At 64.6% G+C, this 56778-nt stretch carries 56 protein-coding genes, 1 tRNA gene and 1 pseudogene (2 of these 58 cut by a window edge); 24 read left to right on the top strand and 34 right to left on the bottom strand.

Going from position 1 to position 56778, the window contains the following annotated elements:
- Positions 1 to 53: the 3' end of a hypothetical protein gene (locus tag QWU43_RS08565; protein ID WP_370917601.1), read on the top strand. Its footprint begins 721 nt before the window's first position; only the last 53 of its 774 coding nucleotides appear in the window; its start codon lies beyond the left edge, outside the window; the stop codon is at positions 51 to 53.
- Positions 54 to 126: 73 nt separating this feature from the next.
- The gene (locus QWU43_RS08560) at positions 127 to 900 is read left to right on the top strand and encodes a 2-phosphosulfolactate phosphatase (protein WP_370917600.1); all 774 of its coding nucleotides are present in this window, start codon (positions 127 to 129) and stop codon (positions 898 to 900) included.
- On the opposite strand, the gene QWU43_RS08555 is transcribed toward QWU43_RS08560, so the two are convergent.
- Both QWU43_RS08555 and QWU43_RS08550 read right to left on the bottom strand, forming a co-directional pair.
- The gene (locus QWU43_RS08555; protein ID WP_370917599.1) at positions 863 to 2152 is read right to left on the bottom strand and encodes an MFS transporter; all 1290 of its coding nucleotides are present in this window, start codon (positions 2150 to 2152) and stop codon (positions 863 to 865) included. The genes QWU43_RS08560 and QWU43_RS08555 overlap by 38 nt on opposite strands.
- Positions 2149 to 5790, bottom strand: a complete 3642-nt coding sequence (locus tag QWU43_RS08550; protein ID WP_370917598.1) for an ABC transporter ATP-binding protein — start codon at positions 5788 to 5790, stop codon at positions 2149 to 2151. Before QWU43_RS08550 ends, QWU43_RS08555 begins: the two co-directional genes overlap by 4 nt.
- A 105-nt stretch (positions 5791 to 5895) precedes the next feature.
- Between QWU43_RS08550 and QWU43_RS08545 the strand changes: the two genes are divergently transcribed.
- Together QWU43_RS08545 and QWU43_RS08540 are read left to right on the top strand one after the other, a co-directional pair.
- Positions 5896 to 6123 carry a hypothetical protein gene (locus tag QWU43_RS08545; protein ID WP_370917597.1) on the top strand — a complete coding sequence of 76 codons (228 nt, stop codon included), beginning with the start codon at positions 5896 to 5898 and terminating at the stop codon, positions 6121 to 6123.
- Complete coding sequence (locus QWU43_RS08540; protein ID WP_370917596.1) at positions 6120 to 6305, top strand: hypothetical protein; 186 nt, start codon at positions 6120 to 6122, stop codon at positions 6303 to 6305. The genes QWU43_RS08545 and QWU43_RS08540 overlap by 4 nt, the downstream gene beginning before the upstream one ends.
- Before the next feature lie 28 nt (positions 6306 to 6333).
- Here the strand turns inward: QWU43_RS08540 and QWU43_RS08535 are convergent, their stop codons facing one another.
- Together QWU43_RS08535 and QWU43_RS08530 are read right to left on the bottom strand one after the other, a co-directional pair.
- Positions 6334 to 6903: a hypothetical protein gene (locus tag QWU43_RS08535; RefSeq protein ID WP_370917595.1), complete on the bottom strand. Its 570-nt coding sequence runs from the start codon at positions 6901 to 6903 to the stop codon at positions 6334 to 6336.
- Positions 6904 to 7140: 237 nt separating this feature from the next.
- Positions 7141 to 7401, bottom strand: coding sequence for a hypothetical protein (locus QWU43_RS08530; protein ID WP_370917594.1), 261 nt, complete (start codon positions 7399 to 7401; stop codon positions 7141 to 7143).
- 43 nt (positions 7402 to 7444) lie between these two features.
- On the opposite strand from QWU43_RS08530, the gene mobF reads away from it, so the two are divergent.
- On the top strand, positions 7445 to 7897 hold the full coding sequence (gene mobF, locus QWU43_RS08525) for a MobF family relaxase (RefSeq protein ID WP_370917593.1): 453 nt from the start codon (positions 7445 to 7447) through the stop codon (positions 7895 to 7897).
- Between the two features lie 182 nt (positions 7898 to 8079).
- The gene (locus tag QWU43_RS08520) at positions 8080 to 9792 is read left to right on the top strand and encodes an AAA family ATPase (protein WP_370917592.1); all 1713 of its coding nucleotides are present in this window, start codon (positions 8080 to 8082) and stop codon (positions 9790 to 9792) included.
- A 109-nt stretch (positions 9793 to 9901) separates the two neighbouring features.
- Here QWU43_RS08520 and QWU43_RS08515 read toward each other — a convergent pair whose 3' ends face one another.
- The gene (locus tag QWU43_RS08515; RefSeq protein WP_370917591.1) at positions 9902 to 10261 is read right to left on the bottom strand and encodes a hypothetical protein; all 360 of its coding nucleotides are present in this window, start codon (positions 10259 to 10261) and stop codon (positions 9902 to 9904) included.
- Positions 10262 to 10359: 98 nt separating this feature from the next.
- Here QWU43_RS08515 and QWU43_RS08510 point away from each other — a divergent pair, with 98 nt between their 5' ends.
- The 3 genes from QWU43_RS08510 to QWU43_RS08500 all read left to right on the top strand — a co-directional run bounded on the left by QWU43_RS08510 (position 10360) and on the right by QWU43_RS08500 (position 12774).
- Positions 10360 to 10620 carry a hypothetical protein gene (locus QWU43_RS08510; protein ID WP_370917590.1) on the top strand — a complete coding sequence of 87 codons (261 nt, stop codon included), beginning with the start codon at positions 10360 to 10362 and terminating at the stop codon, positions 10618 to 10620.
- A gap of 134 nt (positions 10621 to 10754) precedes the next feature.
- Positions 10755 to 11849 (top strand): DNA methyltransferase, encoded by a 1095-nt coding sequence (locus tag QWU43_RS08505; RefSeq protein ID WP_370917589.1) that lies wholly within the window; start codon positions 10755 to 10757, stop codon positions 11847 to 11849.
- A gap of 100 nt (positions 11850 to 11949) precedes the next feature.
- The gene (locus QWU43_RS08500) at positions 11950 to 12774 is read left to right on the top strand and encodes a hypothetical protein (protein ID WP_370917588.1); all 825 of its coding nucleotides are present in this window, start codon (positions 11950 to 11952) and stop codon (positions 12772 to 12774) included.
- 141 nt (positions 12775 to 12915) lie between these two features.
- On the opposite strand, the gene QWU43_RS08495 is transcribed toward QWU43_RS08500, so the two are convergent.
- From QWU43_RS08495 to QWU43_RS08455, 9 genes are all read right to left on the bottom strand, one after another.
- Complete coding sequence (locus tag QWU43_RS08495; protein ID WP_370917587.1) at positions 12916 to 13653, bottom strand: hypothetical protein; 738 nt, start codon at positions 13651 to 13653, stop codon at positions 12916 to 12918.
- A 48-nt stretch (positions 13654 to 13701) separates the two neighbouring features.
- Positions 13702 to 13875: a hypothetical protein gene (locus tag QWU43_RS08490; RefSeq protein WP_370917586.1), complete on the bottom strand. Its 174-nt coding sequence runs from the start codon at positions 13873 to 13875 to the stop codon at positions 13702 to 13704.
- A 48-nt stretch (positions 13876 to 13923) separates the two neighbouring features.
- Positions 13924 to 14385 carry a hypothetical protein gene (locus QWU43_RS08485; protein ID WP_370917585.1) on the bottom strand — a complete coding sequence of 154 codons (462 nt, stop codon included), beginning with the start codon at positions 14383 to 14385 and terminating at the stop codon, positions 13924 to 13926.
- A 175-nt stretch (positions 14386 to 14560) separates the two neighbouring features.
- Positions 14561 to 15106 (bottom strand): cutinase family protein, encoded by a 546-nt coding sequence (locus QWU43_RS08480; RefSeq protein WP_370917584.1) that lies wholly within the window; start codon positions 15104 to 15106, stop codon positions 14561 to 14563.
- Between the two features lie 143 nt (positions 15107 to 15249).
- The gene (locus QWU43_RS08475) at positions 15250 to 15432 is read right to left on the bottom strand and encodes a hypothetical protein (RefSeq protein ID WP_370917583.1); all 183 of its coding nucleotides are present in this window, start codon (positions 15430 to 15432) and stop codon (positions 15250 to 15252) included.
- Between the two features lie 184 nt (positions 15433 to 15616).
- Positions 15617 to 16258 (bottom strand): hypothetical protein, encoded by a 642-nt coding sequence (locus tag QWU43_RS08470; RefSeq protein WP_370917582.1) that lies wholly within the window; start codon positions 16256 to 16258, stop codon positions 15617 to 15619.
- Entirely contained in the window at positions 16251 to 16547 is a 297-nt protein-coding gene (locus tag QWU43_RS08465) for a hypothetical protein (RefSeq protein WP_370917581.1), read from the bottom strand. Before QWU43_RS08465 ends, QWU43_RS08470 begins: the two co-directional genes overlap by 8 nt.
- 157 nt (positions 16548 to 16704) lie before the next feature.
- Positions 16705 to 17223 carry a hypothetical protein gene (locus tag QWU43_RS08460; protein ID WP_370917580.1) on the bottom strand — a complete coding sequence of 173 codons (519 nt, stop codon included), beginning with the start codon at positions 17221 to 17223 and terminating at the stop codon, positions 16705 to 16707.
- A 229-nt stretch (positions 17224 to 17452) separates the two neighbouring features.
- Positions 17453 to 17947 carry a hypothetical protein gene (locus QWU43_RS08455; RefSeq protein ID WP_370917579.1) on the bottom strand — a complete coding sequence of 165 codons (495 nt, stop codon included), beginning with the start codon at positions 17945 to 17947 and terminating at the stop codon, positions 17453 to 17455.
- A 424-nt stretch (positions 17948 to 18371) separates the two neighbouring features.
- On the opposite strand from QWU43_RS08455, the gene QWU43_RS08450 reads away from it, so the two are divergent.
- Positions 18372 to 18782 (top strand): helix-turn-helix domain-containing protein, encoded by a 411-nt coding sequence (locus tag QWU43_RS08450; RefSeq protein WP_370917636.1) that lies wholly within the window; start codon positions 18372 to 18374, stop codon positions 18780 to 18782.
- On the opposite strand, the gene QWU43_RS08445 is transcribed toward QWU43_RS08450, so the two are convergent.
- Both QWU43_RS08445 and QWU43_RS08440 read right to left on the bottom strand, forming a co-directional pair.
- A tRNA-Met gene (locus QWU43_RS08445) sits at positions 18739 to 18815 on the bottom strand. The genes QWU43_RS08450 and QWU43_RS08445 overlap by 44 nt on opposite strands.
- A 244-nt stretch (positions 18816 to 19059) precedes the next feature.
- Positions 19060 to 22062 (bottom strand): annotated as a pseudogene (locus QWU43_RS08440) (UPF0182 family protein); the annotation flags it as partial.
- A 91-nt stretch (positions 22063 to 22153) separates the two neighbouring features.
- Here QWU43_RS08440 and QWU43_RS08435 point away from each other — a divergent pair.
- Positions 22154 to 22726, top strand: coding sequence for a PPA1309 family protein (locus QWU43_RS08435; RefSeq protein ID WP_370914357.1), 573 nt, complete (start codon positions 22154 to 22156; stop codon positions 22724 to 22726).
- A 4-nt stretch (positions 22727 to 22730) separates the two neighbouring features.
- On the top strand, positions 22731 to 23513 hold the full coding sequence (locus QWU43_RS08430; protein WP_370917578.1) for a hypothetical protein: 783 nt from the start codon (positions 22731 to 22733) through the stop codon (positions 23511 to 23513).
- Here the strand turns inward: QWU43_RS08430 and QWU43_RS08425 are convergent.
- Entirely contained in the window at positions 23510 to 24577 is a 1068-nt protein-coding gene (locus QWU43_RS08425) for a PDZ domain-containing protein (RefSeq protein WP_370917577.1), read from the bottom strand. The two genes, QWU43_RS08430 and QWU43_RS08425, sit on opposite strands and share 4 nt — an antisense overlap.
- A 143-nt stretch (positions 24578 to 24720) precedes the next feature.
- On the opposite strand from QWU43_RS08425, the gene QWU43_RS08420 reads away from it, so the two are divergent.
- Complete coding sequence (locus QWU43_RS08420) at positions 24721 to 26142, top strand: zinc-dependent metalloprotease (RefSeq protein ID WP_370914360.1); 1422 nt, start codon at positions 24721 to 24723, stop codon at positions 26140 to 26142.
- A 68-nt stretch (positions 26143 to 26210) separates the two neighbouring features.
- Here the strand turns inward: QWU43_RS08420 and QWU43_RS08415 are convergent, their stop codons facing one another.
- Complete coding sequence (locus tag QWU43_RS08415; RefSeq protein WP_370914361.1) at positions 26211 to 26720, bottom strand: M48 family metallopeptidase; 510 nt, start codon at positions 26718 to 26720, stop codon at positions 26211 to 26213.
- Between the two features lie 80 nt (positions 26721 to 26800).
- On the opposite strand from QWU43_RS08415, the gene QWU43_RS08410 reads away from it, so the two are divergent.
- Positions 26801 to 27673, top strand: coding sequence for a TOMM precursor leader peptide-binding protein (locus QWU43_RS08410; protein ID WP_370917576.1), 873 nt, complete (start codon positions 26801 to 26803; stop codon positions 27671 to 27673).
- 13 nt (positions 27674 to 27686) lie between these two features.
- Here QWU43_RS08410 and QWU43_RS08405 read toward each other — a convergent pair whose 3' ends face one another.
- The 9 genes from QWU43_RS08405 to QWU43_RS08365 all read right to left on the bottom strand — a co-directional run bounded on the left by QWU43_RS08405 (position 27687) and on the right by QWU43_RS08365 (position 41752).
- A complete protein-coding gene (locus QWU43_RS08405; RefSeq protein WP_370914363.1) occupies positions 27687 to 29753 on the bottom strand; it encodes an ATP-dependent DNA helicase UvrD2 in 2067 nt (688 codons plus the stop codon).
- Positions 29754 to 29769: 16 nt separating this feature from the next.
- The gene (locus QWU43_RS08400) at positions 29770 to 30651 is read right to left on the bottom strand and encodes an NAD(+) diphosphatase (RefSeq protein WP_370917575.1); all 882 of its coding nucleotides are present in this window, start codon (positions 30649 to 30651) and stop codon (positions 29770 to 29772) included.
- Complete coding sequence (locus QWU43_RS08395; RefSeq protein WP_370914365.1) at positions 30648 to 31724, bottom strand: TrkA family potassium uptake protein; 1077 nt, start codon at positions 31722 to 31724, stop codon at positions 30648 to 30650. Before QWU43_RS08395 ends, QWU43_RS08400 begins: the two co-directional genes overlap by 4 nt.
- A gap of 76 nt (positions 31725 to 31800) precedes the next feature.
- Positions 31801 to 35196: a UvrD-helicase domain-containing protein gene (locus QWU43_RS08390; RefSeq protein WP_370917574.1), complete on the bottom strand. Its 3396-nt coding sequence runs from the start codon at positions 35194 to 35196 to the stop codon at positions 31801 to 31803.
- Positions 35186 to 38452 carry a PD-(D/E)XK nuclease family protein gene (locus tag QWU43_RS08385; RefSeq protein WP_370917573.1) on the bottom strand — a complete coding sequence of 1089 codons (3267 nt, stop codon included), beginning with the start codon at positions 38450 to 38452 and terminating at the stop codon, positions 35186 to 35188. Before QWU43_RS08385 ends, QWU43_RS08390 begins: the two co-directional genes overlap by 11 nt.
- A gap of 3 nt (positions 38453 to 38455) precedes the next feature.
- The gene (locus QWU43_RS08380) at positions 38456 to 39331 is read right to left on the bottom strand and encodes a TIGR02569 family protein (protein WP_370914368.1); all 876 of its coding nucleotides are present in this window, start codon (positions 39329 to 39331) and stop codon (positions 38456 to 38458) included.
- Between the two features lie 51 nt (positions 39332 to 39382).
- Positions 39383 to 40558, bottom strand: coding sequence for a ThiF family adenylyltransferase (locus QWU43_RS08375; protein ID WP_370914369.1), 1176 nt, complete (start codon positions 40556 to 40558; stop codon positions 39383 to 39385).
- Complete coding sequence (locus QWU43_RS08370) at positions 40551 to 41468, bottom strand: DUF3152 domain-containing protein (protein ID WP_370914370.1); 918 nt, start codon at positions 41466 to 41468, stop codon at positions 40551 to 40553. The genes QWU43_RS08375 and QWU43_RS08370 overlap by 8 nt, the downstream gene beginning before the upstream one ends.
- A gap of 59 nt (positions 41469 to 41527) precedes the next feature.
- Positions 41528 to 41752 (bottom strand): DUF3107 domain-containing protein, encoded by a 225-nt coding sequence (locus tag QWU43_RS08365; protein WP_370914371.1) that lies wholly within the window; start codon positions 41750 to 41752, stop codon positions 41528 to 41530.
- Positions 41753 to 42023: 271 nt separating this feature from the next.
- On the opposite strand from QWU43_RS08365, the gene QWU43_RS08360 reads away from it, so the two are divergent.
- Together QWU43_RS08360 and QWU43_RS08355 are read left to right on the top strand one after the other, a co-directional pair.
- Complete coding sequence (locus tag QWU43_RS08360) at positions 42024 to 43376, top strand: DEAD/DEAH box helicase (protein WP_370914372.1); 1353 nt, start codon at positions 42024 to 42026, stop codon at positions 43374 to 43376.
- A complete protein-coding gene (locus tag QWU43_RS08355) occupies positions 43373 to 44689 on the top strand; it encodes a PQQ-binding-like beta-propeller repeat protein (RefSeq protein ID WP_370914373.1) in 1317 nt (438 codons plus the stop codon). The genes QWU43_RS08360 and QWU43_RS08355 overlap by 4 nt, the downstream gene beginning before the upstream one ends.
- On the opposite strand, the gene QWU43_RS08350 is transcribed toward QWU43_RS08355, so the two are convergent.
- A complete protein-coding gene (locus QWU43_RS08350; protein ID WP_370914374.1) occupies positions 44661 to 45143 on the bottom strand; it encodes a hypothetical protein in 483 nt (160 codons plus the stop codon). The two genes, QWU43_RS08355 and QWU43_RS08350, sit on opposite strands and share 29 nt — an antisense overlap.
- A gap of 60 nt (positions 45144 to 45203) precedes the next feature.
- Here QWU43_RS08350 and QWU43_RS08345 point away from each other — a divergent pair, with 60 nt between their 5' ends.
- Complete coding sequence (locus QWU43_RS08345) at positions 45204 to 46184, top strand: diacylglycerol kinase family protein (protein WP_370914375.1); 981 nt, start codon at positions 45204 to 45206, stop codon at positions 46182 to 46184.
- 94 nt (positions 46185 to 46278) lie between these two features.
- Here QWU43_RS08345 and QWU43_RS08340 read toward each other — a convergent pair whose 3' ends face one another.
- Positions 46279 to 46437, bottom strand: coding sequence for a hypothetical protein (locus QWU43_RS08340; RefSeq protein ID WP_370914376.1), 159 nt, complete (start codon positions 46435 to 46437; stop codon positions 46279 to 46281).
- 25 nt (positions 46438 to 46462) lie between these two features.
- Between QWU43_RS08340 and QWU43_RS08335 the strand changes: the two genes are divergently transcribed.
- A complete protein-coding gene (locus QWU43_RS08335) occupies positions 46463 to 46726 on the top strand; it encodes a WhiB family transcriptional regulator (RefSeq protein WP_198737105.1) in 264 nt (87 codons plus the stop codon).
- Positions 46727 to 46961: 235 nt separating this feature from the next.
- The gene (locus tag QWU43_RS08330; protein ID WP_014300525.1) at positions 46962 to 47036 is read left to right on the top strand and encodes a 50S ribosomal protein bL37; all 75 of its coding nucleotides are present in this window, start codon (positions 46962 to 46964) and stop codon (positions 47034 to 47036) included.
- A 129-nt stretch (positions 47037 to 47165) separates the two neighbouring features.
- On the opposite strand, the gene rsrA is transcribed toward QWU43_RS08330, so the two are convergent.
- Positions 47166 to 47441, bottom strand: a complete 276-nt coding sequence (gene rsrA / locus QWU43_RS08325) for a mycothiol system anti-sigma-R factor (RefSeq protein WP_370914377.1) — start codon at positions 47439 to 47441, stop codon at positions 47166 to 47168.
- Positions 47438 to 48097 carry a sigma-70 family RNA polymerase sigma factor gene (locus QWU43_RS08320; protein WP_370917572.1) on the bottom strand — a complete coding sequence of 220 codons (660 nt, stop codon included), beginning with the start codon at positions 48095 to 48097 and terminating at the stop codon, positions 47438 to 47440. The genes rsrA and QWU43_RS08320 overlap by 4 nt, the downstream gene beginning before the upstream one ends.
- Positions 48098 to 48240: 143 nt before the next feature.
- Here QWU43_RS08320 and QWU43_RS08315 point away from each other — a divergent pair, with 143 nt between their 5' ends.
- Complete coding sequence (locus QWU43_RS08315) at positions 48241 to 48774, top strand: aminoacyl-tRNA deacylase (RefSeq protein ID WP_370914379.1); 534 nt, start codon at positions 48241 to 48243, stop codon at positions 48772 to 48774.
- A 65-nt stretch (positions 48775 to 48839) separates the two neighbouring features.
- Positions 48840 to 49928 (top strand): hypothetical protein, encoded by a 1089-nt coding sequence (locus tag QWU43_RS08310; protein WP_370917571.1) that lies wholly within the window; start codon positions 48840 to 48842, stop codon positions 49926 to 49928.
- 163 nt (positions 49929 to 50091) lie between these two features.
- Here QWU43_RS08310 and QWU43_RS08305 read toward each other — a convergent pair whose 3' ends face one another.
- On the bottom strand, positions 50092 to 50784 hold the full coding sequence (locus tag QWU43_RS08305; protein WP_370917570.1) for an SOS response-associated peptidase: 693 nt from the start codon (positions 50782 to 50784) through the stop codon (positions 50092 to 50094).
- 19 nt (positions 50785 to 50803) lie between these two features.
- Between QWU43_RS08305 and aroA the strand changes: the two genes are divergently transcribed.
- The 3 genes from aroA (at position 50804) to QWU43_RS08290 (ending at position 54584) form a co-directional block, all read left to right on the top strand.
- Entirely contained in the window at positions 50804 to 52144 is a 1341-nt protein-coding gene (gene aroA / locus QWU43_RS08300) for a 3-phosphoshikimate 1-carboxyvinyltransferase (RefSeq protein ID WP_370917569.1), read from the top strand.
- The gene (gene rsgA / locus QWU43_RS08295; RefSeq protein ID WP_370914383.1) at positions 52119 to 53153 is read left to right on the top strand and encodes a ribosome small subunit-dependent GTPase A; all 1035 of its coding nucleotides are present in this window, start codon (positions 52119 to 52121) and stop codon (positions 53151 to 53153) included. The genes aroA and rsgA overlap by 26 nt, the downstream gene beginning before the upstream one ends.
- 147 nt (positions 53154 to 53300) lie before the next feature.
- A complete protein-coding gene (locus QWU43_RS08290) occupies positions 53301 to 54584 on the top strand; it encodes a chloride channel protein (RefSeq protein WP_370914892.1) in 1284 nt (427 codons plus the stop codon).
- 69 nt (positions 54585 to 54653) lie between these two features.
- Here QWU43_RS08290 and QWU43_RS08285 read toward each other — a convergent pair whose 3' ends face one another.
- Both QWU43_RS08285 and QWU43_RS08280 read right to left on the bottom strand, forming a co-directional pair.
- Complete coding sequence (locus QWU43_RS08285; RefSeq protein ID WP_370914384.1) at positions 54654 to 55955, bottom strand: fatty acid desaturase; 1302 nt, start codon at positions 55953 to 55955, stop codon at positions 54654 to 54656.
- 75 nt (positions 55956 to 56030) lie between these two features.
- Positions 56031 to 56778 carry the 3' portion of a ferredoxin reductase gene (locus QWU43_RS08280; protein WP_370917568.1) on the bottom strand. It continues 356 nt past the right edge of the window, so only the last 748 of its 1104 coding nucleotides appear in the window; its start codon lies off the right edge, out of view — the gene reads right to left on this strand; its stop codon occupies positions 56031 to 56033.

Genomic DNA, 56778 nt, shown 5'->3' with positions numbered 1-56778 from the left:
TCGAGTACCTATTGTTCCAGGCGGATCGTTTTCCGTACGCGCCGAGCATCTGATCATGCCCAGCGGTACCCGCCGTCGGCTGGGCACCGGGGCAATCGGTCGAGCGGTGCCGATACGCTTGACCCCATGAGTGATTACTTCGGGCAGGCCGACTACGCGATCCGTATGGACTGGGGGCCGGAGGGCGCGCGGCGCTGTGCCGCGGACGTGAACATCATCGTGGATGTGCTGAGCTTCTCGACGTCCGTGACGGTTGCCACTGGTCGGGGTATGACGGTGTATCCCTACCGGTGGAAGGATGACCGGGCTGCGGACTTCGCGGCGGACCATGACGCGGTACTCGCCGTCGGCCGTCTTGAGGCCACCACTGTTCCGGGTGGCGCGGGTATCTCACTGTCACCAGCCGGGTTGCTCGCCGCCACCCGGGTCCCGCGGATCGTGCTCCCCTCCCCCAACGGGTCGACGATCTCCGCGATCCTCGCGGAGAACGGTGACACGGTTGCCGCCGGCTGCCTGCGCAATGCCACGGCGGTCGGCCGGTGGGCGGCGCAGCAGGTGGATGTGGGAAAGAGTGTGGCTGTCATCGCCGCCGGTGAACGGTGGCGGGAGGATGGATCGCTGCGCCCCGCGCTGGAGGATCATCTTGGTGCGGGGGCGATTCTCAGTGCGCTCATCGTGCCGCGCCACATCAGGGCGTGCAGCCCGGAGGCGCTGGCGGCGGCCGGGCTGTTCGCCGGGTCACAGGAGTACCTCTCCGCGCTCCTGGCTGATTGCGTGGGCGGGCGGGAACTCGCCGCCATGGGCTTCCATGAGGACGTCACTGTGGCGGTGGAGTTGGATGCCTCACCTGTTGTGCCGACACTCATCGACGGTGCGTTCCGTTCACTGCGGGTTGTCTAGCGGCAGCCGATTCCAGCACCGGACCGCAGCCCCGGATGACCACACCGACTCCGGTGAAGGCCAGGACCACGGCGACCACGGCGACGGGCAGGAAACCGATCACCCCGGAGAGCGCCATGCCGCCTCCGGCCGACAGGACCATCACGAGCGCCGCGAGGGTGCTGAATACGGTGAAGTCGGTCCCGGCTGATTCATAGCGGGTGAGGTCCATCGCCACGGTGTACACCACGGTCATCGTGGCGGCCACGCCTCCGTAGAGGGTACCGATGATGAGGGTCGCGGCCCACGTACCGGTCATGCCCAGCGTGAGAAGCACCACCCCGACGGTCGTCGTCGCCTGGATCAGCCCCAGGGTCCGTATTGCACGATGTCGTGACCATTTTCGGGCCAGGATTCCGGCGCCTATTCCGGCGACGATTCCGAACAGGCTCCCGCAAATCACGAAGAGGATCCCGATGCGGGTGGCCGACCAGTCAGCGGATACGAGGATGGGGCGCACCTGGTTGTACGCCACGGCGACTCCGGCGAAATAGAGCGGCATGTGGACCAGTGCCCACTGTCGCCGGGCCCGGTCCGCGAAGAAGGATCGGACCACGTTCCCGTTCACACCGGGTTCAGGGAGCTGGGCGGTGCTCTGCCGTTCCCGCCACAGGAGGACGAATGGCAGCGGGACTGCACTCCAGAAGGCGAGGCTGAGTGCGGCGGCCTGCCATCCGGCGGTGTCGTAGATGACGAGGACGAGCCCGCCACCGATGACCTGGGACACGGCACTGCCCGCCGACTGGAATCCGTTGCCCAGGCCCCGATCAGCCGTGGACAGAAGTCGGGTCGCCGTCGCGTCCGCCGCGATGTCCTGGGTGCCTGCCACGATGAACAGGAACCCGAACACCACCAGCGCCAGAGAGAACTGCCCGACGGGGTCGATGAAGCTCAGGATTACGCAACCTGTGACCAGGGTGATCTGCATGGCCATGAGCCAGCTCCGGTAGTGCCCGAACCTGCTGGACCCGAACCTGTCCACGACGGGTGCCCACAGGAACTTCAGGACGAGGAGGGTCGCCAGCCCGCTGGCCCCACCGATCCTGGTGAGAGGCACCCCACCGGCCTGGGCGATGGTCAGGAACGCGTAGGCGAACATGGCGAGGCTGAGGTTCTGGGTGCTGTACAGCGAGGCTATCAGCGCCATATGAAACTTCCGCCCACGCCCGGAACGACGTGTCTCATCCGGTGCAGTCGGTTCAGTGCCCGTCATTCCGTGCTACCTGCCGTGTTCGTCGGTTGTTCCGGGAGTCCGAGAAGTTCCCGGTAGACGGGACTCGTCTCAACGATCTCCTCGTGTGGTCCGGCACCGTCGACACGACCATCGGCGAGAACGACGATCTGGTCGACGGTGCGGATCGTGTTCAGCCGGTGGGCGATCACCAGTACGGTCCTGCCATTGATCAACCGGTTCACCGCCGCCTGGATACGACGCTCGGTACCCGGGTCAACGGCGGCGACCGCTTCGTCGAGAAGCAGCACCGGCGAATCCTTCAGTAGCGCCCGCGCGATAGAGAGTCGTTGCCGTTGCCCACCGGACAGGTTCGTGCCACCGTCGGTGAGAATGGTGTCCAGCCCATCCGGCAGCACGGCGACGAAATCAGACGCCTCCGCCCGGGCAAGTGCCTCCCACACCTCACCATCGGTGATTCCCGGGGAACCGATGGTGAGGTTATCTCGGATGGAGACCGGGAAGAGGTAGACATCCTGGTAGACGGTGGAGATGGTCTCCCGGCGCGTCGCGGCGTCCATGTCCCGCAGATCGACGCCGCCGATCCGGATGGATCCACTGCCCGGGTCGAAGAAGCGGGCGACGAGGTTCACCACCGTCGATTTGCCCGCTCCCGAAGGGCCGATGACGGCGGTGACTGTTCCCGGTTGCGCGGTGAACGAGACGTCGCGGAGGATGTCCCGGTCGTTGTACCCGAAGGTGACGCCGTCGACCTCGACGGTGGAGTCGACGGGTATCCGGGGATTCTCCGGCTCGGGTAGCTCCGGGGTGTCCCAGACCTCCGCGAGGCTCTGGGCGATGCGTTCTTGCTGGTGCCGGTAGGCGGAGAGTTCCAGCAGTTCCTGGAAGGGCCGGTACATGTTCAGTGCCAGGATGAGGAACAACAGCAGGGTCGTCGCACTCACCGTCCCTCCGATGAACAGGGTGGCACCGAGCCACAGCATCACAACGAACCCGGCCTCCAGTGCAATGGTGCCGAGGGTGGTCGTCGGGCTCGTGCGGACCGCCATGCGAACACTGGCCCTACGCAGGGCCTCCACGCGGCTGCGGTAGATCTGGGCCTGGGGTGCATCCGGGAAGGCCCTGAGCACCGCTGTCCCCCGGCAGAATTCGAGGAGCGCGGAATTGGCTTGCTGACGCGCGGCGGTGACATCGATGAAGGTGGCCTCGTGAGCCCGGTCAGTCACCTTCAGTGTGAGCAGGAAGAACGGGACCCCGATGAGCGCCGCGGCCGCGAGCCGCCAATCCAGGCTGAACAGGGCGATCGTGATGAGGACCGGTTGCACCACTGCGATGATGAGCTTCGCGGGAAGGTTGATGAAGTCGACGAGGGCGAGTTCGGAGACGATGAGTGTCGTTGTCCGGCCCGCGTCCATCCGGTCGAAGACCCCGAGCGGTGCCCGGGTCAACCGTCGGAGAACGGAGCGCCGCAGGTCCGCGATAGCCCGGAACGCTATCGGCCACCAGTGTTTCGCCACACCGATCCCGGTGGTCAGTCGGGCGAGGAAGATCAGGATGAGCCCACCTGTCAGAGCCAGGACATCACTGGTGGTGAGTGTCTGATCCAGAACCCTGAGCAGGCTGAAGAACACAACGATCATCGGCGCCGAGGTGAAGAACCCTTCCAGCAGCAGGCGCCAGAGTCCCGCCCGCCACAATTGTCCCCGGTGGGTGCCGAGCATCGCGAACCACTGGCCGACGGGGCTGAGACCGGTCAGGTTACGGACCGGCGGGGTGTGGTCGGCGAATCCACCGTCGAGAGTGGTTTCTGCGGCGCGGGCGACCGGTGGGGACGCCGGGGCGGCGGCCGGATGCCCGTCACCCGTCTGCATCCCCCAGTTGTCGACGGCGACGAAGTCCCGCCAGAGACGGCGATACGTCTCGGAGGACGTAGACAGGTTCTCATGGTCACCGTCGGCGACGATCCGACCGTCGTCCATGACGAGGATACGGTCGTATCCGGTCAGTGACCCGAGACGGTGCGCGACGGTGATGACCGTTCGCCCCTGCTGCAGTTCCGCCAGCGCCGCCACCACCGACCGTTCGTTGGTGGCGTCGAGTGATGCGGTGACCTCGTCGAGCATCACCACCGGGGAGTCGGCCAGCAACGCGCGGGCGATGGAGATCCGCTGCCGCTGCCCACCCGACAGATTCGCCCCCGCAGCGCCGAGCACGGTATCCCACCCACGGTCGAGTTCGTCGATGAACTCGGTGACCCGTGCCCGCCTGCCGGCCGACTTGACTTCCTCATCCGTCGCGTCCGGACGGGCGAGCCGGATGTTCTCCAGGACGGAGTCGTTGAAGATATAATCGTCCTGCTGGACGAAGGCGATCGCCCTGGAGAGTTCCGCCGGGTCAAGCTCGCGGACGTCGGTTCCGCCGAACGTGACCTTTCCGGCGCTGACGTCGATGAACCTCGCGATAATGCGGAGCAGCGTTGATTTTCCGGCCCCTGATCCACCGATCACCGCGACCCGTTCACCGGGTTCGATGACGAGGTCGATGTCCTTCACGACGTCCGTCTCCCCGTAGGTGACGCGCGCACCACGGAGCTCGATGCGCGAGCCGTCCCGGGTGGCGGGGGTCGGTGGCACCGGTAGGTCTGGTTCTTCCAGGAACCCAGAGATGTTCTTCAGCCCCGCCTCGATCTGGTACTGGAGAACAGCCGCCGACAGTGTCAGCGACATCAACGGCTGGGCGAAACCGACACCGACGAGGATGAAGAACACGAAGTCCTGGGGTTCCAGCGAACCCGAGTGGTACAGCCACAGTCCGAGCGGCAGGATGACGATGATGCTGATCGCGACGAGTGTGGCGGCACCCGCAGCGCCCACCCGTCCGCGCTCGGTCTTGTCCAGCTCGATGTCCTCACTGGCGACGATCGCGTCCCGGATACCATCGAAGAGGAACGTCGAACCGACGAAGCCGCGGATCACCCGGATACCCCGGACGAAGGAGACCGCCTCGACGTTGAGCTGCTTCTTCACGTCGGATTCCCGCTCCATCAGGTCCTTCGACGCGGTGACCGCGGCGGCGACACATCCGACGATGCCGAGGACCACTACGAGGGCGGCGAGGGCCATGCGCCAGTCGATGACGAACATGATGATCAGCGTGGTGACCGGGACGGTCACCGATGCCGCGATGTCGGGGATCGCGTGCGAGAGCCCGAGTTCCAGCTGCTCGACGTCGTCCTGGAACACCTTCTTCACCTCGCCGCTGCTGCGCGCCTGGGCCCGGGCCAGTGGCATCCGGGCGAGGCGCTCCGCCAGCGCGAGACGGATGTCGGCGAGCGCCCGGTAGGCGGCGATGTGTGCGACGTTGTTCGCCGTCATGCGCAGCAGGGCCTTGCCCGCCACCCCGGCCGCGGCGACGGCCACGAGGAAGGGAATGCGACCGGTCTGCTGCTCGCCGACGAGAAGATCCCGGGCGAGGAAGTAGATGACGACGTAGGGCACGAGTCCGGCGAACGCCCCGAGCACGGAGAGCACCCCGCTGGCGATCAACCGGGGTTTCTGCTTCCCGATCAGTGCGCCGACGGAGGCGCCGGGCGATGGGTCACTCACCGTTCCGGGTGAGCCTGCGGTGTCATCGGCGTCGGGGCCGCACGTCTGCGTCATAGGGCGAAGGTTAGCCTCAGCTATTTTCCGGGGCAAGCAACTTTCCGTTTCTTCCCCGATATAGGCTGCACCACCGCATCGCCCCGGCCCGGACACACCACAACCGTGCTGGATCCGCCCCCCCCAAGCAGCGCCGTCCTCCTGACATCCGTCCAATTCGGCACGCGCACCCTGCACGCCCTCCAGGAAGCACTCGCCGACCAGCAAGTCGCCGTATTTACCAACGCCATTCCCCAACGCCAGCAAATCAAAGCGCCGTGGGGAACAAACCCGACCTGGCCGTGGCACGGCTACAACGGCGCCATCAACGAACTGAAGGAACAGATCCAGTGACCACCAACCCCATGAGTCCGCGCTGCCCCCGTATCTCGAACACCGACGCCCGGGCAGTGTTCGCACCACCGACCGACGAACGGGTGAAGCTGACGATCCGCATCAGCGAAAACCCCCACAGAGACCTCTATATTCAGTTCGCATCGACGACATCAGCGTCAATGAACTCCTCGTCGGCCTGATCACCAACTATCTCGCCGACACACCCGGTCACCGCCAGTAGCCACCGAACTGCCCAAGGTCACCTGTAAACAAACCGGCGGTCCTCCATTTCTCACGGTTCACACCGCGCCCGGAGTCATCCACCGCAGCGAACAAACACGCCCCTGCAACGACGAGACTCAGCGTCGCAAGGTAGATCTCCCGCCGCGTCGACAAGTAGGCCGCCAGCGCGAACCCACCCTGCGCCACGAAGCTAGTCATGTTCATTACGGGAAGCGCCGTCATTGGCAGTCGCTTCAGCTTCCCCATCTGCGACGGTGTCGTCATTGTCCGGTTCTTCCTCGGGCCGACACAGTGCCCACGCCTCAGAGACCACCCCCGTCGCTCGACGCCCAGCCAGTCAGCGATCGACGCATTTGACTCGCTGATTTCGCGGAGCTCCACGACCGCCTCGCCGAGCTTGATCATCGCATCTTCATGCGCGGCCACGGCGGAAAACGCCGACCCCAGCGCCGCCTCCATCCGCTTCTGGTGGGCAGCTTCCACCCGCATTGCCTCACGCGCCCGCTGTCTGGCAACAGTCAACCGCGACACCTTCTTCTTCACCTTTTCCGTCATGGCCCCGACACTAAGCCGACCCCAAACCTCACACAACACCCCCAGCAGCCGCTGGGCCAGCTCGCACGCTCGCAGTCCCAGAAAAACCCCAAAAGAGCCGTACACAGTATGCACTCGTAGTGAGATCGGGTGTTGATGTGTACGCTAAGCGGTGCACGCGGGTACTGGCTACCAGTACTTGCCGCACTCGGTTGCGACCAACGACGCACCGTCCCAGGCCGACGCCCTGGCCGGCTGCTACCAGGCCAAGGGCACTCCCCAGGCCGCTGGATCGGACGCGGATTGACCGGGTTCAACTCCGAGTCCGTCGTCGCCGACCGCGTCATCGACGAGGCGCAGATGGCCACACTCTACGGCGAGGGCATCCACCCCGAGGCTGATGAGATGACCGCCGTCAACCCCGACAATAGTGACTATCTGATCGGCCGGCAGTTCGCGATCTACACCAACGACATTCCCCTTGTTGAACGCGTTGCGCGACGCGGAAAAGCGCTTCAAACACGTTCATGGCCACCGCCCAACCGATGCCGACCGCTCCGAGATGGCGCAGAAGGTTGGCCGGAAGTTCTACGAGGAAGCCACCGGCTACACGCACGCGCCCGGTACCGCTGTCACGGCATGGGTCAACCAGCAGAAGAACCAAGTGCGCCAGGCAGTCGCCGGCTACGACTTCACCTTCTCCCCCACCAAGTCAATCAGTGTGCTGTGGGCGCTGGCCGACGAGGACACCGCGAACGCGATCTCCCGCTGCCACCACGACGCCGTCGCTGACACTTTGCGTTGGGTCGAGGACAACGTTGCACGCACTCGACGAGGTGCAGGAGGCATCGAACAAGTCGCAACCCGTGGACTCAACGCCGCCGAGTTCACGCACTTCGACACCCGCACCAGTGATCCGGATCTGCACTCGCACGTGCTGATCTCCAACAAGGTGCAGTCCGAGGATAGGTCATGGAAGGCGCTCGACGGGCAGCCGATCTTCGCACACCATTAGACGTTTTCCGCGCCCTACGACGTCGCTATCCAAGATCTTCTCGCCGAGCGGTTGGGCCTGGAGTTCGTTGCGTCACCGCGCGAGGCGGGCAAGGCGCCGGTCTAGGAGGTCGCCGGAGTCCCGCAGGAATTGATCACCTATTATCAATGCGGCGGGCACTGGCACGCCCGGTCTACGAACGAATGGTCGCCGAATACACCGAACGCTACGGCACCGCGCCGTCGAACCTGGCGGCCAAGGAGATGTGGCAGACCGCGATCCTGGAAACCCGTGACGCGAAGAAGCCAGCGGAATTGTTGGCGGATTTGCGCGCGCAGTCGGCCGAGGAAGTCACCAAGCACCATCGAGGTGATAAACTTCTCGATGCTGTCGATGCCGTCGCGCATGGCTCCGCGAAGGCGCAATGCCCGCTGTTCTCCATCGACGATCATGCAGCTGATTTGGCGGAACGTATCGTCTCGCAGGTCACGGACGGCTGCCCGGTTTTCCGCCGCAGCCACATCGACACCGCCATTTCCACTGCACTGAAGGGCTTTCGTTTCGGCGCCGTCGACCGCGACACCGCACACTCCGCCGTCATGGATTCGATCTTTGACTCGTGGGCGATCGACTTGTCAGCCGACGAGTTGGCCAGACTTCCGGCCGCGCTGCGCGCTGACGATGGACGCGAGATCGACCACCGGCTCAACTCCGAGCAGTTCACCACCGCCGCCATTCTCGACTCCGAAGTCCGCGCGCTCGACGCGGTCGAGGAGCCGACCGTAATCTTCACCAGCGCCGACGCGATCGATCGCGCGCTCGCCGAGCACACCCGCTCCGAGGGGTTCTCGCTCAACAGTGGACAGGAGGAACTCGCCGGTCACCTGCTCACGTGTGGCACCGTGGCAGCCACTGGTGTCGGCCCGGCAGGAACCGGCAAGACGACGTCGATGAAGAATGTCGCCGACGTATGGCGCGACTCCGGTCACAACCTGATCGGCTTGGTACCGTCGGCCGCAGCTGCCCGAGTGTTGTCCGACGACATCGGTTCGCAGGCCACCACGATCGACTCGCTGACTCATACGTGGCTGGGAAACAACCCGAACAAGCTCGGCCAAGATCCCGCAGAGCTGCCCATCGAAATCAAACCCGGCGATATACTGCTCGTCGACGATGCCGACATGGCGTCGACGAATCACCTCGCGGCGCTGATCGACATCGCCCACCACGCGGACGCGGTCGTGCGTTTCATCGGCGATCCGATGCAGCTCGACGCCGTCGACGGCGGCGGATTGTTCAACGCGATGTGCCGCCGCTCGCCCACCGTCGAGCTGTCGGAGGTCATGCGTTTTGCCAAGGGCCGTGACACAGAACAGGCTGCCGCGAGCCTGACGATCCGCAACCGCGACGCCTCCGGTGTCGCGCTGTACGACGCGCGCGGGTGGGTCAGCGGCGAGCGCCGCGAAGCGATGATCATCGAAGCCGTAGACGCGTACCTCGCCGACCTTGACGTCGGCCGCAGCGCGTTGATCATCGCTCCGACCAATCATGACGTCGACACGATCAACGAAATGATCCGCGCCCACCACATAGACTCCGGGGCCGTCGACACCAGCCGCGAAGTGACACTGGCTCGCAGCGACGTTGCCGGCGTCGACGACACGATTATCTGCCGAACCAACACCGTCTTCCGCCCCAACATCGACGGCGTTGCCAGCCGCGTGATCAACGGCAACATCGATGACCATCGAGGCGATCATGGACGACGGAAGCGTCGCCGTGCGCGAAACGAAGTCCGGAGGCCGCCAGGTGCTGCCCGCCTCCTACATCGCGTCGTCGACGCACCTCGGGTACGGGGCGACCGTGCACCGATTGTAGGGCGCGACCACCGACGTAACCCACGCGATCATCGATGACTCGGTCGACCGGGGCCGGACTGTACGTGGCCACGACGCGCGGCAAGCGCGAGAACCGGATCTACTCGATGTGCGAAACCCCGCTCGACGAGCACGCCGAGGACAGCCGCTACCACCTGACGGGCAACCCCGGGGCACCGACGCCGACCGAGGTTGTGCAGCCGCCGCCCGCGACCGCCGTCAGGTCGCGGCCACCGAGACGCTGCCCGATAACGCCGACGTCATCCAGTCCCCCGAGCGCCTGCGCGCGCTGTACCGCCACGGCATCAATATCGCGATCGGCCGGTTCATTAATGACGATCTTCCCGATCTCCTCGATCGGCTCCCGCAGACGTGGGCGAAGAAGATTGGTGAGGGGCCAGTCTATCCGCGCGGCGTGGCTCGACGCGCTGGCCTCCGGGGCCGATCCCCGCACAGTCATGGACGAGGCGACTACGGGAATTGGCGACGCCGTCGACTTCGGTCTCATCGCCTTACAGATTCGCCACATGACGAATATTGACAAGGGTTCATCCCCCTTTCCGCCCCTCCTCCGACGACGATCGGGCCTGACCGCCAGCTCGACGCTTGGCTGAAACCGACAGATACGTCGCTCCTGGCCCCACAAACCAGCCCGCACCTGCCCCGACACCTGAACCCGAGGCCGAGTCGGTCGCAAAGGTCGCGCCGCCCGCCGCCCCCGGCATGCCGACCGCATTCGCGGAAGCGATGGCTAACATGACGGCGCACGTGAGCAACCGTCTCGCCACCTCCTCGACGGAGGTCGCCGACACGGAGAAGCAACTGCACCGCAACGCGTCCGACCGACAGACCGGCCGCGAGCTGTAACGGCCCAACCGCCTTCACGCACCCAAGCTCCGCTGCTCAGCACTTTCGGGTGCCCTTCACTCGCCGTCTTTTACCCTGACCGTAGAATGTCACGTAAACGACCGATACAGCACACACGAAAAGGGACGCTGGGGATGACAGGCACGGCACAAGTCTACGCTCTTCACAAGGGTGATGTTCGAGAGGCCTACGCGACGTGGCCATCTCCGTCGTGCATCATCAGCGACGGCGCCTACGGCGTGCGAGGATTCCACGGAGATACCACCGACGAGGACGGACTCGTCGAATGGTACCGGCCACATATCGAGCAGTGGACTGCCGTTTCCGAGCCTGGCACAGCGTTGTGGTTTTGGGGCACTGAAGTTGGTTGGGCGACCGTGCATCCCGAGCTGAAGCGCCAGGGCTGGGAATACATTCAGACAGTGATCTGGGATAAGGGAATCAGCCACATCGCTGGCAACGTCAACGGGAAAACGATCCGTCAGTTCCCCGTCGTCACCGAAGTGTGTGCCCTGTACCAACGCAAGTTCGAGGTCGAAGTAGACGGAAAGCGGCTTGATGCACAGGCCTGGCTGCGTCATGAGTGGCAGCGCTCAGGGTTACCTTTGTACCTCGCCAACGAAGCGTGCGGAGTCAAGAACGCTGCTACGCGTAAGTACCTGACAGCCGATTGGCTTTGGTACTGGCCGCCGGGGCACGCGGTCGAGGCTATGGCGGAGTACTGCACGCAACACGGCTTCGAGAGTGGTCGGCCCTACTTCAGCATAGATAGCTTGACATCAGTGACTGCGGAACGGTGGGATCGGATGCGCCACCGCTGGAATCACGTTCATGGACTGACAAATGTGTGGAGCCGTCCGCCCCTGCATGACAGCGAGCGAATGAAGGGCTCCTTGCGACGTTCTGCTCCGCGCGTGTACCGCCCAACGAAGGCCAGTACTACACACCTCAACCAAAAACCCTTGGAACTAATGGAGCGGCTAGTGCATGCGGCTACCAACCCTGGGGATGTTGTGTGGGAACCTTTTGGAGGTCTTGGAACTGGCGCGGTCGCCGCTGTCGCCACAGGGCGGCAAGCATACGTCGCTGAAATTGACCCGTACTTTGCCGAGCTTGCAGCCGAGCGACTGTTGATGGCGGCAAATACGAGTGACCCGACGCACGAAGAAGACTTGTTAACGCAAATAGCTTCCAGCAGACCATCTATACGAGAGGCTCGCCATGCCTAACCAGATGGAATCAAACTCGCATAATAATAAACCCACACGACCTGAACTAGCCCCGAGCGATCGCTACAGGGGTCTAGTTCAAGGGGTTCGCGCTGCACTTATGGCACTACCTGGCGAATTCGAGTTCGAGCACCCCGTGAGCGGCGTTGCGGCAACCGATCTATTCAGCCTGAACACCTTTTTGGGGGCCGGAATCGAGTTGGAGGTCGTCCGCACCCTCAATACACTGCGGCCAATTTGGGATCCAGACTCAAAATGGACGACGTATCGGTTCGAACGGTCTGGGCAAGCATTCCCCGATGTTCGCCTCGTTGACCAATCCGCAAACAGTGAAACGCCGATCGCTCTAGGCATTGAGCTTAAGGGGTGGTGGATGCTGGCCAAGGAAGGCGTCCCCTCACTCCGGTATGTGGTGTCCGCCGATGCATGTACTCCCTACGACCTCGTTTGCGTCGTGCCCTGGTATCTTAACAGTGCAGTGAGCGGAAAAGTCCAGGTCGCGGAGCCGTGGATCGAATCTGCGAAGTATGCGGCAGAGTGGCGAGACTATTGGTGGACCAACTTACGTTCCACCGATAAAGATACGGCTCTGCGTCAGCCCGCGGGGGCTAAGCCATACCCCACAAAGGCTGATCAGGTCAGTGTCCATCCAGTCGATGATGGGGGCGGAAACTTCGGTCGTCTTCCCCGATCGCGCCCGCTCATGGATGAATTCATCTCGCAGACGATGAACGTCCCAATTCTGGGCATTAGAACCCAAGCGTGGGTGGACTTTCTTAATCTGCACAAGAATGGGGCCGCGTCAGAAGATGCGGTAATTGAAACGCTCCAGAAGAATCTGGAAAGCCGTGACAAGAAGGTAGCCCCAGAAGTTGCGGCCGCGATCTTACGCCACCTCGACGAGCTGCGCGAGCTGATGAAATGACAGTCTGATACGCACAGATCAGATAAACAGCACGACTGTTTACCAGACAATCAGCACGAAACCCGAAGACCACATGCTTCGATTGGGCGCACACGGCCACAGTCGTGGACACGAATCCTGTTCGTCCCTTCAGGGTTTCCGTCACAGTTCCAGACTCTGCGGCTGGTCGAGCACCCCGGGCCGCATCAGCGCCGAAGCCGGCCTCCACGGACGCTCCAGCGCCCGCCACCGACTGCCGCCCGCCACCGACTGCTTAGCCAGATCCGCAGATGGGTCGCGGACGAAGTCGCCGACCTCCACGGCCGCAGCCACCGCATCGACCGCCGCCTCGGTCTGCGACAAGTCCTCCACCACCTCGGCAGACGTCAACGCCGTACCGTCCCGATACTTCTCAACCTCCCGGCCTGCCTCCCCCATCTTCGAGACCTGAAGATCAAGAGTATCGTCCAAACCGCCGGCGACGGCATCCCACGACTCCATCACCGACAGCGTCCCGACGAGCCCCATGGCCACGCGATCGTCGACGTCCTGGATCTGCGCATCATCCATCTGCCCCGACTCATAGCACTGACGGCATTCTTCCTGCGCGGCCCGGCTCCATGGCGCGCGGCGGAACACCGCCTGATGGGCCTTCTCCAGGCCCGTCTTCGTCGAGCGGCGCACCACCACGCACCACGGGTGCTCATCGGTGCCTGGCCACGTCTGGCCGGCATCGCCCATCGGCTCCCACACGTGCGAGAGACTCGTCACGCCCGCATCTCCATGGGCATCCACCAGCCACACCGCCGGCGCCGTCTGCCAGGTATCAGCGAGAACCAACGGTTCATCGGCCACAGGGAGCATGGCGTCGGCCCGCAGATTCACCCGGCGCAGCGGCATGCCTCCCCCACCTCGACGAGACAGCGAAATGGCCTAGGTTCCCATCAGTCACAACCTCCCGATCAGCGACATCGCACCGGAGTCGAACGCGGGAATCGCCGCCGAAATCGTCCCGATCGACGCCAACCCGAGGCCCGGCAGCGCCTGGCCCGTGATGTCACCGATCGCCGCCAGCGCCCAGTCCGTCGCCACATCCGTCGAGCTGCGGCCGTCAGCCGTCACCGGCGTCGAGGCATACGCGCCCGAGCCGATCGACTTCCACGACGCTGCCTAGACGGCAACGTCGGCCAGTCCCGCATCACCCATACCGGCGGCCTTGATCTCGTCGAAAACGCGAGCAGCAACACCGGTGGCTGTCGCCGGGGTGATGATCTTCAGCGACGCCTGTGCAAGCTTCGAGGCGACCACCGGCACCGCCGCTAGCGGATCAGCGGCGCCAGCCGCAGCGATCTGCGCCAGGTTCGTCGGTGTGATGACCTCTTTGGCGAACGTGATGCCAGCCGCCAGCGCCATGACGCCGAGCTGGAAACCAGCGGTGACCAGGCAAGTACCCATCTCACCGAGATCGCCATTGGGCCGCTCGGTCTCGGCGGCGAGCCGGCCGATCATCGTCTCGTCGGACGTTTCCGTACGCGCGATCTCAAAGCCGTTCGGCCCGAAGGACAAGTCATCGGCGAGCGTTTCCACGCCACCAAGGACAACCGCCGGGCCGAGAGTATCGGTGACCCGCATCAGCGACCCCAGCGGGTCGTTAAGGTCGATCTGGGAGGTGCCGTTGGCGATCAGAGTGCACAGTGGCGAGCCTTCAGGAATCGTACACGTAGAGTCCCCATCCAGGCACCAAAAACCGCGCGATCAGACAGGGCAGCGAAGCCGCTCGGGTCAGCCTTGCCGGCGGCCGCGTCGGTCAGTGTCGCCACACCGGCACCGGCAGGCGCCGACGTCGAAGTACTGTCGTCAGTGGTGGCCCCACCGAAGTCCCGAGCTCCGACACGTTGTCGCCCGAGGTACCAGGGGCTGACGCCCCGTTGGCGACAGTTGGCTGCGATTCGCTACTGGTATGTTCAGAGAACATCGCCAGGCCCGCGACCTTGTCCGCGGGGATAGCCCCCTGACCGGAACCGATCTTCTTGCCCACCGCAGACGCGACGTGGGTGCCCTGCGGGTAGCCGATGATAATGACCTGCGTGTCCGGGTACGTGTCGTTGATGTCGGTCAGAACGCCCTCGGTCTTGTCGATGGCAGCAACCACCGCTTCGTCGTATTCGCCGGTGTCCGGCCCGGTCACCACGCCGGGGATGAACACCCCGGTGCGCGGAGCATCGAAGTCAATGAAGGTGCGACCCACGTTGTCGTCGCCGACAGCGGCCACAGTCTCGGTGGCCTCCGGTTCGGAGTCGAACTGCGCGGGTTCTGCCGCTTCCGACGCCGTCGCGGAAGTTTGCGTGGCCACGTCGCCGGAGGCCTCCTCGGTCGAGGCCGACTCGTCCCACAGGCTCGCGCCGGTGTCTTCGGGCGTCGTCGGCGTTGCTGCCGCCTCTCCCCACAGCTCATCGCCGATCGACGACGAAGTCTCCGTCGACGAGCCCTCTCCGACTACAGCGCGTCCGACTCGGACGGCTCGGCGGTCGGCTCATCCTTGTCGGCCGCAAAACCGAACGAGGGGTCAGTCAGGGTATCGGTATTGGCGGTATCCATCACGTCGTTGGACACCGTCGACAGGAACCCACTGTCCTCCGCACCGGCAGCGGAGTCCTGGGCGGAGTTGATCAGGCTCATCTGCACCGCTGGGTATGCCTGTCCCCGGAGGCAGTCTCGGACGACACCGAAGGCGCCGCAGCAGCAGCTGGCGCGATGGCCGCAACCAGCACACCGGCACTGAGTATCGACACAGTCGATGCGAATGATCGCTTCATACGTGTTCTCTCTTTCATTCCCGGGCAGAGACCGACATCAGCTGCCACTAGCCAGCCATCTTCTCACCCCGAATGGTCTGCGGATACGTGGTGACCTCACCGGCCGGATCGGTCACCGTCAGATCGATGTCCACCGTCTGCCCCAATTCGGGCCGCATGACCGCGCACCAGCTCACGCCGTTAGGCGCCGCCTTGGGCAGCACCGTTTCCCAGTCCGTCGCGGCCAAACCGGAACCGGCCGCAACGGTGTCCAGGACGCCGTCGGCGTCCTGGGAGTAGTAGACGGTCTCGAATACCACAATGGCCCCGCGCAGCGAGCTGGACGCCTCGGCGTCGATGTCGACCTGCGCACCGGTGGCAGCGAAGTCTCCGGTCACTCCCACCGCCCGGTCAGCACTCACCAGGCTCCCACTAGGTGATGCTGACAACTCCACGGCAGCCGGCTGTGGCGGCGCTTCGTCGTCGCCGCCCACGCCCAGCACCAGCGCTGCGATGCCGATACCGCCGATGCCCACTCCGCACGCAACCATCAGCGCCATCGTCGGAATGCTGATCGTCGACGTCTTCGCCGATGCCTGTGGTGCGACGACCCGGCGCCGCACCACAGGTTTGACCGGCCTGTCGACGTCGATCGGACGAAACACCGCCGTCGGGGTGTCGTCGAACTGGTCAAACCATGACTTAGCCATGATGACCTACTAGGCCTCGTCGATGGCGACGGTCACCGTGGTTCCGGCAGCAGTCTGCGATGCCTCCACCGGCACCATCGAGGAATTCTGCCCAGTCGCCGCGCTCCGGCTGCCGGCCGACCATAACCAGCGAACCCAGTTTCACGACCTCCGATTGCACGTCCGATTCGTCGTAGTAGGTCTGGTAACCCAGCGTCGACACCCCATAGAACGCCAACTCCAAAACGTCACAGGACGATGGTTCCGGCCCAAGTCCCAAAATCCACTCCCACAGGGGTTTACGTGCCATCACAGCCTTTCCATCCCGAAACCATATCCCGGCGAGAACCGTCGGCGAACGCCACGGCCCAGCCAATGCTCTCCCCCACGGCGGGGCAATCGCTCAATCACGGCGCCTCGGCGAATGCACCCGGCCACCCCACACGCCGTGAGCGCGGGAGGCCGGATCAGCCGCGTAGTCGGTGCGCATCTGACGGAGCGGAAACCCCGGCAAACGTCCTGGGCGATCCTGTGGCGCGATATGCGATCAGCATGCGTATCGCCTTCAATGTGGAAATACCAGGTCGATGCCAGTAGCTCAGAGACCACACACGCCCCGCCACGCAGGTCTGGCAGATCAGCCAAATCGACGAACGCCCCGAGCAGGCTGTCCCACCACTGGCCACGCCACCACTAACTGCGCACCACCGTGTCGGTTCCAGACGCTGTGCCCATGCGCCCCTCCGATCCGACCGACGTCCAACCGGGTAGACGAGAAACTGCTCGACGCCGACGGCCTCAGCGAACGCAAACAGCCCTGCTGCCGCACGTGGGTCACCCTCAGCACGCGCCGCGTTGTGGGCGATCGCCAGCACCCCGAGATCCAGATCGGACGCCGTCACTGCACGACCGCCCGGAACCACAACTCGCCAGCGCCCCGTACTCGCACTGGCACTCGCTGAGCTGCCACGTGGGGCAGCTGCCACCGACACATCGTCACACAGCCGGCCATGAGCAGCCCGCCGAGGTGCGCACCGTCGCCAGCAGTGCGCGTGCTGCGAGCGTCTCCCGGATTCGCGTCTCGCTCCACCCGCCGGCCGCCAGCCGCTCACGCAGAGCCGTGGCCACGCGGGCGACGTCACCGCCCGGAAGGGCCTGTATCTGCTCGGGAAGCACCGAGCGCACCAGCAGCCAGTCGCCGTCCCCGCCGGCGGCTCAACGACGCCGACGAACGCGCCAGCGTCCAAGGTCGGCGATTCCGCATTCGGAAGATCCGCCAGTGGGGGGTGGAGGGGTGGGGGTTCTTCTGGTGGTTCTTCTATATACTGGACACCCGTCTCCGGTATGGCTGCACCATTTGTCCGGTACGGCCCGACCAGCTGAAACGCGATGGGCGGCAGCCTTCTTCGGCGCCCCATCAGGCGTCCACATCTTGCCGACGGACAGCCGGTAAACCGACGAGAGCCGCATCGCGCGACCAGCGCCTCGCTGCGCCCAGCGGTGCCCAACATCGACCAGTCCCTGCTCCTGAAGCCACGTCAGATGCCGACGCACCGAACGCTCGCTCGCACCCGAGCCGCGATCCGCTCCTGCGATGAGCAGCATGTACCGTCCGTCGGCATAGTCGGCAAAGGGAACCATAACGAGTGTGGGGCAGGCAGGCAGCTCCTTGAGTTCATCGAGAACCCACAGCATCGCGCGAATACTCATGCCGACCCCCAGCGAAGAGACGCGGATAACGGGTTGGCAGGAGCAAGCGGCGAGGGTAATCTGGCGCCAGCACGAAATGAACGCCCCACCATTGGCTGAAGCCTGCTGATTCTGGAACTGTTTCGTGGGGCCGTCTCCACTGCATTGGAGGCGACCCCACTTTCACGCCCAAAAGGTGCCATCACCGACCACTCCCCGCATCGGGAGCTATCATCAGGGCCTCGATAGTTGCCACTGGAATTCGTCATTGCTCGGACAGCAGTCGAACGGCCCCGTCCAGCCGCCCTCATTTGCATCAGTTCTGAACAGATCGCAACGAGGTTCCCGGCAGCAACTCCGCCGCCTCTTTCACTGACACCCATGAATCGTCGGCCGCAATCGCTAACGCCTCACGTAAGCTCATGCTCAAAAGTGAATCACACGCATGGAATTGCGTCACACGTTATCTCTTGCGCTTCTTACGTCTTATACTAGTGTTTGGCCCAGGACATCATCCAAGCAGGTCAAGGCACTTGAGACACAACCCCTTATGGCAGACGAGCGCGTTGGGATCAAGGTGAACGAACTCCCCTTCCTAAGCCGAGCAACGCGCCGTCAGCTAGCTGAAGCCCTCGGCGTTTCAGCGGCAACAGCCAGTCGAAAGGTTCGCGGTGAAATCGCGTGGTCGCTCTCCGACCTTTACGCCACGGCCGACTTCTTCGGCGTCGACATCACCGAACTACTCCACCGTCACGCGTCTTCCCCCAAGCACGACGAACCCCCTCTCCCGAAGGAGAGGGGGTTCGTGTACGTGGTAGCGGGGGCAGGATTTGAACCTACGACCTCTGGGTTATGAGCCCAGCGAGCTACCGAGCTGCTCCACCCCGCGTCGGGTGCTACGTACTGACACCGTGCCGGGAAACTTTCTTTCGTTTGCTCCCTGGCAACGTTGAGTTACTTTACATAGCTTCCCGATGAACGTCCAATCGACGCTTTGAACTGCGAAAATGAGAGAAGCGGCGAACCCGGTTGATGGGGCTCACCGCTTCAGTCATCCGTCAGGAGTCTGCACCTGCGGAATCTTCCGGGGTACTGTCCCCGGATTCCTCTGAGCGGGTGTCCGCGTTACCCGCACTGTTCTGCAGCCGCTGGTACTCGGCGACCGCACGATCGAGTCGGTCGAGGGCCCGACCGTACTTTTCGTGGGAATCATTCTTGGCGTCGTTCAGCCCCTTGAGTGCCTCGGAGACACGGTTCATCGCCTCGTTGAGGTCCGCTGCCGGAACGCCCGCGGGGGTCGGTGGTGTGGATTCTCCGCCGCCGCCGGACTCACCACCGGCGGGCGTCTTCTCGACGCTGTCCGGCAGGTCCGTGGCTTCCTCGACGTCCGCGGCGGAACGCGGATCGATACCCACCTGGCTCAGCGCCTCAGCGATGGTCGGTGCGTAACCGACCTGGCCGTTGTAGTTCACGAGCACACGCAGCAGTTTCGGGAAGGCGGAGTCCTGATCCTTGCGCTGGGTGTAGATCGGCTCGACGTAGAGGATCTCTCCCCCACCGACGGGCAGGGTCAGGAGGTTACCGTTCTTGATGTCGTTCGTGCCCTGCCACAGTGAGCGGTCCCGGGCGACCTGGTCGGAGGACATCATCGTGTCCTGTGCCTGAGCCGGGCCGAGGGTCTGGGTCTGGGTTGGCAGAACCCGAACGGTGATTTTGCCGAAGTTGTCCGGGTCGGAGGACACGGACATGTGTGCGGCGAGGAACTGACGCTCCAGGCCACGGAACGGGGTGATCAACTGGAATCCGGCTTCCCGGGTCTCGGGATCGGCTGCGACGACGTAGTACGGGGGCTGATTGACGCCTTCAACCCCCTTGGAGGCGTTCGGGTCGCTGGGAACGGACCAGAAGTCATCGGCGGTGAAGAAAACGCGGGCGTCATCGACGTGGTACTTCGCGATGATCTCGCGCTGAACCTTGAACAGATCCTCCGGGTAGCGGAGGTGTTCACGAAGATCGTCCGAGATCTCGTTCTTCGGCTTCACGGTGCCGGGGAACACTCCTTCCCATGCCTTGAGCACCGGGTCGGATTCGTCGAATTCATAGAGTTCGACGGTGCCGTCGTAGGCATCGACGACAGCCTTCACCGAGTTGCGGATGTAGCCGACCTGGTCGGTGAGGAGACGCTGGTTCGTGCCGCTGGCGTTCAGCGAGTCACGTGTCACCTCGGTGAGTGTGGTGCGCTGGGCGTAGGGCAAGCTCGTGAGGGTGGTGTAGCCGTCGACGATCCACTTGATGCGCCCGTCGATGACGGTGGGATAGGTGGTGGAGTCGGTGGTCAGCCAGGGGGCGACCTTCTCCACACGCGAGCGGGGGTCACGTTCAAAGATGATCTTCGCGTTACCGTCGATCCGATCGCTCAGGAGCAGTTTCATCTCCTGGTAGCGCAGCGCGAAAGCCGCACGGTTGACGGGGTTTCCGATGGAGACGCCACCGGATCCGGTGTAGGTGTAGCTCTGACCGTCGGCGTCATATTCAAGCGCCTCACCGTTGGGGCCTTTCGCCCCGACGATGGCGTAGTCGCTCGACTCCGGACCGGAGGCGATGACGGGGCCGAAGTAGACACGGGGCTCGGTAACCTCGATACCGAGCTTCTCCGCCTCCTCGTTCTCGGCGCGGCGCTGAAGGCTCTGCAGGTCGCTCACGGTGTAGACGGGGTAGCCACCGCGGGTGGATCCGACATCGCGGGCCACCTCGTCGACCTTGTTCGCGGGGGCGGCCACGAGGCCGTTGCCGTGGGTGAAGAACGTGTGCCGGTTGATCCAGTCCCGCTGGTTGCCCTTCAGTGAGTTCGGGTCGATCTCGCGGGCCGCGACGACGTAGTCACGGAGCTCGCCGTCGACGGTGTAGCGGTCGATGTTGAGCTTGTTCGGGAAGCCGTAGAAGTTCTTGAGCTGCTGCTGCTGGGTGAATGTGTCAGAGAGGATCTGCGGGTCGAGCAGGCGGATGTTCGACAGCGTGGCGACATCATCCGCGACGGATTCCTCCGAGGCTCCCTCCGCCCCCCAGTTGGAGACATAGGTGACCTCGTCATCCGTGACGCCGTAGGCGTAGCGGGTGGCCTCGATGTTCCGGGCGATGTACTTCGATTCCTTCTCGGCGCGGTTCGGTGCGACGGAGAACTGTTCGATGGCCATCGGCCAGGCAGTTCCTATGATCAGCGCGGACAGTACCATGAGTCCCGTCGCCAGCGCCGGGATGCGCAGGTCCCGGAGGACGACCGCGGAGAAGAAGGCCACCGCGACGAAGGCGGCAATGACCATGAGGAGGATCTTCGCGGGCAGAATAGCGTTGATGTCCGTGTAGGAACCACCGTAGAAGGAGCTGCCCTGGATTCCGCTGTGCTGCACGCTGAGCAGGTCGTAGCGGTCGAGCCAGTAGCCTGCAACATGCAGCAGCATCCACAGCCCTGCGGTGACGGCGAGCTGGATGCGGGCCGGGTTGGACATGCTCCCCCGCTCCGAGAAACCGTTGGTTCCCACCCGGATTCCACCGAGCAGGTAGTGCCCAACGAGAGCCACCAGGAACGCGACGATGAGTAGTGAGGACAGTGATCCCACAACCAACCTGAGCATCGGGAGAGTGAAGGCGTAGAAGCCGTAGTCTCGGTTGAACTGCGGATCGCTCACCCCGAACGGCGAACCGTTGAGGAACAGGGATACGGTCGTCCAATTCGCCTGGCCCACCACTCCGGCGAGGACACCGACGAAGAGCGGGACACCGAGCAGGACGCGCTTGAGTGACTGCTCGATAGCGGCACGGTAAGCGCGGATCGGGTTATCCGGATCAAAATTGAAACCATCGGTGATGTCTTTGGGGCGGTACTTGAATGCCAGGAACCCCGCGAGCCACACGATGAACGCGGCAACAGCCCCGAACACGAGGAACAGGATGATCCGGGTGAACAGGACGCGGGTGAACACACCCCGGAAGTCAACCTCGGAGAACCAGAGCCAGTCGGTGTAGTAACCGACGAGCATCGGGGCAACGAAGACGAACAGAGTAATGGTGAAAATGATTCCGCTGACTACCCGTGGGGGTCGTTTGAACGGCTTCTGGGGGCTAAGGCCGCTAGACAAGCCAACTCCTTTAATTAACGTGCGCGTGACGGATAGTATTCAACAGTACTTTCTTTTTCCTTATCCGAGACAAACGGGAGCATCCATCTCCATGCCAGTGACACCGGAGTCCCCCCGCACCCAGCAGGCCCTCAACAAGGCCATGATGGAGGCGGTCGAGCACGTCCACGCCGAAGGTTGGGATTCCTCCCCCATTCTCTTCGCCCTCGTCGAGACATCGACGCTCATCGACGAAGTTGGGGTGGTTGACCTCGTGGAGGATGATGCCCCACTGACCCTGGTACAGCAGGAGGCACTGCCTCCGCACATCGAGGGCGGTTCCGATGAGCTCGGTGACTTCATTTCGAGACTCGCGTGGCCCGAGCAGGTCACGGGGGTCATCCTGGCGCAGGAGATCCTCTTCCGTGACACGGCGGGAACCGACCCGGAGGATACCGAACCGGGTGGTGGTGGCCTGATCGAGGCGAAACCCGCGAGATTATTCTCGGGGGTGCTTCGCAGCGGTGAAGAGCTGACTCTACTGCAGTTGCGCCCCACCGAGGAGGAACTCGCGGCAGCGGGGCCCTTCGCGGAGGATGAGATCAGCCTGCGCGGGGGGCCGGGCGTCGCTCCCGGCGTCATCGCCGCCCTTCACTACACTTTCGAGCAGCAGGTCATCGACTGAACCCATGAGCGATCCGACCGGTGCACCCGCCCCCACGACGAGGAACACACTGATGTCCGTCACCGCCCCGCCCATGTTCCACTCCGTCCGTGGTCTCCGAGCCACTGCCGTGCTCGCGGCCACGTTGGTTCTCTCCGCCTGCACCGCGACCGGTGGAAACCCCACTGAGAACCCCGAACCTGTGTCCACCACCCGGGATGAGAACACCTCGGTGACAGTGACAACACCAGCGTCCTCCGTACTGGCGTCTGAATCAGGATCCTCCACCCCGGTGACAAGTAGCTCACGCACAACGACGAGTCCTGAACGAAGCCCCCGGAAACTGCCCCGTAGCGTCCAGGATGCCTATGAGCACTTCGGCAGCCTCGCTCCACGATCACTATTCGAGAAGTTCGACTCCTGCATGCCGAACGGTGTCGCCGACTCTTCGGCGTGCTCCGGCGAAGAGGTCGGGCAGTTCCAGTTCTTCGACAACGACAGCAAGGCCGCCTCCACGACCCAGTTGCTGACCGAACTGCGCAGCGCCCGGATCGTGCAGGACGACGGGGACGTCATCGTCGGCTGGTCCAGTATCGGTACCGTGGCGATCATCACCGTGGTGGATAATGCACGCGGCGTCGTCCTGCAGCAGATGATATCCACCGATGAGCAGGACCCACGGGAGCGCATCCTCGAACTCGGACTCGCGAGACGCGCCACGACGACAACGAGCGCCCCTTCGGTCACGGCATCAACGGAAACCGGTGAGAGCTCACCCGTACCCGCCACCAGCCGTGTCTCCGACTAGTCGGAGAGCTGATCCTCACAGGTGACGGCACTACCCGGGTGAGCGTCGTACGCGGCCATCTGGTCAATCGCATCAGAGAGACTGTCGACCTTCAGCACCGTCATCTCACCGTGATCACGGCTGACCGCCTCCGCACAGTTCGCCGTCGGCGCGAGGAACACCTCCGCCCCGGCGTCCCGGGCGGCACGGACCTTGTGCACGATCCCACCGATGGGCCCCACCGTACCGTCCGCGTCGATGGTCCCGGTTCCGGCCACGAAACGACCACCGTTGAGAAGTCCGGGGCTGAGCTTGTCCACGACGGCGAGACTGAACATCATTCCGGCACTCGGCCCCCCGATATCATCCAGATTGAACGTGACGGTGACCCCATCTGCCGGTGTGACTTCCATCAACACCCCCAGCAGGGGCACATCGGAGTCCTCGCCGTGGCTGCCGAGGGTGAGATCAAGAGTCTCCGGGCGACCCTCGCGGACAACATCAAGTCTTATCTGATCTCCCGGGGACTTTTCGAGCACGAGTTCCCGTACCTCTGCGGGCTGGGTAACCTCCCTGCCATCGACGGCCCGGATGACGTCCCCTTCCCGTACGACACCGTCGGCTGCGGAATCGGGTGAGGTACCGAGTACACGGACCTCCACTGGGCGATCGAGGTAGTCCATGGCAGCGATCGTCGCCGCGGCCTCCGAGTCGGAGAACTGAACCTCATTGCGTTCCGTGATCTCTTCCAGGGTCGTTCCCGGTGGAATGAAGTGGCTGATGGGCACGAGGGTGTCCTCTGACAACCAGCGCCGCACCGCTTGCGCGAACGTCATCCCTGTCCGGACCTCCACCGTCGTCATGTTGAGGTTGCCTTCGGTCTCATCGAGATCGGCACCAACGACATCAACAACCTCCACGCCCCGATACTCACCGAGAGTGTTGAATGTGGGCCCCGGCCCCTCCGCGGCGTAGGGGACGGTCAGATCGATCCCTGTCCCCGGGACATGATCCGCCATAGCGAGGAAGGTCAGCACGACCACGGGGAGAGCTCCGGCCAGAACGGTGCTTGTTCGTCGATTCACGCCTCCCAACGATACAGTCCCGTCACCCCGTTCCCGTCCCCGAACCGTCGGCACACCGACGCCCAGGGGGTCGCGGCCACTGTTCGCTGACAGCGTTGTCTCTGCAATGGCAAAGCTCTCGCGGCCGCCGGTAGGTTGGAGCCATGAACAACCATGGTTTTGGCTTCCGACCCGGTAATGATGACGATGACGACCGCAACGACGGTCAGGGCAACTTCGGTTTCTTCAGCTTCGGTCCGGGCATGGGCGGAGGCAACATGGGCAGTGGCGGCCTGGGCGACATGCTGAACCAGTTCGGCCAGATGCTGTCGGGCATGGGTTCATCCATGAACTCGCCCGATGGCCAGGGCGCGGTGAACTACGCCCTCGCGGAGCGTATCGCCCGCCAGCAGATCGGCCGTGTTCAACCGGTTCCCGCCAACCGGGTCACCGCCGTGACCGATGCCGTGCGGCTCGCTGAACTCTGGCTCGATGATGCAACCGAACTTCCCACTGCATCGACGCGAATAGAGGCCTGGAACGCCGAGACCTGGCTGGAGCAGACCCTTCCAGTATGGAAGCGGATGGTTACTCCCGTGGCCGAGCGGATGAATGAGGCCCAGTTGGAGTCGCTGCCCGAGGAGGCGCGGCAGATGATCGGCCCGATGCTGCAGATGATGAACCAGATGTCCGGCATGAACTTCGGAATGCAGCTCGGAAACGCTCTGGGGGATCTGGCACGCCAGGCCCTCACCGGGTCAGACTTCGGCCTCCCCGTCGCACCGGCCGGGGTCACCGCCGTTCTCCCCGTTCACCTGCAGGAAATGTCGAAGGGCCTCGACGTCCCGATGCAGGAAGCACTGTTCTACCTCTGTGTCCGGGAAGCAGCCCGTCAGCGTTTGTTCAAGCACGTCCCGTGGCTGGTCGAGCGTCTCGTCTCCTCAGTCGAGGAATACGCCGCCGGGCTGGTGATCGATACCTCCCACATCGAGGAGGCGGCCCGTGAGCTGAATCTGGAGAGCGGAGACCCGGCGCAGATCCAGGACGCGATGCAGCGCCTGCAGGGCATGGATCTCTCTCCCCGGATCTCCTCACGCAACGCGGGTGCGGCGTCCCGCCTGGAGACGATGCTCGCGCTCGTCGAGGGCTGGGTCGAGCTCGTCGTGACCGAGGCCATCGGTGACCGCATCCCTTCCACGGGCGCGATGAATGAGGCCTGGCGACGGCGGCGTGCCACCGGAGGTTCTGCGGAGCAGGCATTCTCGAAGGTCGTCGGCATCGAGTTCGCCGCGCCCAAGGTCGCAGAGGCCATGGAGCTGTGGCGCCGCGTCGAGGTGGCCGTGGGGGTGAAGCGCCGCGACGCCGTCTGGGACCACCCCGACTTCCTGCCGGTGGCCTCCGATCTGGAGAACTCCGCGGAGTTCATCGACGGCCTGCTCGACGAGGGCGGGGTGGATGACTTCGACCCCATCGCCGAGATCGACGCCCTAGAGAAGATGCTCGCCGAGGAAGCCGATCGGAAGGGTCCATCGGACGAGACGGACGCCGACGGGGACGATGGAACAGGCGACGAGCCACGTTCCTGATCTTCCCGTCACCCGGAACCCGCTGATCTGACGGTCTGCGGGTTCCTTCGAGGACGTGCCACCACGCGTCACCCGAAACGCTGGTATGCCTCCAGATAGCCTTTCGCCCGCTCCGCGTGCGGAGCACGGTCCGCCCACTCCCAGAAGGACGCATCATGTCCCGAGTGGATGAAGGTGTGCGTCAACTCATGCACGAGTACGGCGTCGAGTACGTAGCCGGGTACCTCGCGCAGCCGATCCGTGATGCGGATCTCCCCGGTGTCTGGACTGCAGGAACCCCACCGACGGGCCTGGTTACCCACCCACCGGACCGAGGTGAAGGTCGCCTGGCCGTCAAGAAACCTGCGATTCAGTTCCCGGGCGCGGGCCTCAAGCTCCACGTCCCCGGTGTGTACGGAGGTGGAGCGCCGCCGCACCTTCGCGACGATATCCGCGACCGCCTCCGCTTCCTGTGCCGCAGTGAGACGCGCGGGAATCCGCACGACAATCTTCCCGTCAATGATCCGACCAGAGACCGTCCGGGTCCGACGGGTCGAGCGGATCACCTCGATCTCGGGGAGTGTGGAACGGTGAGCCATGGAAACAGAGTCTATCTGTGATGCAGGGGTTGCACCGTTACCGTGATGCGACCTGTGGACAACAGACATGCGAGGTATCCGTGCCCGACAACAAAAATCTGATCCGCCTGGCTCCCACCGTCGGAGTCCACCTCCGTCTCGACGGCTCACTTCAGTTCGGACTGGACGCACGGTGGGCCGGGGTCGTCGACACGCTCCCCGGGGACACCGCCCGCCGGGTCCGTGAGATATTCTCCTCCGTCACCGTGCCGCTCTCCCCTGACCGATTGACCGGTGTCCTCACTACTGCGGGCGTGGATCCGACAGCAGCAGTCACCCTCGTGGATGAACTGATCGGCTACGGCATGCTGGTTCCCGTGGCACCGGAGAACACCCGGATCGGGGTTCTGGGCGAGGATTGTATCGCCGACGAAGTCCGTGAACTCATCACCGGATACGGAGCGGAAGTCTCGGGACGGCGCCCCGGCGAACGCCCCGGTGGATTCCTGCGCACATTCAGCCCTGGTGCGCCGGTGGTGATCACCGGCGCACCAGATCACCTACACGAACTGGCGGAGCCCGTCCTACAACGAGGTGGAGATGTCATCCCCGTAACCGTCATCGACGGTCGCGTCGTCCTGGGGCCGATCCGATTCAGCGGCTCGGGTCCGTGCTCATTTTGTGCTGCCCTGCACCGCATCGACACCGACCCCGATGCTCCCCGGGAAGCCCCCCGCTACGCCAACGGCTCCTGGGTACCGCCCGACCCCGTCATCGTGCGGACAGCGGCCGCGGCAGCAGCAGCTCTCGCCCTCCGCTGCGCCGGGCTCACCACACCATCTCCCGGACCAGAACGGTGTCTTCCACCCGCAGGTACGGTGCTCACGATTGATCCACACCGGTTCACCACCACCCACGATTCACTCGGGGTGCACCCCCACTGCCCGGCCTGCTGGGCCGCTGCTCAGCGGTGAGTGCCGACCAACATCAATCGGCTACGCCGTTGATGATGCCCAACACCTGACCGCCATACTTGTCCACCTTCACCGGGCCGACGCCGCTGACCCCGAGGAGTTCGCGTTCATCGGTGGGCATGGCCTCGGCGATCGCCATGAGGGTCGCGTCGGAGAAGACGATGTAGGCGGGTACCTGTTCCTCGCGGGCGGTCTCCGCGCGCCAGGCCCGCAACTGCTCGAAGAGCTCATCATCGGCACCACCGGGGCAGTCGAGACAGCGTCGGAGAACCTTCTCCGCGGGACTCTCCAACTCCGTGCCACACACCCGGCACCGTTTCGGGCGGTTGCGGGGTGCACTCCGTTCCACCGGCTCAGGATCGATGACGATCCCGTCGAGGAAACGGGTCCGTTTCCTCGACTTCCGTCCCCCCTCCTGGCGGGCGAGTGCCCAGGAACAGTACAGGTGGATGCGGGCACGGGTGACACCGACGTAGAACAGTCGGCGTTCCTCCTCTATCTGGTGGTCACCCGCCTTGATCGCGTGGCTGATGGGCAGGGTGCTCTCGACGAGTCCGACGAGAAACACCGCATCCCATTCCAGCCCCTTCGCCGCATGGAGGGACGCCAGCGTCACCCCCTGGACCGTCGGCGGATGCTTGGCCTCGGCCCGATTCTTCAACTGCACGAGCAGACCGTTCATGTCCAGGTCTGGGGTCGCGAGGCCGAGTTCGTGGACCAGCTCGACGAGGGCGTTGAGTGACTGCCAGCGTTCTCTGGCCTGTGCTCCCTCCGGTTCCTCCGGGGTGAGACCGAGAGGTGCGAGCGCAGCACGGGCGATGATGCGAAGCCCGGGACCGACCGCCTCATCCGGGAGGTCATCGCGCTGCGCGACGCGCACCAGTTCGGTGATGGCCTTCCGAACTTCAGGACGGTTGAAGAATCCCTCACCACCACGCACCTGGTAGACGATTCCGGCCTCGGAGAGCGCCTGCTCGAACACCGCGGACTGGGCGTTGATGCGGTAAAGCACGGCGATCTCGGCCGGTGGAACCCCGGAATCGATCAGATCGGCGATCTTCTTCGCCACAGCGGCCGCCTCCGCGGGTTCGTCATCGTAGACGGAGAAATCCGGTTCCGGCCCCGGATCCCGCATACCTGTGAGTTCGAGCCGGGTACCGGCCACCCGGCCCTTCGCCCGGCCGATCACCGCATTGGCGAGCCGGGTAACCTGCGGGGTGGAGCGGTAGTCGCGTTCAAGTCTGGTCAGGGTCGCGTCAGGGTACTTCCGGGTGAAGTTGAGCAGGAAGTCAGGGGTGGCCCCGGTGAAGGAGTAGATGGTCTGGTTCGCGTCACCAACCACCGTGAGATCGTCACGGTCACCGAGCCACGCGTCGAGCACCCGCTGCTGCAGCGGGGTGACGTCCTGGTACTCGTCGACGACGAAACTGCGGTACTGCTCATGGAACTCCTCGGCGACTGCGGGGGCGTTCTCCAGGGCGGCGGCGGTGTGCAGGAGAAGATCGTCGAAGTCGAGGAGCATCCCCTCCTCGGAGGTTTTGGCCTGCTCGTAGCGGCGGTAGACCTCCGCGACCTTCTCCGCGGCCACCGGCGGGGTGCGGTGAGTACCCTGGATCGCCTGCGCGTAGGCATCCGGGGTGATTAGTGAGGCCTTCGCCCACTCAATCTCACTCAGCAGGTCACGGACCGTTTCCGTGCTGGAGTCCACCCCGACGCTGCGGGTGGCGCGTCCGACGAGCGGAAACTTGTTGTCGAGCAGATGCCAGGGGAGGTCACCGGCAACCTGCGGCCAGAAGTACCGGAGCTGTCGGCGGGCTGCGGCGTGGAAGGTGCGCGCCTGCACCCCGCCGATACCCATGCGGGCCAGCCGGTGCCGCATCTCACCCGCCGCGCGGGCGGTGAAGGTGACCGCGAGCACCCGATTCGGACTGACGAACCCCTGGTCGATGAGGTGTGCGATGCGGTAGGTGATGGTACGGGTTTTTCCGGTCCCGGCACCCGCGAGGATGCAGACCGGACCACGCGGCGCGGTCGCGGCCACCCTCTGGTCCGGGTCCAATTCGTCCAGGTTGATCGCCATGGTGTCCCTTCAAAAATCAGTGTTCGGTGTCCGTGGCGGCGGCCCGGGTCCGGGCCCAATCGACGATCATGCGGTGTGCGATGGAACCGGGCGGTGCGATGACCACCGATTCATCGAGGATATCTCTCGGACCGGCCCACATGATCTCCGCGAGTTCCCCGTCGGTGCCCCACTGAGCATCGACGTCATCGGTGACGGCGGTGAACCCGATCATCACCGAATCCGAGACGGGCCACGGCTGGCTACCGACGTAGCGGATGTCGCGACACCTTCGCCCGGTCTCCTCCGCGACCTCGCGGGCGAAAGCCTGTTCCAGGCTCTCGCCCGGCTCCACGTATCCGGCCACCAGCGAGAAGAAATCGTTGCGGGCGTTCCGGGCGAGCAGTATCCGCTCGCTCCCAGCAAGTTCAATGAGCCCGATGACAGCCGGATCCAAGCGGGGGAAGTACTCTCCTCCGGCACCGTTAACCGCCCGACTCCCGGTATCATTCCAGGTCAGTGCCGATCCGTCGCGCGGATCGAAGCGGAGGCGTTCGGTGGTACGAAGGACGGCCACGGCCCGGCCGACGGTACGGAACCAGGCGCGACGATCGAGATCCCGGGGAGCAACCTCGCGGGTCGCCTCCGTCCGCGATCTAATCACGGTAGCTGCCACGTCGTCGACGCGCAGAGCGTAGTCACGGTCAACGGTCCCCCGGGTGGTGCCCACCTCAAGCAGCACTCGACCGTCGGTGGGCACCCCGAGGGCCGTGAGCTGGCGCGTCGTCAGGTATACGGCGGTGAGATCCCCGGACATCAGGGCCGTGTCCCGCACGGTCACACAGAGATGGTTCTCATGCACGACGGGCACCGTTTCCGCCGGTTCACTGATACGGGTGTCTGGTTCGGGAAACGTCACTTACCGGACACATCCTCCCGGAAGACACGGCGCACGAACAGCAGCCGGTCCCCCGGTTCAACGGTTTCGGCCTCTGGTGAGTCGATGCGGTAGAGCTCACCCGAGCGCACGACACCGAGCACGATGTCCGCGAGATGACGCGGGTTCGCGCCGACCTCGTCCTCCCCGACCAGCCGCTCGGCGATGGAGAAGCCCTCGTCCGGGGACAGCAGATCCTCCATCATCTCCACGACGGACGGGGTGACGGTCGCAAGGCCGAGCATCCGGCCGGCGGTCTCGGAGGAGATCACCACGGAGTCAGCGCCCGATTGCTTCAACAGGTGCAAGTTCTCGGACTCCCGCACACTGGCGACAATCGTCGCGGCCGGGGCAATCTCCCGGACGCTCAGGGTCACGAGGACGGCGGTGTCATCCATGTTGGGGGCGACGACGACGGCCCGGGCCCGGGTGACACCCGCGAGTTTGAGGACGTCGGCCTTCGTGGCGGAACCGTGAACGGTGACCAGCCCCTGACTGGACGCCATGTCGAGGGAGTGCCGGTCCGTGTCGACGACAACGATCTGGCTGGGCGGGGTTCCGTCGGCCATGAGAGCGGCGACGGCGGAACGCCCTTTCGTGCCGTAACCGACAACGACGGTGTGGTTGCGCATGCGCTTCCTCCAACGCTGGATCTGCAGTGCCCGCCGGGTTTCCTCGGTGAGCACGGACAGGGTGGTACCGACCAGGAGGATCAGGAAGGCGATCCGGATCGGGGTGATGATGATGATGTTGATCAGACGGGCGTTCTGGGTCACCGGGGTGATGTCCCCGTACCCGGTCGTGGACAGCGACACCGCCGAATAATAGACCGCATCAATGAATGTGAGATCCTCGGAGTACCCGTCCTTGTCCGCGTAGACCATCATGGCGACGAGCGCCAGCAGAATCAGTGCGTACACAACCCTGCGCGCGATCAGTGTCCACGGGGAGAAGTAGCGCTGCCCGGGGATGCGGATGATGTTGAGCAGCGCATGATCGGGAAGATCATCGAGTTCGGTGTCGCTGCGGAATCGCTCGCGGAAGCTCTTGCGCATCTCGTCTCCGTGTTCTGTTCGTCTCGCGGTGCCGGTGAACCGTGTCCGGGATGTACCCACCCGACGGTGAGGCACCCTACAGCAACAGCGCCAGTTCTCCGGCGTCTGGTAGCTTACCCGGCTCAAGGGTGTGGTCGGGTCCGATGTAATGGAAAGCCGCCCTGATCTCCCCCGGATCAACAGCGCGTCCCATCCGTTTAGACAGCAACTGGGCCCAGGCCAGGCGGTAGACTGCCAACTGAACAACGGCAGCATCGAGGTCTCGTCCGGTCGGTGGTTGTCCCGTCTTCCAGTCCACGACCATCCAGCCCTTGTCCGGAACCGTGCCCTCGTGGAACACCGCATCCATCCGGCCACGAACGACGTGCCCGCCGATGGTGATCTCGAAGGGCTGCTCCACGTACGCGGGGGTACGATCCGCCCAACGGCTGGCGAGGAACGCCTCCTTCAGGCGTGCGAGCTCCGGGCCCTGAATCTCCTCCTCCCCCAGCCCCGGGAGTTCATCCTCGTCCAGCAGACTGGTGGCACCGTACCGGTCCTCGATCCACTGGTGCAGGGCGGTTCCTCGCTTCGCGTAGGTATTGGGTTTGAACGGCACCGGACGCCGCAGCCTGCGGGCGAAGGCCGTGGCATCCCGGGCTACAGCGACCAGGTCGGAGGCGGTGAGCTCGCGGCCGATTTCCACGTCGACGACAGGGGTATCCAGGCGCCGTTGTTCCTCGATCAACGCGGTCACTTCCTGCTCCCAGAGTTCCTCGATGTCCCCGTCACGGCCCGGCGCGGGCGGGTCGACAGCGGCGGCTCGGACGAGTTCGGCGCCACGGCGCACGGCATCAGCCCGCGCCCCGAGGTGGCCCGGGGGGAACACCGCGTCGGAGACCTCGACATCACTGTCCGGGGTCGCCGTGTTCTTCTCCTCCGGCACGGTATCCGGTTCGTGCCAGTGCGCCACAGATCCCGGCTGAATACGGCGAATCTCGTCGAAATGCACGTACGGCGCGGCGGTCGTTCCGGTGTCGCTCACTTCGGAACCTGTGACGTAGAGCAGTCGTTCGGAACGCGTCAGTGCGACGTAGAAGAGCCGGGTGTTCTCCTCCTCGAGCGCGGCGCGAAACTGGCTGCGGTGTTCCTCCATCGCATTCTCCAGATCTTTCCTGTTCTCCGCGTCGACAGTATCCAGGACGGGGCTTCCGACGCTGTCGGTCGCATCCTCGCGGGCGTCGCCGCGCAGCGTGGCAGGCACCTTGGTGACATCGGTGAGCCAGGTCTCCACCGTGACCCGGGGTGAGGTGGCATCGGTGTAGGTGCGGTTGTCGGCATGGAGCACGGCGACGGTGTCCCACTCCAGTCCCTTAGCCTTGTGCACGGTGAGGATCTGCACCCTGTCCGCATTGACCCGGACCTCGCCGGGTTCGAGTCCGTCCTCTTGTTCCCGGGCCAGGGAGAGATGGTCGAGGAAGCTGCGCAGTGACGCACCCGGGATCTGTACGAAAGCGGCGACATGTTCATGGAAACGGTCGAGGTGCACCGTCCCTGTGACTCCGTCCGCACCGGGGTCGGCGCGGGCCAGAATTTCGGTGCGGATCCCGGTGATCCGTTCGATGTCACCGAAGATCTCCCCCAGGTTGTATCCGAGGGAACGCGTGCGCAGGTACCGCAGGTGCGCGGCCAGGCGACGGAGTCGGCCGAGCCCCTCCACACTGTAACGCTCGGGTTCACCGAGATCTGCGACGGCGTCAGTGAGCCCGGCGGTGGTGGTGTCGTCCCCGGCGGGCAGGACGTTGGTGATGATCCGGTGAAGTCGGGCGAGAACCGGATCCTCGGGAATCCCGTCCCCGGTGTCGGGGACCGGCTCCGCGGGTTCATCCCGCTGCGCGGCGGATCCCGTGGCTCGACCGGTGAGATTCGTCGCCCGGTCGGCGAGCGCCAGGATGTCAGCGACTCCCAGACCGACGTACGGGCCGGTGAGGATGCGGAGCGCCGCCTGATTGTCCCCGGGGCGGACCAGCATTGTCGCAAAGGCCACGAGGTCGGCGACCTCGGGGATGTCGAGGAGCCCTGCGAGGCCGACGATCTCGACGGGGATGCCCCGTTCCCCGAGTGCCGTCGCGATGGCTGCTGAGTGTTTCCTCTTGCGCACGAGGACGGCACCGGTGAATTTCCTGCCGCTGCTCCGGCGCTCGGTGTAATCGGCGGCGAGCTGGTCAGCGAGCCATTCGACCTCGGCCGTGGAATCCGCGAACCAGCCCAGCCGCAGGGCACCTGCGGATGATCCCGGCCGGGGTTGGAGTGGCTGCACCGCCCGGTGTGGTGTGTTCTCCGGCCCAAGGACACTGCGGGACACCGCGTTCGCCGCGGCGAGGATCTCGGGTGGGTTGCGCCAACTGGTGACCAGCTCCATCTTCGGTGCCGGTTGTGGCGGGGCGGTCGGATCGTGCCGGTCGATGCGGGGGAAGTCCGTGACGAAGCGGGTGAGGTTCGCCGCCGTCGCGCCGCGCCAGCCGTAGATCGACTGCATCGGGTCGCCGACGGCGGTGACCGTGAGGGAGGGGTCGGTTCCCCCGAAGAGACTGGACAGCAGCACCCGCTGGGCGTGCGATGTGTCCTGGTACTCGTCGAGCATGACGACGCGGAAGCGGCGGCGTTGACTGTAGCCGACCTCCGGGTGTGTGGCGGCGAGCCGGGCCGCGAGCGACATCTGTTCCCCGAAGGTGATCACGGTGCGGCGGGTGAGTTCAGCGCGCAATTTTTCGACGAGCGGGAGGAGCGAGAGTCGCAGGAGCTGCCGGTCACGGATGTTCGCGGTCTTCTGCGCGAGTTTCTCCTTCTGCCGTGGCCCAGGCGGGAGCTCATCGAAGAGACTGACGAAGGGGTCGGTCTCCTCGATAATGCCCGCGGCGTCGACCATGTGGTTGTCCATGTCCGCGGACAGGGCGAGCAGCGTATCGACAACGTGGGCACGTCCCGTTTCCATGGGCAGGTCACCGCGGTAGGAACCGACGAGATCCCACGCGATCTGGAAGAGCTCGGTTCGGGTGATCAGGCGGGCGGAGGGCTCCACGGGGAGCAGTAGCCCGTATTCTCCGATGAGCCGACCCGCGTAGGAATCATAGGTGGACACGGTCGGGGTGATGGCCCGGAGATTGTGTTCCAGGGCCCCGGTGGGGTCGAGATCCCGGAGCCGGGGGATCCCGGCGAGGGTGGCCAACCGCGCACGGATACGCTGGGAGAGCTGCTGTGCGGCTTTCCGGGTGAATGTGAGGCCGAGAACCTGGTCGGGAGCTGCGAGACCGGAGGCGACGAGCCACACCACACGCGCGGCCATCGTCTCCGTCTTGCCCGCACCGGCCCCGGCGACGACGAGCAACGGCCCGGGATCGGCACTGATGATGGCGGCCTGCTGCTCCGTGGGGGCGTGCTCCTGCCCGAGCCACCGGGACAGCAGCACCGGGGAGAGTTTTTCAGCGGGCATCGGTGAGCACCCGTCCTTCCTCCTGCGCGGGGCACATGCGGCGCAGTGAGCACCGTTCGCAGGAATCGTTGATCCGTGCGGCAAGGCGGGGGCCCCGCACGGACGCGGCGAGCTTCGGCAGCGTTGCGGCGAGATCCGCGAGCTCCTCCGGGGTTTTGGCGGCCTGGTCGCGGGTGGTGATCTTCGCCGAGGAGGTGCCCGGATAGACGAGCACTCCACCGCCGACCGCTGCCACGGCGTCCGGGTCATCGGCGTCGGTGACCCGGACCCGCCCGGGCCCGCCGTCGGTGGTGGTGTCGGGGACGACCTTTCCCCTCGACAGGGCGAGCTGGTAGGCGGCGAGTTGCGCGTGCTCCCCCATCGATTTCTGGGTTGGTGGGTTGGCACCGGTCTTCAGGTCGACGACGACGAGGGCGCCGTCCTCGGTGCGCTCCAACCGGTCCATCCGGCCGGTGACGACCAGCTCCCGACCATCCCCGGTGGTGCCCACCGTGACGGACACCGGAACCTCCACCCCCACGGTGGTGAACACCGACCGGGACACCGTCAACCAGGTAGCGGTGCGCTCGATGAGTCGATCCCACGCGGCGAGGTCGATAGGGGTGCGCCAGGCCGGGGTTCCAGTGAGTTCGAGGACGCGGGTGTAAGCGTCACGCACCATCCGCGCGGCTGTCTCCCGGTCGGCGCCATCGCCCACCGCCTCGGCGAACCCGTGTGCGAGGATACCTGCGATGAGGTGCAGCGGGATCTCCTCGTCGGTATCCACGCGACCGAGAACGGCACGCAGCGGACACGCCGCTATCTGTTCGATCTGCGACGGTGACAGCGTCACCCGTTCTCCCACCGCCCGGACCGGGGCGTCGGTCGACGGCCCGGCGAGTCCCCACCACTGTTCCGGATCAGCACCCGGAACCCCCGCATCCGCGAGCCGGGCGAGTTGGCGGGCCGCCTGTTTCCGTCGACTCCCGAGGGCACCCGGATCACACACCACCCGGCGCAGTTCACCGACCATGGCAGGCACAGACAGCAATCGGGTGCCCACCGCGACACCGTCATCAGGCCCCGCGTCCGTGGCTCCAGGGTCGACCGGGCCGACACCCGTTGCGCGGCGTACCTCCACACCAAGCTCGTCAAGGAACCGCGACGGCTCCAGCACCTCGTTTCCCTCCGGGGTATCGAGTGCCGTGACCAGCAGGGTATCCGTGGAACGGGTGCACGCGAGATGGAACAGTCGACGCTCTTCCGCCAGCCGCTCCACGGAACGGGAGATGTAGACGTCGGGATCAATACCGTCATCGAGGAGATCCACGAGCTCCTCCTGCCCGAATAGGGTTCCGGTTTCCGAGGTCGTCGGCCAAGTGCCTTCCTGCACACCCGCGACGACGACCGTGTGCCACTCCCGGCCACCGGCGGCATGTGCGGTGAGGAGATGCACCGCGTCCGGTTCAACACCGCGCCGGTCCCGGGCACCGGTCGGCAACTGTTGTTCGGTAATGTGCCGGACAAAGCTGGCGAGCCCTGCCGTGGGACGACGCTCAACGAAGTCACCCGCGGCATCAAACAGCGCCATCATCGCGTCAAGATCCCGATCCGCCTGGGAACCTGCGGTCCCACCGCGCAGCGACGCCGCGGAGAGGCGGTCGGCGAGACCCGTGGCATTCCACAGCTCCCACAGAACCAGCTCCACGGATCCACCAGAACGCTGCGCCGCGGCACCCACGGCAAGGACCGAACGCACCCGGTCAAGGATGTCCGTCTCCCGCTCCGTGAGGAAATCCGTCGCGGAGGCATCTCCTGATTCCGGGGCACCATTCAGCACCCCGGCCGCAGCCCCGTGCGGGAGCACAAGATCCGCGAGGACGTCCATGGCACGGCGCTTTCCACCACGACGGAGCTCGCTCTGCCGCAGCCCCCGGAGGAGCCGACGCAGGGTGACGGGGTCCGCACCCCCCACCGGGCCGAGTACCAGTTCCTCCACCTCCGTACGTTCGAGCGGAGCATCGAGCGCACGCGCAGCCAACAGGACGGCCGCGACGATCCGTTGCTCCGCCAGAACCGTGTCCGTCGGATCAAGCTGGACCGGAACCCCAGCCGCCAACAGTGCACGCCGGATCGGGCCGAGGACACCCGTGGAACGGACAACCACAGCCATTCGCGGCCAGGGCACCCCGTCCATGAGATGCGCCCGGCGTAGGACATCCGCCACCACCACATCCTGCGCCGTGGCGCTGTCACAGATCACGGCTTCACGGTGTTGAGGAGTTCGGTGCGGTGTGTCCAGCACCAGTTCCCCCGTGCACGGATAGCGGGTCAGAAAATCGAGGTCAGCGCCGCGAAAACGGAACACCGCCTGCCCGGGATCTCCGGCGATGACGGTCAACCGGGTCGAGGGGATGAACAACTCCAGGAGTTCCGCGGTCCGCGGATCAAGATTCTGGGCGTCATCGATCAGCAGAGTATGAAGTGCCGCGCGCTGCCGCTCCAGGAGGCCATCATCCAGAGCCAAGGACTCGATGGCCACGGTGACCAACTCGGAGGCATTGTAACGACGTACCCCGCCCAGTGCCATCGTCTGCTCGTACTCACGGAGAAACTCACCCGCCGCGCTCCAGGAAGGTCGTCTGTGTGTGATACCGAGCCGTACGAGTTCCTCCGGACCCAGACCGCGTTCAACCGCACGGAGAAGAAAATCCCGGAGCTGACGAGCGAACCCGACCATCGTCAATGCGGGCCGGAGTTCAGGAGGCCAGGTACCCAACTCGTCCTCCGCGTGCCCGGCCAACAGTTCCCGGATAACGGCGTCCTGCTCAGCACCCGTGATCAACCGGGGAGACTGTTCCCCGGAACGGGCAGCAGCAGCCCGAAGCAGTGCGAAGGCGAAAGAGGGGGCAGACCGGACGAGTGGCGTGGAGCCCGCAAAATCGGGGACGTCCCACAAACGGTCCGCGAGAACCCTGCGAAGCCGCCCGGCAGCTTCCTTCGACGGCGTGATCATCAGCAAACCGTCGGGATCCACCCCCGCGCGGAGCCTCGCCAGGGCAGTCTCCACCAACAATGAACTGACCCCATGCCCCGCAGCGCCGGTCACCCGCCAAATCCCGGTTCCCCCAGTGATCAGATTCGCTGCTTCGGTAGACCACGTCAGCCGCAGACGCCCCGGAGTGTCCGTCAGCCGACGCAGACGGACACTGGGATTCGGTGGGGGCGCGAGATGATTCCAGGATCCCCCACCGACGGTAGAACGGGGTTCAGACATGCATCACAGTCTGTCAGACACCCCGGACAGAAGAAGATCCACCACTCGGGCAAGCTTCGCACTGACGTTCGGGTCCGCATCATCGAGCAACGCGTGGAGGTACAGCCGGTAGAGCAGTGCCCGTCGCATGAGCTGCCCGATATCAGGCAGATGTGAATAACGCGCGATGATGCCATCATCGACCGCACCGGCAACGAGGGCGTCCACGATGACCTGTGCCGCCGTGTACCCGTGCGGGTGAGCGACCCCGACGATGTCTGTGACCACCGGCGGAAGACTCCCGGAATAGAGCGTCGTGGCAAACATGTCAGCGTGCCCGACCTGTCGCACGCCACCGACCGGCTCCAGCGTTCTTGACACCAACGCCGCCATGGTCATCCCAGCCCGCTGGGTCTCACTCGCTGTCGAATCCAGACCGAGCGCCGGGGCCAGCACCGCAGCCGGATCCGGAGACCACGCAGCACGATCCGCGATCGCGAAGAGATCGGTGACACCATCCGGGGTGCCGACTGGCGCGGTGAGATGCTCCGCAACCGGAAGCTCTGCGAGGGCGTCAGCCAACCGCAGAGCCGCGGCGACCGTCTCATCCACCCTGGCGAGAAGTTCCCCCTCCAGAAAGGTCGTGGCACGCCAACCGGACACGACGTAACGTCCGTCGGTCGAGCGCACCGGGCGTGCCGGGCGGACCCCGTCGGGGCGAAGGTGCTCCCGGACCTTCGCCGACCAGCTCGCGGCGACCGGGTCGAGGACACGACTGATCACCGTCTGCCCCACCCGCCAACCGTTGTCCCAGGCAGGGCCGACAGGTTGCGGGGCCGGGCCTGATGCACGAAAGATTCCGCACACGTAGTCAGGCAGCTCAGGATGAGTATTGTCCATGTCTGCCAGGTTACCGCCCGTGGACGACGGCGCGGGACCGGATGTGCCGGTTCATTGCCGGAGCCACCAGGTGTTGATCCCCCCGGACAATGAGACCACATCTGTGAATCCGGCTCGTTCGAGCAGCAACGCAGCCGCCCTCGATCGGACCCCCGCCGCACAGTAGAGGGCCAACGGAGTCGTCCGAGGAACGTCCGTCAACGGACCGAACTCTCCCTTTTTCAGCGCGCTCAACGGTACCTGGACCGGGTCTCCCAGGACACCACCGGCCCATTCGTGGGGTTCCCGGACATCGACCAGCCGCACCCCGGCGTCGACGAGCGTGGGCCAGTACGACACATCCGTCTCGCGGATCCCGTCCCCGGTATTCGACACCGGCGGAGCGCAGCCGTCGTGTTCCTCCTGTGGAGCACTGTGCCGCAGTGCAGCAGAACCGGGTTGTCGTTCAAAGCGGACGATACGCATCGTCGCCTCAGCCCCGTCCCAGAGCGCGAGCCGACCAACCAACGGGGTTCCCGTCCCCGTAACCAGTTTGATCACCTCCGTGGCCATGATCGTCCCGACCACTCCCGGCAGAACACCGAACACCCCGCCTTCAGCACAGGTGGGCACACTGTTCGGAGCCGGTGGCTCCGGGTAGAGGTCACGGAGTGTGTATCCGTCGTTAAACACGGAAACTTGCCCGGAGAAACGACTGATCGAGCCCCAGACCAGAGGAATCCCCCGGTCCGCGCAGATGTCGGCGACGAGGTACCGGGTGGCGAAATTGTCTGACCCATCAACGACGACATGCGGTTCCAGGTCGTCGAGGATCCTGTCAGCGGAAGCCTCGACCAGCCTCGTGTTCCAGGTTCTTACGGACACCAGCGGGTTGAGATTCGTGATGAACCCGGCTGCCGAGTCCACTTTCGGGGTACCCACCGCTGCTGCGGGGTGGATGACCTGACGCTGGAGATTGCTCACATCGACCTCGTCATCGTCGATGATTCCGAGAGTTCCGATTCCGGCTGCCGCGAGGTACTGGAGAACCGGGGATCCGAGCCCACCCGCTCCAACACAGAGAACCCTTGCTCCCGCCAACCGCTGCTGCCCGACAATGCCGATTCCGGGCAGGCTCAGATGCCGGGCGTAGCGGGCCGCGGCACCCGGGGGAAGCGCTACGGGTTCGACGGGCAGGCCCGGTGACTGTTCGGAATACGTGGGCTGCAATGACGATGTTTCAGGCATAAGGATAAGGCCAGGGGTTGTATCGGCATACCGCGCCATCATCGGGGTACACCTCGGTGGGACTGATTCCGGCGAGCACCGAATTGGACAGTGACAGTGTCTGCTGCATCATTACCGGAGCTAGCTCCCCGGCACCGCCGCAGGGTTCGTGAGCGGTGAATCCGATGCCGTGTCCGACCTCATGGTTCACCAGGTATTGACGGTAGGATCCGATATCCCCGTCGAAAGGGAGCGCACCGCGAATCCACCGGGATTCATTGAGCAAAACCCGGTTACCGTCGGAATAGAAGCAGCTCGTCTCCATCTCAAGCGAATGCCCACAGACCTCATGGGTCGTGCCGACGGAGGTCAGTTGGATACGGAGATCCGGAATTCGGGGATCATTGCCGTCGATGTGCTGGAACGCGAAACGTGTATCCGCGATCCAGCCGCGCGGGTCAGAAAGCGTCGCATCCACCATTGCGGAGACCGCGTCATCCCCACCGTAGACGGCGGGATCCAACCCCTCCTCAACCTCGACGACATAGGTGAAGGTCTTCTCCCCCCTGCCTACCGGAGGCCCGGCGAAACCGACCGTGCGAAACTCTCCGGTGCCTTTCTCCGAGTACGGGGCACCCGGGGGCAATTCGCCGTTCGGAAGATTCGGACGGGTGGCGTAGGCGGGATTCGGACTGTCCCCGAGTCCGTGTCCCGGCCCCGAGGTTGCAGCCTCCGACGACACCTTCCCGGGCCGGTCCCCGGACTTCTCTTCCGCCGTGCCCCGGGTAACAGATTCCGGCGCTACACCAGTTGGCGCAGGTTCGTGGGCGTCCGTGGTGAAGATGCTGACGAGAACCCACACGGTGATCACGATGAGCACCGGGATGGCATAGGCGCGCCATCCGTATTCCCGGGCGAAGCGTACAAGCATCGGTTCCACGTCTCTTCAGGTCTCTCCAGGTACGGCGGCCGGTCAGGTGTCACCGATGATCAGTGCAGGAATCCGACGGGGCGGGATGTCGTTGTGCCGACCTCGATGTAGGCGATGCGACTGTTGCGTACGAGAACAACACGGCCCTTGTCATCGGTGAGACGAAGGATACCGTTGTCATCGGCGAGTGCCTCAGACACCTGCGTGACGACGGCGTCCTGCTCTTCGTTGCTGCTGACCACCACTTCGCGGGCGGTGTCGGAAAAACCGATCTTGATGTCCACGGTGTGTCTCCTCGGGTTTCGTCAGATGTCATCGTGCCCCCGGGACCTACCGGTACGTTTGGGACACGGACATGGGGTTTGAGTTTCCACCGGGGAGCCTACGCGCACGGACATTCGAGCGCACATGGCCCCGGGGTCAGCCACTATGATGCGGCGACGCCGGGAGGGCCACAGGCGACGATGACACCACCGGTAACAAAGCGGAGTGACGGGGTGTGCCCGCAGCGGGTCCAGGGTGCCCGGTGATCGCCGACGAGGATACTATGGAGGGGTGTCTGAACAGAAGCTGAAGCCCACGTTCGCCGAACTCGGCGTCGCCAAGGAGATCACCGATGCGTTGGCCTCATCCGGCATGGTCCGGACCTTCGCCATCCAGGAACTGACTCTGCCGCTCGCGCTCGCCGGAAAGGATCTCATCGGACAGGCCCGTACCGGCATGGGCAAGACGATGGGCTTCGGCGTGCCCCTCCTGGATCGGGTCTTCGATGACGCGGACGTGGAGGAGCTGGACGGAACCCCGCGGGCACTGGTAGTGACGCCGACGCGCGAACTGGCGGTCCAGGTCGGCGAGGATCTTCGGAGGGCATCAACCAACCTTCCGATCCGAATCCTGACTATCTACGGCGGACGGCCCTATGACGAACAGATTGAGGCACTGGATGCGGGGATAGACGTGGTTGTCGGTACACCGGGACGTCTGATCGACCTCTACAATCGGGGCTGCCTCCAGCTCGATCACGTCGCGGTACTGGTTCTCGACGAAGCCGATGAGATGCTCGATCTCGGTTTCCTCCCCGACATCGAGAAACTGTTGAAGGCACTCACCCACAAACATCAGACGATGCTGTTCTCTGCGACGATGCCGGGACCGATCATCTCTCTGGCGCGCACCTTCATGGACCGTCCCGTACACATCCGCGCCGAGGAGGTGGGCGCGGCAGCCACCCACGCGAGCACCCGACAGGTCGTGTTCCAGGCTCACAGGATGGACAAGACCGCAATCCTCTCTAAAGTCCTCCAGAGCAAGAATCGTGGAAGAACGATCATCTTCGCCCGGACGAAACGAAACTGCGCCACGATCGCGGAGGATCTCGCAGCGAGAGGATTCGCGGTTGGCGCGGTGCACGGGGACATGGGGCAGCCCGCCCGGGAAAAATCACTGGACGCATTCCGCAACGGAACTGTGGAGATCCTGGTCGCCACGGACGTCGCGGCCCGGGGCATCGATATTGATGACGTGACCCACGTCATCAATTACCAGACACCCGATGACGAGATGACCTATGTGCACCGGATCGGCCGGACAGGCCGCGCCGGACACACCGGCATCGCAATCACCCTCGTGGGCTATGACGAGATGGTGAAATGGGAACTGATCAACAAGGAACTCGGCCTCGAACAACCTGATCCTCCAGCATGGTTCTCCACGTCACCGGAGCTCTTCGAGGCTCTGGACATTCCCGAGGGCGCCGGGGAGAACATCGGCCCGGCACGCAAGGTCTTCGGCGGCCCCTCCGTCACCAAACCCGCGGGGCCCCGACAGGGCGGGCGGCGCCCGCAGCGTGACCACTCCGCGCCCGGAGCCGGGGGCCGGAACAGATCTACACGAGGCACCCGCCGATGAGTTCCCGTACCCGGGTGCACGTCGCCTCCGGGAGTGGCCCACTCCGCCGCACCCGGGGCGATCTCATCGCCACCACTGTCATAGCAGGGGTCTCCCTGGTTGCCGTCGGTGTGGTCTGGGCGAACTCCGAATCAGGCGCAGCTCACCTGACGACGGCACCGGAATCCTTTGTGTCCACCACCACCGACGCGTCAATTCCGTTTGATCTCCATGAGGCCTGGCGCGCGGCGGACGCGGCGGTACCTGCCCAGGCCCGCCCGGTGACAGCAGCAGGTCTCGTACTGACGGCGGTGGATGGTGTCCTCACCGCCCGCGATCCGAACTCGGGTGACGCTGTCTGGAGCTACCGGCGGGACAACCACCCGATCTGCTCCCTCGGTGCAGCCTTCGATCGGGTGTACGCAACTTATCTCACCCAGGCGGGATGCGGGGACGTCATTGGGTTTGAGGCATCCACGGGCGAGTATCGCGCGGCCCGGTCTTCCCCGGCCCCGGACGAGACGGTTCCCATCCGCTCCAACGATGCCGTGGGAACCGTCTCCGCGGAACGCGTCGAGCTATGGCGCAATGACCTCGTCCGAACCGTCGAATATGGCGAGGTGGAGGCGAAACAGGAACCCGCCCTGCAGCCAAACGAGGACTGCGTGATCGACTCGGCGTTGACCCGGACCGGTAACCTCGCGGTGGTGGAGCACTGTCCGGCATCCGATGAACACGGTGCCGGATACTGGCTACGGCTCCAGAAACGGGATCCGGAGGATTCCCGGAAACCGGAGATCATTGCGGAGGCGTTCCTGGGTACCGAGAAGGCGGAGATAGTTGTCATCGGACAGAATGGCGCCGGAGTGTACCTGGCGGGTTCCGAGACCCAACCCCCCAGAATCGAGGTCTACGATCTCGAAGGTGTACAGACCTCAGTCACGGAGCTCCCCGCCTCACCTCTCGTGGCGTCCGTCCGGGGAGTGTTCGCGCCCGCTACAGCAGATCTTCCCCATCACATGTCCTGGTTCGACGGGGAACGGCTCTATCTCTTCCACCCTTCAACTCTGGAGCTCAAACAGACGTTCACCGATGCGCTGGGAACTGGGATCGCCGTCGAAGGGCGTCTCCTCTACCCCACGGCGGACGGTATCGCCGTGGCCGACTGGGATACTGGCGTCGTGGAACGGACCATACCCGTGGACCGGGGGGCCTACACCGGGCCGGTCGCCCTCGCTTACGTGGGGGGAGCCGGAGTGGTCCTGGAGAAACGGGCTACCAACGGCGGCACCCTCGTCGCCCTGGTCAGCCAAACACTCCCGCCGCCCAGTTAAGTGATCTCCGATTGAACGTGAGGTAGAGGCCCAAAAGGGCACACACCGAAACCACGAGGGCGGGGAGTATGAGTCCCGCCGAGAAGATGTACCAGGAGATGGGGAGCAGCAACATCTGGAGGATGACAACCGGCCCTCTTCCCCAGCGCCGTCCCCGGCGAAGTGCGAACCCCGCTGCGGCGACGGTTCCGAACACCACAATGAAGAATGCCGCGGTTCCGTATCCGACGAAGATGTTCTCGCTGCCATCGGTACTGACAGTGCCGTAGTCATGCTGCCCTGTGATCTCACGGAAGATCAGGAACACGGCGTAGGCCAGCCCAACGAGAGACTCACCAATTCCGAGTACACCCGCTCTACGGATGTCGACCGGCGGACCCTGATGCTCTGCCGCATGTGCGGCATCCCGGGATCCGGTGTTGGAACGGGGCACGTCGCGGTATGAATCAGTCACACGCTCAAGCCTACCGCGTGGGTGCACAGGTTCCGTGTGTGCGGGGTTACACTCGACGCCATGCGTAGCCTGATGCTCTCCAACCCGAACTCCACGACCCTGACGTCGCAGGTCACCCGACAAGTGGTCGGCCCACTCCTGGAGGCAACCGAACTGACCTCAGCGTTCACCCAGTATGCGGGGCACGCGGAGGATATATGCAGAGGTCTGACACGGTCGGACGTAGACACCGTGATCGTTGTCGGCGGAGACGGCACGGTGAACGAGGTGATCAACGGACTCATCGGCCCGGACCCCGAGCACCGGCCCGATCCAGGCGATCTACCGAAGGTAGCGGTCGTTCCCACCGGGTCAGCGAACGTGTTCGCCCGGGCCCTCGGACTCCCCAACGAACCTGCCGCGGCCGCAGCTCAGCTACGTGATCTCATGCTCTCAGATACCTCTCGACGCCTTCCCCTCGGCAGGATCGAGGACCGATGGTTCTGTGTGAATGCGGGTTTCGGCCTGGATGCGAACGTCATCGACATGATGGAAGATCTCCGGGACTCCGGTAAATCCGCCACCCCGTGGCGATATGCGGCGGTTGCCGCGACAGCATGGCAACGTTTGCGTCGGCACCCGCCCGCGATCTCCTATGTGGCCCATTCCACGGAGGGCCTACAGACCGGCGGTGGCGTTCCGCTGCTCATCGTGTCCAACACCAACCCGTGGACATACGCGGGACCGGTTCCTGTGGTCACGAATCCCGAGCAGAAACTGGATGCCGGGCTCTCCCTCTATGCCTTGCGTGACATCGAGGGGCCCGGCGGACTGGTAGCCCTGATGCACAGTCTGGGGGTCGGTAACAGGCGCTGGCCGACACTGCGGGTGGATCTGCGGGAGATCCGAGTTGACGATATTAGTGAGCTCACACTCACCTCCCCTAGGGCGCTGAAATGGCAGGTAGACGGTGAATATGCGGGCAAAACTAAAAATCTGCGACTTCGCTCCTTTGCCGATGTCATTGATGTTGTGTCATCTCCAGACAATGAGAAGGTGTGATCCTCAACACTTTTAGAGGTGGAACCCTAGCGGACATCTATGTGTACGTGTCATTATCTTCCGGTAGCACAGACACCCGGCGTTAAACCCGGGTTCATTTTCTGGCATGATGCCGGGCCTGCGACGCGGAGTGGGTGACCACACCGTCGACCCCGTTGACACAGCACGGGTAACCATCCCCGGCTTCCGGCACATCACGCAACCAGATGTCGGAGAGTAGTTCAGCCCATGCCGATCGTCTGACACAGATCACTTATTTTCCTGAAGGAGATTCACCCATGGATTGGCGCCACAAGGCAGTCTGCCGCGACGAAGACCCCGAGCTTTTCTTCCCCGTCGGAAACTCCGGGCCCGCTCTGGCCCAGATCGCGACCGCGAAGGTCGTCTGCAACCGGTGCCCCGTCACCTCCGAGTGCCTCACCTGGGCCCTCGAGTCCGGCCAGGACGCCGGCGTCTGGGGTGGCATGAGCGAAGACGAGCGTCGCGCACTCAAGCGCCGTCGCAACCGCGGCCGCACACGTACCCGCGCGGCAGTCAAGTAACACACGAAAACCCCGAAATATTCGGTAACGAGGTTCCCCACCCGGCACCGCCGCACCGGATATTTCACACGATACGTCCCCCTGCGTATAATCATCAGCATTTGTCGCTGTGGGGCTGTGTCGGATCCATCTGGCCGGTCCGGCGACGATCACAAGATGTACGCGGCAGGATACCCCTGACCGTCATGCTGCGGCCCCGCCGTGGCATACCCCGATACCCTTCTGGAGGAACACCATGAGCAAGCGTGGACGCAAGCGTAAGGACCGTCGCAAGAACAAGGCCAACCACGGCAAGCGGCCCAACTCCTGATCCGGATTGGACCCGCACGGCCACGTCCCAGTGAGGCCGCGAGAAGAGCCACCTGCTTCCCAGCAGGTGGCTCTTCTCGTACGGCCCTGACCTATTCCTGAAGACCTGTGCTGAATACGGCGCCCGATTTCACCCCCGGTAACGCTCTATCCTCAGACGCAGGACAATTTTCTCCCGCAGCGTCACAGGTGCATGCGTACAGCAGCACCGACGCATGAGCTCACGAATTTCCTCCTCGATACCGAGTTTCGCGAAACACCCCGGACACGCCTCGATGTGGGCCCTGAGTACCGCACGGCGCTCTGCCGTGGTCTCGCCGTCGAGAAGCTCGAACAGTGACTCGTAGACCTCACCGCAATCAGCCATACCCGATGTCTGGCCGCACGTCTCATCCCGCCGCGTCATTTGTCCGCTCCATTCCGTGCCTTCTTCGCCTCCGCGTCTCCCGACAAGGATTTCTGCCCATCCGCGAGATCAGGATGGTTCAGTCCGATGCCCTGCTCGCGGGCCACATCCTTCAACAATTCGCGAAGCTGTTTTCTTCCCCGGTGCAGCCTGCTCATCACCGTCCCGATCGGAGTATCCATGATCCCGGCGATCTCCTTGTAGGCGAGACCCTCCACATCGGCATAAAACACCACCATGCGGTAGTCCTCCGGAAGCTGATTCAGTGCATCGGTGATCTGCACGTCCGGCAGCTTCTTCAGCGCCTCGACCTCCGCCGACTCGAGACCGGCTGAGGTGTGCGACGACGTCTCGACGAGCTGGTGATCGGTGATCTCCTCCGTCGGCAACTGCGAGGGCTGACGCTGCGCCTTCCGGTAGGAGTTGATGTAGGTGTTGGTCATGATGCGGTACAACCAGGCCTTGAGGTTCGTTCCCGGGGTGAAGGAGCTGAACTTCTGGAAGGCCTTCATGTAGGTCTCTTGGACGAGGTCCTCCGCATCGGCGGGATTACGCGTCATCCGGAGGGCACCACCGTAAAGTTGGTCGAGCAAAGGCAGCGCCTCCCGCTCAAATCTGGCCGCCTGTTCGGCGGCACCGGTCATCGTGTCCGGCATTGGCGTCCCTTCCCTCTGCGTGTCGAGGCCCTCCCACCCACAGGTGTGCGGCGGGGTTCGGCGTCCGGCAGGCGCGTCTTGCAATGACGCGCGCATCCATCCCATTGTAGAAAAACACTGTTCCCCCGCGTACAACTGGCGGTATGTCGAAGCGTAAGTCAAAGTCACCCGGAGCAGGAACCGCCGCCCTCGTGGTGCTGAACGAGGCGGGGGTGAACCACACGGTGCACACCTTCGAGTCCGGCCACGACCATTTCGGGGCGCAGGCCGCGGCCGAGCTGTGCGGTCCCCTCGGGATAGACGAGGGGCAACTGTTCAAGACCCTGGTGGTGGACCTGACCGCCGGATCGGGGCCGAAACGAAGGCTCGGGGTGGTGTGTGTCCCGGTGACCGGCCACGTCAATCTCAAGGCCGCCGCGCGCGCGTTCGATGTGCCGAAGGTCTGCATGGCCGAGCCGCGCGACGCCGAGCGGTCCTCCGGCTACGTCACCGGCGGGATCTCCCCCATCGGCCAGAAGAATGCCCTGCCCACCGTCATCGATTCCTCCGCGCTGGAGTTCGGCGAGATCCTGGTCTCCGGTGGGCGCCGGGGCCTGGATGTCCAGCTCACCCCCGGTGATCTCGCGGCGGTGACCGGCGCACGGTTCGCAGCGGTCGCGGCACCGGGAGCACACTGACCGTCCCGACTCCACCGGGCCCGGGACCCGGGAACCCCGTTCGGAGGGAGCTGAAAGGAACCACCATGAATCCCGCTGAACAGCTCGTTTCCGGCCCTCGGGGCCGGGACCTGCTGCTGAATCTGGAGGACAACACGGGCCCGTCAGGCCCTTTGAACCTGTTTCACAGGGCGGCGACGACTCTCGACGTCGAATCTGGGGCGGGGACCATCTACTTCCCCTCTTCCTCCCCGTCGTCGGGAAAACCGGTTTCCCACGACTGCAGTGCCGGTGTCCACCTCCCTGACGTCGTTGATGTCGGGGACATCGCCGCCGCATTGCGGGGTGTGGAACTCGCGGAGATCACGTGGCCCGTGCTGCGCGACGCACTGGCCTGCTCCGTCGACAACGCCGCCTACTGGCAGGAACCGTACGGTGCCCAGATCCTCGCGGCAGCCCCGGAGATGCGCGGACCACTGCTCCGGATCGCCGGGGAACTCACCGATTCCCCACTGATGGACGTCCTCACGGCCCCGTTCGATCCAGAGCGGCAGTGGACGCTGTCGGTGCGGGGCTCCACCGCTCTGACATCGGGGGGCGGGAAACGCCTCACCGCGGAACGTGACGGACTGATCGCCCGGGAGGCCGCTGCGGCGGCGACATTCGACCCGGAGAAAGAAGTGTCGGGGGTCTGGTGGTCTGCTCCGATGGGAGCACCGGCCACCACGGCCCCGCTCCCGGACGGTGCCCCCTCCGCTCTCTGGTTCGAGGAGGACTCCTTCGACCTCGATCCCCGGGAGACGCGCCGGATAGTCGTCCCGGGAGACGCCAGGATCCTCGAGCTCACCGGTGCCGACTCGTGGGCGGATCTCTGTCGGCGGTTCCCGGTGGAGGTCACCCGGCAGCGCTACCACGACTGGCACCGCACCACGGGGCGTCGGGGGCGGTGGGTGATCCCGGACTGGGCCGCCGTCGCGGAGCACTATGACGCCGTGCACCTGACCCATCTCGGATATCTGTCGGCCGCCGGTAGAGCCATCGACGTGGACGCCGAAACAGCGTCCGTGATCGCCGGCTGGAACCCCGGCGAGACATACTGGCTGACCGATGTGGCGGTCGATGACCCGGTGCGCTGGTCGTGGGACGAGGACGGGAGGATCTGGGCCCGGGGCTGAGACTGCCCCTCAGTACGAGGCTCCGTCTTTCTCCAGATTTCCGGTGCCGCGGGTTCCGGGACAACGTTCACGGTGACCTACGGGGCGGTAATCACGGTGCTGTTGGTCGCCGTCGTCACCTGCGCGGTGGCTCTCCACCGGCCCCGCCGCGCGGTGAGGACCGTCACCCGGTGATCCGCCCGATGTCGTCGATCAACTGCGGCCCCTCGTTGCGCGCATTTCCCACCGCGCGGTCGACCTCCCGCAGTGACAGCCCAGACACCATCTCCGGGCGGGCCGGGCAGAGCAGCTCGCGGGCCTGCTCCGCAGCACCACCGATCCACGTCGCCACCTCCTCAGGGGCGAGAATCCGGGGCATGCGGTCGTGCAGCCAGCTCAATTGTTCACCGACTGGTGTGGTCGTGATGATCGTGGCGGAGACGTTGTCCAGGCCGGTGTCCCAGAGTCCGGCGATCCACATCGCCGGTTCCCCGTCCATCGGGTGCACGTAGTACGGTCGTTTCTCCCGCCACTCGTACCAGCCGTTGAGCGGAATCGCGCACCTCCTGTGGACGAACGCATCCCGGAATGAGGGTTTGTCCTGCACAGTCTCGGCGCGGGCGTTGAACAGCACCGGCCCTCCGTCGTCTGTTTTCCAGTGCGGCAACAAGCCCCACCGGGCGGGGGAGATCTCGACGTCGATCCCCGCCGGAACGTGCCCGACCATGCGCAGGATCGGGATGATCTGTGTGGGGGCGATGTTGTGCCGGGGCGGGGGCGTTCCGTGTGGCGCGGCAACGGAACGGATACCCGGCAGATCAGTCACTGCCCTGATAAGCGCTTCGGATGTGGTGAAGAGGACGAAACGACCGCACATAATTCCCTATCATGGAGGAGTGAATTCCCTGAAGCACTCTGATCCACCCCTGTGGTCCGCCCCCGTCGCATCCACCCCCATCGATTGCGAGGTCACGGTCCCCGGTTCGAAGTCCATCACGAACCGGGCGCTAGTACTCGCGGCTCTCGCCAACGGCCCCTCCACGATTCGTGGGGCACTGCGGTCCCGGGACACGGAGCTGATGATCAACGCGCTGCGCGGCATGGGTATCACCATCACCCCATCCGACGACGGCACGACGTTGACGGTCGATCCAGGCCAGCTCGGTGGCGGCGAGGTCGATTGCGGTCTGGCGGGCACCGTCATGCGTTTCGTGCCTCCGGTCGCGGCACTCGCGGGAGCCCCGGTTCATTTCGACGGTGACCCGCAAGCACGTAAACGCCCCATGTCCACCATTCTCGATGCTCTGCGTGATCTCGGTGTTGAGGTAACCGGCGACCGTCTGCCCTTCACCGTCGTCGGATCCGGTACACCCCACGGGGGAACCGTGGAGATCGATGCCTCAGCCTCCAGCCAGTTCGTGTCCGGTCTCCTCCTTGCCGGTGCACGTTTCGAGGCCGGACTCACCGTCGTACACACCGGTGACAAGCTACCGAGTCAGCCGCACATAGAGATGACCGTCGCGATGCTGCGGGAGGCGGGAGTCAGTGTCGATTGTTCGGCGGCGAACCGCTGGACCGTCCGACCTGGACGGGTTGGGGCCCGGGCGTGGCTCGTAGAACCGGATCTGTCCAATGCGACCCCGTTCCTCGCTGCGGCGGCGGTCACGGGTGGTCGTGTGCGCATCCACAACTGGCCCGCGCACACCACCCAGGCCGGGGACGCCATTCGAGGAATCCTCGCGGAGATGGGCTGTAGGGCGGAGCTCGCCGTGGATTCCCGGACCGGTCACACGTCGCTCACGGTCACCGGCCCCGCTGATGGTGAGCTGCGCGGCATTTCCCGCGACCTGGGGGACATCGGAGAACTGACCCCCACGGTCGCGGCCCTCGCCGCGCTGGCGTCTTCCCCCTCCGAACTGACCGGTATCGCACATCTTCGCGGTCATGAGACGGATCGGTTGAAGGCACTTGCCGACGGTCTCAACGCTCTCGGCGGTGACTGCACCGAACTTCCCGACGGTCTGCGCATCCGCCCCACGGGCCGGTCTGCGCTGCATGGCGGGGTGTGGGAGTCCCACCATGATCACCGCATGGCCACCGCGGGAGCGATCCTCGGCCTCGCGGTTTCCGGTGTCGAGGTCGTCGACATCGCAACCACCGGCAAGACTCTGCCGGGATTCGAACGGATGTGGGCGGAGATGCTCGCACCGGATGAGGAGGCGTCCGAGCGTGGGTAGGGGCCGGCGAGACTGGGACGAGTCCGATGTCCGGGTCCGCCCACCCCGTCGGGGAACCAGGCCGAGAACCAAGGAACGCCCGACCCATGATGACGCCGAGTTCGGAATGGTCGTCAGCAAGGATCGTGGCCGTTGGGGGGTCGTCCTCGACGGTTCCGATCCGCACTCCACTCCCCTGGTGTGCATGCGTGCCCGGGAACTCGGCCGCACCGCGATCGTGGTCGGTGACCGTGTCGGGGTCGTCGGAGACACCTCCGGTAACCCCGGGACACTCGCCAGGATCGTGCGCCTGGAGGACCGGACCAGCGTCCTGCGGCGGACCGCAGACGACACCGACCCTTACGAACGGATAGTGGTGGGTAACGCCCGTCAACTACTCATCGTTTCCGCCGTCGCCGATCCCCCTCCCCGGTCCGGTTTCGTCGAACGGGCGCTGATCGCCGCCTTCGTCGGCGGGCTGAAACCGATTCTGTGCCTCACCAAGTCCGATCTCGCGGACCCCTCCGAGTTCGCCGCGGAGTTCCGCGATCTGGACGTACCCGTCGTGATCTGCGGCATCAATGATCCGCTGGACCCCATCCGGGAGATTGTCGACCACTCCGTGACCGCATTGATCGGGCATTCGGGGGTCGGTAAATCGACGCTGGTGAACCGCCTCGTACCCGACGCCGATCGGGCCACCGGTGTGGTCTCCGGGGTCGGGAAGGGACGGCACACCTCCACGCAGTCGGTGGCACTCCCGCTCCCGGACGGCGGCTGGATCATCGACACCCCGGGCATCCGTTCCTTCGGTCTCGCCCACGTCGACGCGGACAGCGTCGTCGGGGTGTTCGGTGATCTCGCCAACGCGGCCGCGGACTGTCCCCGGGGATGCACGCACGCAGGCCCGCCCGCAGATCCTGAATGCGCCCTGGATACCCTGGTGGGAGCCAGTGCCCGCCGAGTCACGGCCGTTCGCAACCTCCTCGTGGCTCTACGCAGCAACGACGACTGGGAGCGACAGGAGTAGGTCATGGGATGGTGGGTAGGAAGCGGGCACTCCCGCGAGCAGGACAAGCAGGGTAATCCGTTGACCGAGCGTAAGCTCACCGACGCCCATCACGACCGCGACACCCACCCCCGTGAACCCGGGGCCAGCCCCGTTCCCCGTCCACCGATGACGGAGACCCCGCTCAACCGGCTCGCCGTCATGGCCATCATCGCCGGTACCTTGACCGGGGTTCTCGTCGCGGCGGGTAACCACCTTATCGTCCTGACCGAACAATGGATCTACGGGGCCAACCACCTCATCGTCCTCGACCCCGGCAGTAACGTGTCTCCGGGACGGCTCGCTCTGACCCTCATCTGCGTCGGTATCGTCACCTCCTGGATCTGGTATCTCCTCGAACGCTTCGGTAGGCCCGCGGTGTCGGTCCCGGGGGCAATGCACGGCAACCCCATGCCCCTGTTCGAGACCTCCCTCTCCGCGTTCACCCAGGTCGTTTCCGTCGCTGCGGGAGCACCCGTCGGGCGGGAAAACGCTCCCCGACTGATGGGCGGGATGGTCGCGTCTCGGCTGGCCACGGCACTATCCATCGATGCCGGTGCCCGGCGTATCCTCGTGGCATCTGCAGCGGGTGCCGGGCTCGCTGCCAGTTTCCACCTGCCCCTCGCGGGAGCATTGTTCGCACTCGAACTGCTGCTCGTCGAGATGTCCACCCGCACCGTCGTAACGACGATGCTGACCTCCGCCACCGCCGTCGCCACCACGGCACTCTTCGTGGAACCGCACCCCATCTACCACACGGTGCCGCTCAACGAACACCCCAGGACTCTCCTCGCGGCGATCCTCGTCGGCGCGGTTTCCGGGATATCCGGCCACTGGTTCGGGATTCTCGCGCGGAAAGCCGCAGCGTCACGGCCCCGGGATGCCAACATCCTCTGGGAAATGCCGTTCGTGTTCACCCTGTGCGCAATCGCCGCCTACTTCCTACCCGGTGTGTCCGCAAACGGGCGCTGGGCTGCTGAGACCGTATTCACGGCGGGCCTGCCCATCGGGATTCTGGTCCTGCTCGGCATTGCCCGCGGCGTCATCATCCTCGCCTGCTTCCGAGCGGGAACCGTCGGCGGTACGCTCACCCCGGCATTTGCACTCGGAGCATTGACCGGCGGAGTCATCGGCATCATCTGCCAACCACTGTTCCCCGACGTACCCGTCGCAGCCTTCGCGCTCCTCGGCGCAGGGGCGTTCCTGTCCACTACGATGGCGGCCCCGATGTTCGGCATGATCGCGGCCGTTGAGTTCACTGACCTCCCTGCCCAGGGATACCTGGCCATGTTCGTCGCCGTCATCACCGCCGCACTCGCCGTCCGGGTGTGGGGTCTCATCGTGAACAAAGATCAACGCCAACTACCGTTCACCTACGCAGCATGGACGAGTGAAGCCTCCGTCAAACCCTGATAATGGGCGACGCCCGCTCCTCATACGGGGTACGGAAGGGGCGGGCGTCGACAGTCGGGACCGGACGGATCAGCCGCGACCTGTGACCGGTGTGCGGTAGACACTCCGACCCGAGAGTCCCCGGATCCCCTCGACGACCGACGGACGCAGCTTCTCCAGCATTTTCAGACCGGTGCGCAGCCCCTTGCGGACACCATCGGCAGCGACGCCGACGTGCAGCTTCTCCTCCACCTCAGGGTGTTTCGTGAACGCCGCGTTCGACCGAACCTCCGGAGCATTGTCCGGGTCAGCCGCAAGATACTTGTTCGGCAGCGACAACTTCAGCAACGTCCGCTGCACCTTGAGAAGCTGCATCGGGAAGGAATCGGTGTTGTAGGGCAACTCGAATTCGCGCGCGATCTCCTCGACCCGCTTCCCTACCTCCGCAAGCCGGTTCGAGGGCATGTCCGGGAACAGGTGGTGCTCGATCTGGTAGTTCAAGTTGCCGGAAAGGATCGTCAACAGCTTTCCGCCCTTGAAGTTCGCCGAGCCAAGCATCTGCCTCAGATACCACTCGTTGTGGTCCTCCGTGGCGTACTGCTCCTTCGTGAAAGTCTCCGTCTCGTCGGGGAAGTGCCCGCAGAAGATCACCAGGTACGCCCACACGCTGCGAATCCAGTTGGCGAAGGCATTCGCGGTGACGGTGTGCACATAGTTCGGTCCCGAGAGCGCAGGGAACATGACGTAGTCCTTGACCACCTGCCGCTTCGACTTGTGCACCGCCTCCCAGAAGCGGACCTTCGTCTCATCCCATCCCTGTTTACCCGCGAAATAGCGGCCGAGCTCCACATCGTAGAAGGCGATCGCCCACTGGAAAAACGACGCCAGAACCACGTTGGTCACCGGCTGAAACGCGTGTTGCGGGGTCCACTTGCGGTCACGGGTCACCCGCAGAATGCCGTATCCCACGTCATTGTCCATGCCGATGATGTTGGTGTACTTGTGGTGCACGTAATTGTGGGAATGCATCCACTGGGAGGACGGGCAGGTCATATCCCATTCCCAGGTGGTCGAATGAATCTCCGGATCATTCATCCAGTCCCACTGCCCATGGATGACGTTGTGCCCGATCTCCATGTTCTCCAGGATCTTGGAAACCGCAAGCATCCCACTGCCTGCCCACCAAAGCGGTTTCTTGTGGCTGAACAGGAGAGTGGCCCGCCCGGCGATCTCCAGGGAACGCTGGAAACGGATCAGTCCCTTGATGTACCGGACGTCCCGCTCCCCGAGATCCGCCTCTATCTCCGCTTTGATCGCGTCGAGTCGACGCCCGATCTCGGCGATGTCTTCGTCGGTCAGATGGGAGTATGCCCGGATATTGTCGATGGCCATATGAGTGTCCTTGTGTGTGTTCGGGATATCAGGATGTACGGGTGGAGAAAACGCAGTCGGGTCGGTGCCCGGGAGTCAGACGTCAATGGCGACGTCGCCTGCGGCGACGCATACGCAGGTACGGATCCGCTCACCCGGCCCGTGGATGTCCCCAGTCCGCAGGTCGTGGACATGCCCGCCGGTCAGGGGCCGGACGCAGGTCTGGCAGATACCCATCCGACAGCCAAAGGTGAGCTGAATCCCCACGCTTTCCGCCGCTTCGAGCAGTGTCGTCGCTCCGTCCGCGTGACAGGTTCCACGGTGCCCGAAGGTGATCTCGCCGCCAGTCGCCTCACTGCTCCGGTCGAGGGTGAAACGCTCAGTCCGGAGTTCCTCCTCGGTGTCGAGACCAGCCCACCATGCTTCCAGGGCATCAAGCATCTCGTTCGGGCCGCAAGCGTAGGCTGTGCGCTCAGCTACGTCGGGTACGAGTTCCCCAACCGCCTCCGGGGTGAGCCGCCCCTGCCGTCCCGTGATGCGCACAATGGCCGTGAAACCAGGGTAGTTACCACGGAACTTCTCGATGACATCCGCGAACAGCAGATCTTCTTCGGTGCGCACCGAGTGGATCAGGGTGACGTCGCCGAACTGACTCCGGTCGGCGAGGGTACGCAGCATACTGATCACCGGGGTGATACCCGTCCCCGCGGTAATGAACAGTAGCTTCTCCGGGATGGGGTCGGTCAGGTGAAAATCCCCCGCGGGAGCACCGATGCGCACCAGCATGCCCGGGTGGGCGCTACCCACCAGGTGGTTGGACAGTTTTCCCCGTTCAACCGCGCGC

This window comes from Corynebacterium sp. CCM 9204 (genome assembly GCF_041357695.1).
Taxonomy (GTDB): domain Bacteria; phylum Actinomycetota; class Actinomycetes; order Mycobacteriales; family Mycobacteriaceae; genus Corynebacterium.
Note: the sequence above shows the minus strand (reverse complement) of the source record. Positions and strands in the feature narration are given on the sequence as shown.

Excerpts from the sequence above, each read along its gene's own strand:
- QWU43_RS08470 (WP_370917582.1), bottom strand. The coding sequence starts at position 16,258 with ATGGCTAAGTCATGGTTTGACCAGTTCGACGACACCCCGACGGCGGTG.
- QWU43_RS08390 (WP_370917574.1), bottom strand. The coding sequence starts at position 35,196 with ATGCCCGCTGAAAAACTCTCCCCGGTGCTGCTGTCCCGGTGGCTCGGG.
- rsrA (WP_370914377.1), bottom strand. The coding sequence starts at position 47,441 with ATGACGCGGCGGGATGAGACGTGCGGCCAGACATCGGGTATGGCTGAT.
- QWU43_RS08395 (WP_370914365.1), bottom strand. The coding sequence starts at position 31,724 with ATGCGCAAGAGCTTCCGCGAGCGATTCCGCAGCGACACCGAACTCGAT.
- QWU43_RS08415 (WP_370914361.1), bottom strand. The coding sequence starts at position 26,720 with ATGGCTCACCGTTCCACACTCCCCGAGATCGAGGTGATCCGCTCGACC.
- QWU43_RS08320 (WP_370917572.1), bottom strand. The coding sequence starts at position 48,097 with ATGCCGGACACGATGACCGGTGCCGCCGAACAGGCGGCCAGATTTGAG.
- QWU43_RS08505 (WP_370917589.1), top strand. The coding sequence starts at position 10,755 with ATGACAGGCACGGCACAAGTCTACGCTCTTCACAAGGGTGATGTTCGA.
- QWU43_RS08535 (WP_370917595.1), bottom strand. The coding sequence starts at position 6,903 with ATGACGGAAAAGGTGAAGAAGAAGGTGTCGCGGTTGACTGTTGCCAGA.
- QWU43_RS08430 (WP_370917578.1), top strand. The coding sequence starts at position 22,731 with ATGAGCGATCCGACCGGTGCACCCGCCCCCACGACGAGGAACACACTG.
- QWU43_RS08420 (WP_370914360.1), top strand. The coding sequence starts at position 24,721 with ATGAACAACCATGGTTTTGGCTTCCGACCCGGTAATGATGACGATGAC.
- QWU43_RS08370 (WP_370914370.1), bottom strand. The coding sequence starts at position 41,468 with ATGCTTGTACGCTTCGCCCGGGAATACGGATGGCGCGCCTATGCCATC.
- QWU43_RS08290 (WP_370914892.1), top strand. The coding sequence starts at position 53,301 with ATGACGGAGACCCCGCTCAACCGGCTCGCCGTCATGGCCATCATCGCC.
- QWU43_RS08315 (WP_370914379.1), top strand. The coding sequence starts at position 48,241 with ATGTCGAAGCGTAAGTCAAAGTCACCCGGAGCAGGAACCGCCGCCCTC.
- QWU43_RS08515 (WP_370917591.1), bottom strand. The coding sequence starts at position 10,261 with ATGAGACCGAAGTCGACGGCGTCGCCAATTCCCGTAGTCGCCTCGTCC.
- QWU43_RS08485 (WP_370917585.1), bottom strand. The coding sequence starts at position 14,385 with ATGCGGGTCACCGATACTCTCGGCCCGGCGGTTGTCCTTGGTGGCGTG.
- QWU43_RS08385 (WP_370917573.1), bottom strand. The coding sequence starts at position 38,452 with ATGTCTGAACCCCGTTCTACCGTCGGTGGGGGATCCTGGAATCATCTC.
- QWU43_RS08495 (WP_370917587.1), bottom strand. The coding sequence starts at position 13,653 with ATGCCGCTGCGCCGGGTGAATCTGCGGGCCGACGCCATGCTCCCTGTG.
- QWU43_RS08450 (WP_370917636.1), top strand. The coding sequence starts at position 18,372 with ATGGAATTGCGTCACACGTTATCTCTTGCGCTTCTTACGTCTTATACT.
- QWU43_RS08500 (WP_370917588.1), top strand. The coding sequence starts at position 11,950 with ATGGCACTACCTGGCGAATTCGAGTTCGAGCACCCCGTGAGCGGCGTT.
- QWU43_RS08455 (WP_370917579.1), bottom strand. The coding sequence starts at position 17,947 with ATGAGTATTCGCGCGATGCTGTGGGTTCTCGATGAACTCAAGGAGCTG.
- QWU43_RS08560 (WP_370917600.1), top strand. The coding sequence starts at position 127 with ATGAGTGATTACTTCGGGCAGGCCGACTACGCGATCCGTATGGACTGG.
- QWU43_RS08305 (WP_370917570.1), bottom strand. The coding sequence starts at position 50,784 with ATGTGCGGTCGTTTCGTCCTCTTCACCACATCCGAAGCGCTTATCAGG.
- QWU43_RS08550 (WP_370917598.1), bottom strand. The coding sequence starts at position 5,790 with ATGACGCAGACGTGCGGCCCCGACGCCGATGACACCGCAGGCTCACCC.
- QWU43_RS08405 (WP_370914363.1), bottom strand. The coding sequence starts at position 29,753 with ATGGCGATCAACCTGGACGAATTGGACCCGGACCAGAGGGTGGCCGCG.
- QWU43_RS08465 (WP_370917581.1), bottom strand. The coding sequence starts at position 16,547 with ATGGCACGTAAACCCCTGTGGGAGTGGATTTTGGGACTTGGGCCGGAA.
- QWU43_RS08310 (WP_370917571.1), top strand. The coding sequence starts at position 48,840 with ATGAATCCCGCTGAACAGCTCGTTTCCGGCCCTCGGGGCCGGGACCTG.
- QWU43_RS08380 (WP_370914368.1), bottom strand. The coding sequence starts at position 39,331 with ATGGACAATACTCATCCTGAGCTGCCTGACTACGTGTGCGGAATCTTT.
- QWU43_RS08555 (WP_370917599.1), bottom strand. The coding sequence starts at position 2,152 with ATGACGGGCACTGAACCGACTGCACCGGATGAGACACGTCGTTCCGGG.
- rsgA (WP_370914383.1), top strand. The coding sequence starts at position 52,119 with ATGAGGAGGCGTCCGAGCGTGGGTAGGGGCCGGCGAGACTGGGACGAG.
- QWU43_RS08375 (WP_370914369.1), bottom strand. The coding sequence starts at position 40,558 with ATGCCTGAAACATCGTCATTGCAGCCCACGTATTCCGAACAGTCACCG.
- QWU43_RS08335 (WP_198737105.1), top strand. The coding sequence starts at position 46,463 with ATGGATTGGCGCCACAAGGCAGTCTGCCGCGACGAAGACCCCGAGCTT.
- QWU43_RS08435 (WP_370914357.1), top strand. The coding sequence starts at position 22,154 with ATGCCAGTGACACCGGAGTCCCCCCGCACCCAGCAGGCCCTCAACAAG.
- mobF (WP_370917593.1), top strand. The coding sequence starts at position 7,445 with ATGGCGCAGAAGGTTGGCCGGAAGTTCTACGAGGAAGCCACCGGCTAC.
- QWU43_RS08355 (WP_370914373.1), top strand. The coding sequence starts at position 43,373 with ATGAGTTCCCGTACCCGGGTGCACGTCGCCTCCGGGAGTGGCCCACTC.
- QWU43_RS08520 (WP_370917592.1), top strand. The coding sequence starts at position 8,080 with ATGGTCGCCGAATACACCGAACGCTACGGCACCGCGCCGTCGAACCTG.
- QWU43_RS08285 (WP_370914384.1), bottom strand. The coding sequence starts at position 55,955 with ATGGCCATCGACAATATCCGGGCATACTCCCATCTGACCGACGAAGAC.
- QWU43_RS08345 (WP_370914375.1), top strand. The coding sequence starts at position 45,204 with ATGCGTAGCCTGATGCTCTCCAACCCGAACTCCACGACCCTGACGTCG.
- QWU43_RS08475 (WP_370917583.1), bottom strand. The coding sequence starts at position 15,432 with ATGAGCCTGATCAACTCCGCCCAGGACTCCGCTGCCGGTGCGGAGGAC.